Origin of the sequence: Colwellia echini (genome assembly GCF_002843355.2) — a bacterium.
Lineage (GTDB): Bacteria > Pseudomonadota > Gammaproteobacteria > Enterobacterales > Alteromonadaceae > Colwellia > Colwellia echini.
This window is the reverse complement of sequence record NZ_PJAI02000005.1, coordinates 1-57,671: the sequence shown is the minus strand read 5'-3', so window position 1 is coordinate 57,671 and position 57,671 is coordinate 1. Positions and strand designations below refer to the sequence as shown.

Genomic DNA, 57,671 nt, shown 5'->3' with positions numbered 1-57,671 from the left:
CAGCTACGGTTGATATTGAAAAATCAGGTCAAAGCTATGCGATAGATACCGGCTTTATTGTTTTTAATGATAAAACTTATCCTAACTATTTAGCCTTGCTTGATGAAATAGGTATTGGTAAACAAGCTACAGAAATGAGTTTCTCAGTACATAATTGCCAAACAGGCTTGGAGTATAACGGACACAACTTAAATACCTTATTTGCACAACGCCGTAATTTATTTAGACCTAAATTTTGGTTTTTGGTTAAAGATATTTTACGCTTTAATAAATCTTGTAAAACTATTTTTGCAGCACAAAATTATCAAAGTGGTTTAACTTTGGGCCGTTTTTTAAAAGAAAATAACTTTAGTGATTTTTTTGCGGAGCACTATATTTTACCTATGGGCGCTGCAATTTGGTCAAGCTCTTTGGCACAAATGGAAGATTTTGAATTTAAGTTTTTTGTGCAGTTTTTTCATAACCACGGGTTATTGAATATTGCCGATAGACCACAGTGGTATGTCATTCCAAATGGATCGCGCGGGTATTTAGCGCCTTTATGTGAGCCTTTTAAAGATAATATTAAATTAAATGCCAATATCAGCGGTATTACTCGCCTCAATAATAAGGTGCAAATACATTTTAACCATAGCGATACTAGCGCTGAAGTAGAGAGTGAAATTGATGTAAAGAGTGACATTGAAGAGTTTGATGACGTTGTTATTGCTTGTCATTCTGATCAAGCACTTGCCCTGTTAAATGACGCAAGCGCCGATGAACAAAGCATTTTATCGAAAATGCCATACAGTGAAAACTCAGTCATTCTTCATACAGATAAACGTTTACTGCCTAAACGAGAAAAGGCATGGGCAAGTTGGAATTATCAATTAAGTCAAGATAGAAGCAAAGCCGCTAGTGTTACTTACAATATGAATATATTACAAGGCATTGAAAGTGAACATACTTTTTGTGTCACTCTCAATCAGAAAGCAGATATAGATCCGAACTCAATTCTAGGTGAGTTCACTTATCACCATCCTATTTTCTCTGCAGAGTCGATTAATGCGCAAAAAAGTAGAGAGATAATTTGTGGAGTTAACAACACTCACTTTGCAGGTGCATATTGGCACAACGGTTTTCATGAAGACGGTGTGCGTAGTGCGGTAGAAGTGGCAAGACGTTTTGATTGTTTGTTACTAATGGCAAACTGATTTATAACGATCTGATTTTATACAACAAGACATATAAATATATTTTTGAATAAGCCTGCAATAAGTAAGTAGTGAGTGAACATGTTATTTAAGCACAGCAGTATCTATGTTGGTAATATTTCCCATCGGCGTTTTAGCCCGAAAAAGCATAGTTTTAACTATAAGTTATATATGCTTGCCCTTGATTGTGATGATATTGAAAAAGCGCTCAAGCTTAATAAAGGTATTGGCTTATTCGGCTTTTCTTGGTTTCACCCATTACGATTTGTTGAAAAAGATTACTTAAGAGATGATCCAAGCGGATTAAGACAACGTATAACAGATAAAGTGTTGGCACTTAATGGCTGTAATGACATTTCTAAGGTTTTGATGTTGGTGCAGGTAAGGTGTTTTGGACTTTATTTTAGCCCAGCAAATTTTTATTTTTGTTACGACCAAAATGATAATTGTACGCAAATGCTCGCTGAAGTTAGTAATACCCCTTGGAATGAGAGGCATTATTACTTAGTAGATTTACACAGTGATAAAGAAAAAACAAATAAAAAGGATTTTCAAGTGTCACCGTTTATGGACTTAGACATGTCTTATTTTTGGCAAATTAAACCGCCAAATACACACAGTAAAAAATTAAAGATACATATTGAAAACAAAAGAAAACATAATGATAGCGACCAGCTTACTAAATTGTTTGACGCCAGTTTAACGATGACGAGCCAAACATTTAATCAGCCAAACTTGCTACGTGTTTGGTGTCAACTACCTGCTATGACCATTAAAGTTGTATTGGGCATATATTGGCAAGCATTGCGTCTTTTTATTAAACGTATACCGTTTATTGGCTATCAGAAAAGTTAATTGATAAATAAAGTAAATTTGGGGATTACCATGGAACAAGTTGAGAAAATTACTGCGTTTAAAACAGCAAATTGGTTAGACAACCGATGTAGATCAATAGTGCACGGCGTTTTTAAAAAACTCAGCTACGGTCAACTTGAAGTAGTAGAAGGTACTACACATTTGTTATTTCCAGAAGTTGATAACGATTTATCAATTAAAGGTAAAATTCATATCCACGATATGAGCCTTTATCAAGACTTTATTAAAGGCGGTAGTATTGGGGTAGCAGAAGCGTTTATCGCTGGAAAATGGAGTAGCCCCAACTTAACTAACGTTATTCGTATTTTTGCTAAAGCGCAGCAACAAACTGATAAACTGGAAAAAAATAAATCTTGGTCTAACAAAATTAAAAATGCGTTAGGTCATTGGCAAAACAGAAATACGCAATCTGGCTCTAAGCGTAATATTTTAGCGCATTACGATTTAGGTAATGAGCTATACACCCGATTTCTTGACCCAGAAATGATGTACTCTTCGGCCATTTACCCAACAGATACGTCTACATTGGCTGAGGCTCAACAGCATAAATTAAAAACTATTTGTGAACGTCTTTCGTTAACTCGTGATGATCATTTATTAGAAATAGGCACGGGGTGGGGCGGTTTAGCAATTTATGCTGCACAACATTATGGTTGTAAAGTTACTACCACAACTATCTCCGATGCACAGCACGAATATGCACAAATACGTGTAAATGCTTTAGACTTAAATGAGAAAATAACCTTATTAAAAGAAGACTATCGCGACTTAACTGGCAGCTTTGACAAGATAGTTTCTGTTGAAATGATAGAGGCTGTTGGTTATGAGTTTTTACCTAGTTTCTTTAAGCAATGTAATGAACGTTTAAAGCCTGGTGGTAAATTACTTATTCAAGCGATAACCATTGCCGATCAACGTTTTGACTATTACAAAAGCAATGTTGACTTTATTCAAAAATATATTTTTCCAGGAGGATTTTTACCCTCTGTCAATGCATTAAGTCAACACATTACCGAGCATACCGACTTGGTGATAGAAAACCTTGAAGATATCGGGCTTGATTACGCCAAAACGTTAAGTGATTGGCGAGTAAGTTTTCTTGCCTCATGGTCTGAATTAACCACTTTGGGTTACGACGATACCTTTAAACGGTTATGGTTATATTACTTCGCTTATTGTGAAGGAGCATTTTTAGAGCGTTCTACTAGTACTGTTCACTTAGTAGCACGCAAATAATAGCCCCAAAACAGTCGTACACAAATAGTCATTAAAATAGTATCAAAAGAGCTTTTTGAGTTAGTTAATGTCAATATCTTTATTCCATAATATGACTTGGTTACGACCATTAGTCTTTGCGGTGTACAGGGCTATATCTGCTTGGTCAATCAGATCTTTAGCGTCATTAGTATTAAATTTGAAAGCGGTAACACCAAAACTAGCGGTAACGGTAATATCATCAAAACTAGTCGATTCAATATTTTCACGTATTGATTCGGCAATGCGTACTGCTTGATCTTGTTCGGCTCCAGGTAAAACAAGACAAAATTCTTCGCCGCCATAGCGAGCAACTATGTCATTTTGGCGAACACCATCTTGTAGAATGTTGGCTACGCCGCGAAGTACTGTGTCACCCGCACTGTGTCCATAAGTATCATTGACAGACTTAAAGTGATCAATATCAACCATGATAATGCAATACTCACCCAATAATTTTACATCTGAAAAATCTCGTTCTAATAATTCAAATAATATACGACGATTAAAACAATTGGTTAGTGGATCCCTTGACGCAAGGTGACGTAATTCTTTATTACGTTTGCGAAAATCAATAAAACGGTGATAGATAAAAATAACAGCTAAAATACATATCACTAATAAAGCGGTTAGGGCAAAACTTGCATATCTGTTTTTAGTAAGCTCCAGCTCAGATATCCTACTGGTTTGCTCTGCAATTTCAATTTCATTATTTTTTTTAACTAATTCAAGCTCAACGAGCCGGGTTTTTTCTTTTAGTGACGCTAATTCAATTTCTATCTTATGCGAGTGTATATTCGCTTTAGCGATAACTAACTCACTTTTTTCTCTATCTTTTTGTAAAAGTTGTGAGAGTGAAATTTCTTCTTCAGCATAATATAATGACTTACTAATATTGCCTCGTGATTTTTCAGCTAACTTTAATGAACGGTAAGCTTCTAACGTTTCGGAGCGATTTTTTAATTTAATAGAAAGGTTTAACGCTTTAATTAGAAATATAACCGCTTCATCAGTATTTATGTCAATCAAAGCTCGTCCCAGATCGTTTAAGGCTTTGATTTGATTTTTTTCATCATTTATTTTAATGGCAAGTGATAAAGCCTTTCGGTAATAAATTATCGCGTTTCTATTATCTTTTTGATCGCGGTATATATTGCCAATAACTCTGTCAGTAAGTGATACTTTAGATTTTTCATTTTCTTTTTTATAAATTTGATTCGCCTGCTGTATCATTAGCATCGCTGAACTGTAATCACCTGCATTTAAATCAATTACCGCTAATTCACGTAATGCTGCCGCTCTAGTTTTGGTTTCAACCTTATTTTTTGGCAGATCAATGGTAAGTTGATAAAAGGATCTTGCTTGGTCAAATTGTTTTAGTTTAGTGTAAATAAGGCCCATTTGATTTGATGTTTCAGCGGTATTATTAACGTCGTTCTCTTTTTTGTAATAAAGGTGCGCTTGGTGAATATGGTCAAGAGACTTTTCATAACGGCCAATGAAACGATAGATTCTGCCTGCACCCGTTAAGGCTTTAGCATAACCAAGAGGATCATCTATCTGTTTGTGTATTTCTAATCCGCGTGTTGAATAATCTAATGCACTTACGTAGTTTCCTCGGTAACGCTCCGCCATTGCTAAGTTATTTAAAGTACGCGCCACAGATCTTTGGTTTTGTAATTTGCTATAACTAGTGAGTGCTTTTATATAGAAATTAATAGATTTTTGAGTATCTTTTAAATGTTTATATGACTGTGCGATTTGGTGGTAAGTGATGGCAAGTTGCTCTTCTATCGCTTTCTTATTACCTACAAGATGTTTTAACGCCTCAGAGTATTGCGCAATTGCTTGTTGATATTTTTTTTCTTGATAGTACGTGTTTCCTCTAGCAATGTAGGTTAGCGCGATAGTCATTTCATCAAGTTGAACTTGGGTTAACGTTGTTGAAGATGAATTTGTTAATTCGATGCTTGAAGAAGAATTTTTTTCTGCTATATTTTGCGCTTGCACTGAAGCTGAGAATGCCATAATCATAAAGATGATTATGTTAACGGTAATGATAAATTGCATCATATAGAATTTAGAAAGAAATGGGCTTGTCTTGATTGTATCAAAGGTAAGGTTACTAACAAATTTTTTTAGGTGAAATCGATATAAAGTAGAGCACAGCAGCATAAGTCATTGCCCATCATAATATTTATGTAGATACTATTTGTCTAGCTAATAGGTATCAGTTGTGTAGAACTTGATTTTTAGATACATCTATTATTATAGCAGCCAGTAAAAGTATTGTTACTGAGTATATATCGCTCCTAGCTTTTTTTCCTTGAATAATGATTATTTAACGAATTACTTGTTGGCTTCAGTGACAAAACAACAGGACATTTAATGAACAACTGGAATGCTTGTTGGTATTAAGAGATATTTTTATATTACAGATCCTAATATACTCCTATCTATCGCTATTCTCCCTCGTAAACACTTGCTATAATGGGAAAATCTTTGTGCACAAAAGCACTTCATATTTATCAGTTATTTAGATCATTTCGAGGCTTAACTTCATGTCGGATACCGAAAACCGCCCTACAAATTTTATTCGTAATATTATTGATGCCGACTTACAAAGTGGTAAACATACTAGTGTACAAACCCGTTTTCCACCTGAGCCTAATGGTTTTCTTCATATAGGGCATGCAAAATCTATTTGTTTAAATTTTGGCATTGCTAAAGACTATAATGGTTTGTGTAATTTACGTTTTGATGATACTAACCCTGAAAAAGAAGATATTGACTACGTTAACGCGATTCAAAAAGATGTAAAGTGGTTAGGTTTTGAATGGGCAGGCGACATTAATTACTCATCTAATTATTTTGATCAATTACATGGGTTTGCGGTAGAGCTTATTGAGAAAGGTTTAGCTTATGTTTGTTTCTTAAATGGTGAAGAAACCCGTGAGTATCGCGGCACGTTAAATAAACCAGGTAAAAACAGCCCTTATCGTGATACATCGGTTGAAGAAAACTTAGCTTTATTTGCCAAAATGAAAAATGGTGAATTTGAAGAAGGTATTTGTTCATTACGTGCAAAAATAGACATGACCTCAAGTTTCATGTGTATGCGTGATCCTATTATTTATCGTGTTCGTTTTGCTCATCATCATCAAACAGGTGATAAATGGTGCATTTATCCAATGTACGATTTTACGCATTGCTTATCTGATGCCATAGAAGGTATTACGCACTCAATCTGTACATTAGAGTTTCAAGATAATCGTCGATTATATGATTGGGTTATTGAAAATGTGTCAGTACCAAGTACGCCTCATCAATATGAATTTTCACGTTTAAACCTTGAATACACCTTAATGAGCAAGCGTAAACTGCATACTTTGGTTGAAGAAAAGTTGGTTGATAGTTGGGACGACCCAAGAATGCCAACTATTGCGGCATTTCGTCGCCGTGGTTATACCCCTAATTCATTGCGTGAATTTGCGAAAAGAATTGGTGTAACTAAAATGGAAAACACAATCGAAATGAGTGTGTTAGAGGCTTGCATTCGTGAAGATTTAAATGACAATGCACCTCGCGCCATGGCGGTATTAGAGCCAATTAAATTGGTTATCGAAAACTATCCTGAAGGTCAAACTGAAGAGCTTGTTGTTAATAATCACCCAAGTGATGAAACACAAGGAACACGTATTGTCCCGTTTTCTAAAGAGCTTTATATTGAGGCTGAAGACTTCCGTGAAGAAGCTAATAAAAAGTACAAACGTTTAGTACTTGATAAAGCTGTTCGTTTACGTGGCGCTTATGTTGTTACTGCTACTCGTTGTGATAAAGATGAACAAGGTAATGTAACCACTGTTTACTGTAATTACCTTGACGACACCTTAGGTAAAAATCCAAGTGATGGCACTAAACCAAAAGGTGTAATTCATTGGGTTGATGCAACAAAATCACTAGATGCAACGATACGTTTATACGATAGGTTATTTACCGTACCTAATCCGGCCGCGGAAGATGATTTTCATGTGGTTATTAATCCTGAGTCGTTAATCACTATTACCACAGCTAAAGTAGAGCCTTCGTTAGCTAACGCCAAAGCCGAACAAGCTTTTCAGTTTGAACGCCAAGGTTACTTTTGTTTGGATAATAATATTAAAGAGACTGGGAAATTAGTGTTTAACCGTACTGTTGGTTTACGAGATACTTGGGCTAAAATAAATTAGTAAAGTATTGATAGTTATATAAATGCTAGGGCTTGTTGATCTTTCAGGGGTGAAATTTATTCAATTTAAAACGTATTTAATCGCACTGCGAGCTTTGAATAATAGTCATTCTATTTAAAAAGCGAGCAACAAAGAGTAAATTCGTTTTAAATGAATCTAAAGGCAGCATTTGTTTGAAATTCATACTGCGTTTTCGCCTGTTTGTGGAGCCAGCTATACCTCACATGCTCTGCCTTGTATTCTCTTAATACAAAGAAATCCAAACAAGTTGCTTAAAAGTAATCTCGAAAGTTCAACTGACTCTTCATAAAATGTTAGTGATTGGTTGTAAAGCTGAGCACTAGCATTTTTAGGTAAAATTTTAATTTATATCGATTGATTATACTTAAAACCATGAAACCACGTTTAATCAACTTAATACTTTTAGTTAATTCTGTCATTTATTTTAATACCACAGCTGTTAATGCGGAAGAGCTTGAGCCTGTACATTATGCCTACGCTAATTATTTAGGTAGCGGTATTTATAAAACAACAGGACAAAATGCGACTTTGTTTAGCCTGCCATTTTCATTCGAGCTAGGTAAAAAAGGTAAAATGACCTATGAGTTACGTTTACCTATTTCCCTTGGCTTTTTTGATTTTACATTCTCAGATATTCCCAATTTAGATCTACCCGACTCAGTAGGTACATTAACCATAAGTCCAGGAATTGGTTTTAAATATCAATACACTGATAATTGGGTGATTGAAAGTTATGTAGATGGAGGTTACGGATTAAACCTAACAACAGATGAAGGCGTATCTATTCATTCCTCTGGTGTTTCAACGCTTTATTATTTTAACGTTAAAGAATATGACTCGATATGGGTAAATAGACTTTATTATGCAAGATATGACGGCAATGGTTATGAAGCCTATGATACTTATGCCGCGCTGCAAACAGGTTTAGATACTGGCTTACCGCTCCAATACCAAGTATTAGGCTATAAGTTTCAACCGAGACTTTTTGCCACCGCGTTTTGGTACTTTAGCGAAGTTGACTTTTTAACACCACGATCGCTTGGCTCTGAAGGAGAAGAGCACGTAACCTTGTCTAATAGTTTTGAATTTGGTTTTACGCTTAAATTTACAGAGACTGTTGGCTACTCTTGGGCGGGAATTGAACGACTTGGTTTAAGTTACCGATTCAGTGAAAATTTTAGCGCTTTTCGTTTACTGTTTAGTTTCCCTATTTAACCTATACCTAGTTTAACGGATTATTTGATAATGAATAAGGCATAACTGACTGTTATGCCCTATATTAAAATAAAAGTATTAAAATTAAAGTATTATAATAAAATTTAAATTTAAATTTTCAGTGCCTTATCACCACGGGCTAAACCAACACAACCTGAGCGAGCAGATTCAATAATATCAGTTTCATTTTGCAGGGCCTCAATAAAAGCATTAAGTTTATCTGCATTACCGGTAAGTTGAACGGTATAGACCTGTTTACCAATATCAACTATGTTACCGCGAAATATATCGGTTAAACGTTTTACTTCAGTGCGGCTGGTATCATTCATCGCTGTTACTTTTACTAACAGTAATTCACGCTCGATATGTTGCCTATCGGTGATATCAATGATTTTAATCACATCAATCAACTTATTTACTTGCTTTACAATTTGCTCTAATACCTTATCGTCACCACTGGTGGTAATGGTCATTCTTGATAAAGTATTATCATTGGTTGGCGCAACGGTTAAGCTTTCAATGTTAAAGGCACGTTGAGAAAAAAGACCTACAATACGTGACAATGAACCTGGCGCATTTTCCATTAATATAGATAATATTCTACGCATTATGCTTTAACTCCTTTTCTTAACCACATTTCATCAATAGCGCCAGTGCGTATTTGCATTGGATATACATGCTCTTTTTCATCAACCATAACATCAACAAACACTAAACGATCTTTAATCGCAAAAGCTTGAGTGAGCTTTTCATCAAGCTCTTCTAAGTGATCTATTTTAATGCCAACATGACCATAGGCTTCTGCAACTTTAATAAAATCAGGTAAAGACTCCATATAAGAAGATGAATGGCGGCCATCATAAACCATGTCTTGCCACTGACGCACCATACCTAGTGAACGGTTATTTAAGGTTACAATAACTACAGGTAACTTGTACTGCAAACAGGTTGATAACTCTTGAATATTCATTTGAATAGAGCCATCTCCAGTAATACAAATAACATGCTTATCAGGAAAAGCTAACTTAACCCCCATAGCGGCAGGCAAACCAAAACCCATAGTGCCAGCTCCACCAGAGTTTATCCATTGGCGAGGTTTAGCAAAAGGGTAGTGCTGCGCGGCAAACATTTGATGTTGGCCAACATCAGAGCATACATAGGCTTCACCATTGGTGATTTTATAAAGCGACTCAACAACCTTTTGAGGTTTTATTTTAGCTGTAGTAGGCTGTTCGTAACTCATACTTTTTACAGCGCGCCATTGGCTAATTTGTTGCCACCAATGGGTTAATGCTGCTTCGTCAGGTGCGTAATCAATTGCCGCTAACTCATCGAGAAGTTGTTGCATGACTATTTCAACTAAACCAACAACAGGTATATGTGTGTTAATGGTTTTTGAAATTGATGATGGATCAATATCAACATGGATAATAGTAGCGTTAGGACAAAACTTCTCGACGTTATTGGTAACTCTGTCATCAAAGCGAACGCCTAAAGCGAGAATAACATCAGCATTTGCCATACCTTTATTCGCTTCTAAACTACCATGCATGCCTAGCATACCAACAAACTGTTTATGAGTGCCTGAAATTCCGCCAAGCCCCATTAAGGTATTAGTGACAGGAGCTTTTAGTGTTTCAACTAATCTAGTTAAAAGCAGTGATGCATCAGATAAAACAATACCACCACCTGAATAAACTATCAGTTTTTTTGCCTCAGCAATAGCTTTTGCTGCTTTGCTAATTTGTTTTGAATGGCCTTTAATATTGGGATTGTAAGAGCGTATATTAACATCAGTATTAATGCTAAAAGGCCCTTTGTTTTGTGGAATTAAAATATCTTTTGGTAGTTCAACGACTACCGGGCCAGGTCTACCTGTACTGGCAAGATAAAATGCTTTGGCAAGCGCATCTGGAATATCTGCTAAACTACGACAACTAAAACTGTGCTTAACAATAGGGCGGGTACAACCAACAATATCTGTTTCTTGAAAGGCGTCATTACCGATGAGTGATGATGCAACTTGTCCTGCCAATACCACCATAGGAATAGAGTCCATATAGGCGGTTGCAATACCGGTAACACAGTTGGTGGCTCCAGGTCCTGAAGTAGCTAATACTACGCCCACGTTACCCGTTGCCCTTGCGTAGCCATCAGCCATGTGTGTTGCTGCTTGTTCATGACGCACTAAAATATGCTCAATTTCATCTTGTTGAAAAATAGCGTCATAAATATCTAATACCGAGCCACCAGGGTAACCAAAGATATATTTAACCTTCAATGCGGATAGTGATTTAACTACCATTTCTGCACCGGTAAAAAGCTCTGTTGTCATAGTATCTCCTTGATTGTCTGTTTCATTTGTTCTCACCTCGTTGATTAAAAGTTACTAATAGCAAACGGGTTAATTAATTCGCTGGTTAATTTTTACAAGCGTTATAAAAGATAATAAAAAACCCTCGGCCTTAAAAAGAGCGAGGGTTTGTATATATCATTGCTTAATTGTATTTGCTAAGCACAAATTATCCCCGCTAGTGATTATTAATCACGACGACATAGAGGATGACATTGAATAGCGAGTTGATAAACATTTTACAATTCCACTTGATGATATTTGATTTTTACATTAATTCTTAGCTAACCTATTAACTAATTTATAAATTAACTTGTGCCTATATTTAAAGCGTTTATCGGCTTGTGTCAACTAACAATTTCGACGTTTTTAAAGATTAATATTCTGATTGTAGCATTTTGTTTATCCTGAACTCAGCTTACTTGTTTGGAAAAGAATAAAGAAAGACTGTAAACCAGGCAAATAATAATAAGCAAACTGAAGTAAAGAATAACCAGACCTAAATTCGGATAATAAGTAAAGTAGGTAAGCGACAAATAACTATAATATTTGATAAATAAGAGGTTTACTTTTATTTGTTATCATTTAATACAGTTTATAACAGGATAAAATTTGTATTAGTAAGCTAATATGATTTATATTATCTAAGATATTACTTAGTGATCATTAAAGGCTTAATTAAAGCAGATATTGATCTAATTTTCGAAACGATATGATAAGTGGAACAAATATGAACCGTATTAAATTATTAATTATTTCTGCCTTGGTTATTTTTATGGCAGGTTGTGCATCAAACCCAACAGAAGTGAACTTTGATCAAAATCCAAAAATTAACACGTCAAATTATAAAACCTTCGCATGGTTAAATGAATCAAAAATTCTAGAGTCCTCATCGGGTGTAAATCCAGTAACAGAAGCTGAAGTATCTAACAGTATTCAAGAAGCATTTATTGCTAAAGGTTATAAGTTAATTTCAGATCCAGAAAAAGCTGATTTCACTATTTCATATACCATTGGTAGTCGTGATAAAATTAAAGTGAATAGTTACCCTACACCTTATTACGGTGGCTTTGGTTGGGGACGAGGTTACTATGGCGCTCGCGGTTATTACGGTGCTATGGGAATGGGGTCAGAAACAACAGTTAGACAATATACTCAAGGCAAATTAGCTATTGATGTTTATGACGTGAAAACGCATCAACCGGTATGGCATGGTTGGGCAACTAAACGTTTATCTTCAGATGAACAAAGCGCAACAGCTGCTGAAATCAATAGTGTTGTTAAGGAAGTTGTAGCATCTTTTCAATAAAAAGAACGATAACTTAACTTATCATTCCACATAAAAAAAACGACTTTAAGTCGTTTTTTTTATGTCTGCAGGTCACTAAAAGCTTATCAATTAATCAAAACTCAAGCAGAATTAACAATCAAGTTCAAGGACGCGAGCTTTAGCTCAACACGGTATTTATTGTTTAAGTTCGCTTTAACTAATACCAATTGCATTAATTAAGTTCCCACCTGTATCCAATCCCTAAAGCATAGTTTCATCACTCTCGATGCATCTGAAATAAAGGCGTTCCAGGCTCGGCTACACTCTTCAACAATGTCATCGTAGCCTTTAAAACAACGATTCGCTAATTCATTTTGTCTGATCCATTGCCATACTTGCTCTATTGGATTTAGCTCTGGTGAGTATGGCGGTAGTTTAATAATAGATAAATTATCAAACTTATCTGCTAGATGAATTTGATGCCAAGCCGCTCCATCAACAACAATAACGCCATGGCGTCCTTTGGGAATTCTCTTGGCTATTAATGTTAAGTGTTTTTCCATCACATCCATATTCATGCAGGGTGCAATTAATGCCTCAGTTTCACCCGTCGCAGGACATACAGCACCAAAAAGGTAAGCATATTCGAACTGCTGTTGCTTGACAGCTCTTGGTCGTGTTCCTTTTTCCGCCCAGAGCCTTGTCGTTGTATTCTGTTGACCAAAGCGAGCTTCGTCTTGGAACCATACATCAACATTTTCAAGCCTCACATTCCACGGGATCGTCAGGATCATTTCCATTTCGAATTTTTTTAAAATTCTCTTGAATTTCCTTTGATTGTTTGGGGTGTCTAGACCGACTAGTAATCCAGGAAAAACCTAACTGATGAAGCAATCGATACACATTGAAAATCGTATACTCGATATTAAATTCTTGAGCAATATAGGTGACAAGCGTTTGTGCCTTTAGCCTACCTCCGTTTTCTTTAATGCTATTTTGACTAATATACTCACTTAACTGAGTTAACTGTTGTTGATCTAGAGCGCAGGGTCGGCCAGAGCGAGGTTTTTCTTTTAGACCATCAAGGCCTTGTTCATGAAACCTTTTAACCCAATCATTAACAATACGTCGACTAATATGTAAATTTCGTGCCGTTTGCGTGTTATTAGCGCCATCTTTGATGTGGGAAAGAGCCATCAAACGGACACGCATTCGCCCATTAGTCTCTTTGGCTATAAGGGATTTAAAATCAATGGATTTAAGTGTGAACATAACTACTGTTATTGATGCATGAAAAATAAAATCAATTAGATCACAAATTTAATCAAAATGGTATAACCTGAACTCGGGATAATAAATATGTATAGCCTAATAATATCAATTGGTTATCATTACACTTCTACAATAGTTTTAATTATTGTCCTTCAAGGCGAGAAAACAAACCAATAACTGGTTATTGGGAGTTTTCACAACGCAGCTAATATAAGTGACTACGCATAATTAGAGCTGTTGTAGCATTTTGCTTATCCCTAATTCAGGTTAACTAACAAGAAATAAGTAAATAACCTGAGATCAGATTAAATATTATGCTTTAGACAGTTTATCAACTGTAGCTAAACAAGCATCCATAAAGGTATCAATGAAGTACTCAACCTCTGGCATAGTTTGTTTAAGTTGACTTATTTTAACAGCTAAACGCTGTTCAACATGATCAAACTCTGGGTTTTTATGATTTATTTCATCAAGAGCTTTGATATAAGCGACGATAATATCAGCGGCTTTAACAATTGCTTTATATTCATCTGAAACATTATCTTGCACGATAATATCACTAAACAATTCTTGTAGCTCTTCAGGAAGTGACGCTAAACATTCTTTCTCAGCAAGTAATTCAATCTTTTTAAACTCACGAGCAATTTCTTTATTAGCATACTTAGTTGGATTTACGATATCGCCATAACGTGTTTCACTGGCTTCATGGTACATGGCGATGGTCGAGATTTTATCGGCATTAACACTACCATTAAATTTTTTGTTTTTAATAACCGCTAATAAATGCGCCACAATGGCTACTTGATGAGAATGCTCGGCGATGTTTTCAGGTTTTACACAAAACATCAGTGACCAACGTTTGATCAATGGCATACGAAACATCCAGGCGAGAAATGAACTTTGCATATTTTATCCTGTTTATGTTGGTTAACGTTGAGTTAAAAAGCAAAGTGTATACTAGCACTAAATGAGGTTGTTTGTATTTGAGAGAGGCGTATTAACTAATTACATTAATGACTTACATTAATGTAATTAGTTTCGCTAATTTTAAAGTGCTCTAAAAGAATATTTCTAAAAAGGTATTAATAATGCCGCGTTAAGTAGCGTTAAGTAATACCGCTTTAAACATTATGCAGTAGGTTATTTATCCACTTTAACTTGTTTATAACTGGCAAAGAAATGCTTAATTTTTTCAAGTGCAGGTACTAATTCGTCAACATGAGGTAAAAACACTAAACGGAAATAGTTTTTCTCTTTGATATTAAACGCACTACCGTGAACTAATAATATTTTCTCTTGTTTTAACAAGTCTAAAATCATTTTTTCATCGTTATAAATGCCAAATTTTTCATTATCTACTTTAACAAAAAGATATAAAGCACCCATTGCAGGGTGACATGATAAACCATCAATTTCGTTAATCATTTTAGCTGCAATATTACGTTGCTTAATTAAACGACCATCACCTTGAATCAATTCATTGATACTTTGATAACCACCTAATGCGGTTTGAATAGCATGTTGTGAAGGTACATTGGCACAAAGACGCATTGAAGAGAGCATGGTTAAGCCCTCTAAATAATCTTCAGCATGAATTTTAGGCCCTGTAATTACCATCCATCCTGCTCTAAAACCCGCAATACGGTAGTTTTTAGACAAACCGCCCATGGTAATAATTAATACATCTTTTGCTAAACTGGCTGTTGGAATATGTTTAGCTTCATCATATAAAATTTTATCGTAAATTTCATCGCTGTAAATAATCAGTTCATGTTTACGTGCAAGGGCGATAATACCTTGTAAAATGTGTTCAGGATAAACAGCACCCGTTGGGTTATTTGGGTTAATTAATACAATCGCTTTAGTTTTATCTGTTATTTTAGCTTCCATATCTTCAAGGCTTGGATACCAAAAATTTTCATCGTCACAAACATAATGTACCGGCGTACCACCTGCTAGTGAAACTGCTGCCGTCCATAATGGGTAATCTGGAGCAGGAATTAACACTTCATCGCCGTTATCAAGTAACCCTTGCATGGCCATTACAATTAATTCGCTAACGCCGTTACCAATATAAATATCATCAACGCGGACATTTTTAATACCTTGTTGCTGAAAATACTGCATTACGGCAACACGAGCAGAATAGATACCTTTAGAGTCGCTATAACCTTGTGAGCGAGGTAGGTTATAAATGACATCTTTTAAAATATCATCGGGTGCTTCAAAACCAAAAGGAGCAGGGTTACCAATATTTAATTTAAGTATTTTATGGCCTTCATCTTCAAGGCGCTTGGCCTCGGCCGCTATTTGTCCTCTAATTTCGTAACAAACATTGTTTAATTTAGATGACTTAGTAATAGCTTTCATGATTTGGTAACTTCTTAAGTTAAAGGAAAAATATAAGTTTGGTATTGTTGCCAATAATGCGCTGTTTTGAAAGTGTTATTTTTATTTTTTTTATAATTATTTCTAGATAACAAAAAAGGGACCGAAGTCCCTTATTTAGTTAGTGTGAAGTCTTGCTTTATTGTTTTTAATTGTGCCTAAAAGACTAGTTAAATAGAGATAATACTTCATCTATAGCAATTAGTGATTTCTCACCAGTGATACGGTTTTTAAGCTCAACTTGTTGCGCATCTAAATTACGTTCACCTATGATTAATAATAATGGTGTTCCCATTAATTCATGATCGGCAAACATTACTCCAGGACGCTCTTTTCTGTCATCAAACAATACTTCAATACCGGCTTGTAATAATGAATCGTATAAACGGTCAGCAGTTTCTTTCACACGCGCTGATTTTGCCATGTTCATTGGTACAATTGCTACTTGAAATGGTGCGATAGCTTTTGGCCATTTTATGCCATTTTCATCGTGATTTTGCTCAATGGCTGCAGCAACAATACGTGAAACACCAATACCGTAGCACCCCATGGTTAGCGTTTCGTTTTTACCACCTTCATTGAGTACAGCGCAATTCATTGCTTGTGCATATTTACGACCTAGTTGGAAAATATGACCTACTTCAATACCACGTTTTATTTCTATATTACCTTGGCCACAAGGGCTTGGGTCACCAGTAACAACATTGCGTATATCGGCAATGGTTATTTCGCCACAATCTCGATCCCAGTTAACACCAGTAAAAGACTGACCATTTTCGTTAGCACCACAAACAAAATCACTTAAGTGAGCGGCGCTGTGATCAACCACTACTTCAACAGTCAAGCCTTTAGGGCCTAATGAGCTGATGTGGCAATTAGCCACTTCGGCGATTTGTTCATCGGTTGCAAAAGTTAATGGCGAAGCAATTCCAGAAATTTTTTCTGCTTTTATTTCATTTAATTGATGATCGCCACGCAGTACGAGTGCCACAAACCTTGCAGGAGCACCGTCAGCAACCTCGCCAAGAACGAGTAATGTTTTAACTGAAGTTTTTAGATCTAAGTTTGAGGTTTTAATTAAACGCTCTAACTTTAATTCTACTTTTTCAATTTCTTGACTAGGAGCTGGGCGTTCGCCTGCTGGTGCTAATGCTTCTGCTTTTTCAATGTTGGCGGCAAAATCGCTAGCATCACTAAAAGCAATATCATCTTCACCAGAATCAGCAAGCACATGGAACTCATGTGACTTTTCACCACCGATTGAACCTGTGTCTGCGATAACTGGGCGGAAGTTCAATTCAAGACGTTCGAAGATACGACAATAAGCATCAAACATTTTTTGGTATGTAGTTCCTAAACATTCATCATCTAAATGAAAAGAATAAGCATCTTTCATTAAAAATTCACGACCGCGCATTACACCAAAACGCGGACGAATTTCATCACGAAACTTAGTTTGTATTTGAAATAAATTAAGTGGTAATTGTTTATAACTATTTAATTCGTTAGCCACTAATTTAGTGATAACTTCTTCATGCGTAGGGCCTAAAACGAAAGGACGCTTATGGCGATCGGTAATACGTAATAATTCAGGACCATAATCGGCAAGTCTGCCAGACTCTTCCCATAAATCGGCAGGTTGAACCATAGGCATTAACACTTCATTACTGCCTGCGCGCTGCATTTCTTCACGCACAATATTTTCAACTTTCTTCAACACGCGTAAGCCTGTTGGTAACCAAGTATATAAACCTGATGCAAGGTTACGGACAAGACCTGCTCGTAGCATCAATTGATGACTGATCACCTCTGCATTGGCTGGGGTTTCTTTTAGAGTAGACAGTAAATATTGACTGGTACGCATGGTTTAGTATTCCATAAAAAATTTGGGGTCGTATAATTGGCGACATTCTATCAGGGGGTTAGCGCAGTAAAAAGTAATATATGTAATATTTATTACTTAGTTTATGGAAAAACTGTGTAGTCGTGCAATAAAGTCAGAGAATATGACGTTTTTAACGGATTTTATATATTTGAAAGCGATTAAATTAGGTTAACTAATATAAGCTAAAATATAGAGTATTGTGATAACTTAATTCAACTCAACAAAACATAACTCTGCAAAATTTGATGAGATTCAATCAGGATTTAAAATGGAAATAAAAGTTATTCAAGCCAATTATCAAGACGAGCAACATGCTCAAGATTTAGTGATGCTACTTAATGCTTATGCACTTGATCCTATGGGCGGTGGTGTTGCACTTAGCGATGATGTTAAAACAGATTTGGTAACTACTTTAGCAAAACGCACAGACTTTTTAACTTTGCTTTGTTATGTAAATGACAAGCCTGCGGGGATTTTAAATGGTGTAGAGGGGTTTTCTACTTTTAAGTGTAAAGCGTTACTCAATATTCATGACTGTGGTGTTTTAAAAGAGTATCGAGGATTAGGTATTAGCCAACAATTATTCATGGAAGCAGAAAAAATATCACGTGAGCGTGGTTATGCTAAATTAACACTTGAGGTTTTATCGGGTAATATCATTGCCCAAAACGCCTATACAAAGTTAGGTTTTTCAGGATATGAATTAGATAAAAAAACAGGGCAAGCGTTGTTTTGGGAAAAGCACCTGTAGAGCATAGTTTACATCATATATCAGCATAAACTATGCTCGCACACTTGTTAATTTGTTATCAATGAGCCTGATATAGATATTATGGAGTCAACTATATTTGTTGCAGGCTGTTGTTACATATAGGAATACTAAAAAGAAATAGGTCTTCTTTTTCTAGGTTGTATTGGTTGGTTTTTAGATTCTTGTGTTTTATTATCAGAATCAGACGTTTTTTTTGTATTCTTGTTGTTAACTGTTTTAGCTTTTGCCGCCTTTTCTTTACTCAACTTTTGCTTAGCCAAGACAGGGTTTTGTTCGATATATTCTTCAACGTCAGTATCTTCAGTGTAGGTATAAGAAGAGTTTATTAACTCTTCATTGGGTTGTGTTTGATACTCTTCAAGAGTTTCATTAATTACTAACTGAACTATCTCGCCGTTAAATTCGATCACATCTTCATGATAAACCTTTTTACGCTTTTGATACTCCACCTCACCATTGAGTAACACATAACCTTCGCTGATCACTATTTTGGCTTCACCGCCGCCACTTACTAAGTTAGCAATTTTTAATAGCTTACATAATTCAACGGGCTGGCGATTTAATTCAACAACTAGATAACTCTCAGACATATTCTTCTCGGTATAAAATTACTTACGTTTGAATGCTTTACGCTTGTGATAATTGCGTTAAAAGCTCTGTTATTTCAGCTTTTAATTCTTCACTTTCAATCGATTGTGCAGCGTCATTGGCTTTGTTGGCAAAAATTAATGCTTGGTCTGGCTCTTCAAACTCAACTTGACGTAATGCCATAGCTAAATAAGCGGAGGCAGTATAGGTTGGAAGCGCTAATTTCTCAGCTGTTGCTAAAGCTATCTCATAGATATCCATTGCTTGCTCACCATCTTCAGTAAAGTCAGCTAAAGCTTCCCACTGTAAAGGATGGTCTTTTGGCGTGTTTTGGCTTGTTGCACACAATACTTGTAATTTTTTACAATGGCTTAGTCTTAGCTCATCGTTATCAGCCGCAGAGGCATTTGCAATTTCTTGGCAAATAGCAAGAATGTCATTATATAAAGGAGCTTTCATTAATAATCCTAGTGTATATTAAGTAGTTAGCTGTGTAGTTTTCGTGGTTTTGTATTTACAGCAGCCTATTTTCAGGCGATATTAACATACTCGATATTTTTATACATTAATACAAAGCAAGAATACAGGATAGTAAAATGAAACTTAGCTTGAACGTTCAACCCGCAAAATGGTTAAAAACAAGCTTGTTAGCTTGTTATTTGCTGTTTTTTTCTGTCGCAGGTTATGCTGTTAGTTGGCCTCAACAGTTAACTAGTGATCACGGTACTATCGTTGTGTATCAACCACAACCCGAAGAATTGGTGGGTAATATTCTTACTGGTCGCGCAGCTATGTCATTAGAGCTGAAAGAAAATGAAGAGCCTATTTTTGGTGTGTTTTGGTTTTCAACGAAAATTGAAACTGATAGAAGTACAGACTCTGTAACGTTTAGCGAATTACAAGTCACAAAAGTTGGCTGGCCTGATTCGAAAGAAGCAGGGGAGAAAGAATTCACTGAGTTTGTAGAAGCTGAGTTAGAACATTCATCTTTTAATAGTTCGCTTTCTAAATTGACGGCGAGTTTAATTGGCGAGCGTAAAGTACAAGATAGCTTGAAAGATATTAAAAACGATCCACCAATTATTTTATTCGAACAAAAGCTGTCAGTATTATTAACTTTTGATGGCACGCCAATCTTTAGAGATATTGAGAACAGTAATTACCAACGCGCATTAAACACACCACTTGCCGTAGTAAAAGAAAAAAATTCCAATCAATTTTATTTAACGAGCGGCCGACTGTGGTATCAGGCTGTTAATGCTGAAGGTCCATGGAGTTTCTTAGCAAATCCACCGGCAGATCTTGTTGCGTTAATACCTAAAGATACAACAGAAAGTGATTCACAAGAAACCGTAAGTCTTCCTAATATAATTACTGCGACTAAACCAACAGAATTGGTTGTTTCTGATGGCCAACCTAACTGGACAAGTTTGGTTGGCGGTAAGTTATTATATGTAGAAAATACTGAAACACCTTGGTTAAGAGAGCTTTCTAGTGGCAAAGTCTACCTATTATTGTCAGGTCGATGGTTTAGCCGTAAAAATGATAAAGCACCTTGGGTGTTTGTTCGAGGCGATAAATTACCTGCAAGCTTTAAAGATATACCACCTGATTCAGCTATTGGCGGATTAAGAACATCAATTGCAGGTACTGATGAAGCAGAGCAAGCAATACTTGATGCTCAAATACCTCAAACGGCAGCCATTAAACGTAATGAAGCAAAACTGACTGTGGAATATGACGGCGAGCCTAACTTTAAAGCCATTGAAGGAACTCAAGTTGAATACGCTATAAACACCTCAGCTCAAGTATTGAAAATAGCAGGTAAGTATTATGCTGTTGATAATGGTGTTTGGTTTGTTGCGCCAAGCCCTAAAGGTCAGTGGCAAGTAGCAGATAACATACCAAAAGAAGAAATAGCTCAAATACCGCCTAGTTCACCTATGTACAACACAACCTATGTCACTATTTATGATTCTACTCCTGATGTTGTCTATGTTGGCTATACACCTGGTTATCAGTGGTCTTACCCTTATTATGGTGTACCTATTTACGGTACTGGTTGGTATTACCCGCCATATTATGCAGGTGGTTGGTATTACCCTAGACCACCGACTTGGGGTTTACATGTTGGTTACAATCCATGGACAGGTTGGAATGTTGGCGTAAGTTGGGGAAGTCCATTCTTTAGGGTAGGTGTTGTTTGGGGTGGTGGTTACCATAATCATCCAAGACCTTGTTGTGGACCATATCATGGCGGTGGTTACCATGGTGGCGTAAATATTAATGTTAATGGTAATGTTAATATTGGTAACTCAATAAGTATTGCCAACAGAAATCATGCACAAAATAATATTGCCAGACAATTTCCTAATAAAAACTTTAATAATGCAGGTCATGGAAATCGTGTAAATAATTTATATAATCAAGGTGTTAATAAAGCGCGTAATGCGGCAACACAGTTACCGAATAAAAAATTAACCCAAGGTAAATTATCTCCAAACCGCGCTAATAATGTTTATGCCGATAAAAAAGGTGCAGTAGTACGTCATGAAAATGGGCAATGGCAAAGCCGTGATAATAAAAGTTGGAATACAATACCTAAACAAGAAAAGATTAATTCAGGTAAAGGCTATGGTCAAAGCTCGATTCGCAAACAGCAGTTAAATAATCAAAGAAACAATAGTGGATTTGATATTAACAGCATGAATCGAGATTTACGTGGTCGTCAAATGGGTAATATGTCACGCGGCGGACATCAAGGAATGGGAAGTGTACGACGAGGTAGATAAACGATAATAGATCATGGATAATAGGTACGTAGATAGAAATATAATCTATCAAAAAAAGCAAAACTAGGCAGCATGATTTTGCCTAGTTTATTATAAAAAAAGCAATGAGAAAGGAAAAAAGAATGAACAACAAACAAACAATGAAACTTAGTGTTATTGCCTTAGCAACTGCGATGATTGTTGGCTGTAACTCAACGGCTCCTAACCCATCAAACCCGCCAGAAATGTCTGACGGCTTAGCATTAGTTAAATCAACTACATCTACCGTTGCTTATGAAAAAGCAGGCCTTGATTTATCAGAATATACAAAAGTACTTATTTTACCAAGCACTGTAGCGTTTAAAAAAGACTGGCAAAAAGTATATAACCGTAGCCAAAGTTCACCAGGCACACGTGTTACTGATGCAGATGTTATGCGCATGAAAACTGAAACAGCTAATATTTTAGATGAAGTGTTTAACAAAGAGTTTCTGACAGACAAAGATATAAAAATAGTTACAGAAGTAACTTCTAATACAATTATTTTAAAGCCTGCAATTGTAAATTTAGATGTAACATCTGCTGATAATAACGGCGGTAACTCAAGAACAGTAACCCAAGAAACTGGCGGCGCTACACTATATTTAGAAGCCTTTGATGGTGTTAGTGGCGAAATTTTAGCTCGTGTTGTTACCTCTGCTGCAGCGTCAGATATGACCCAACAATACTGGTCTTCAGGCGTAACGAATAAAGCTAGCGCAACGAATATGTTCACAAAATGGGCAAAAGCGTTAGTAGCTAAGTTTGAAGACGCAGGTAAGAAAGCAACTAAATAACAAACCGTATTATTTAGTTAAAATAGGAAGTACTAAATGCAAACCTTTTATAAGCAATATATAAGAAAGGTTTCCTTGATATTTATAGTACTTGCACAGGGGCTGATTTTATCAGCCCCTATTCATGCCAAACCTCCAGCTACTGTAAAGTATTCTGTAGAGCGTGAAGAAAATACTAAAACGCATGAAACGTTAGTACTACCTTATGTTTTTAGTACTGATGATTTGGGTATTGTGGCTGGTGTTGGCGCTATGGCTACAGGAATACACCAAAAACAAATGACACTAGCCGGAACTGCTTATGGTGGCGACTCTAAAGGGCTAGGTCTTATGCTACTCAATTATCGCGTGTTAGATAGCCAGCGCTTTTTTTTTAGTGCTATTGGAGTGATGGGCGACTTTCCTTTACTACGAGCCTATTCGGCTTTTCCAGGACAATATGTAACTGGCACCCAACCAGGTGCAAACGACTCTTCTTTTGATGATTTCATTCAAGCAAGTGGCACCAGTAATTGGTGGGATATTTCGCTAGAGTATGTACTCCCATGGGGCAGTGCAAAACAAAACAGTATGGCAACATATAACTTACAGGGTGGTCTATTAGTTAATCCTAAAAAACAGCCTGATTGGAACCCTTTAAAATCAGGGACGAGTATCTTAATTGCCCGTCAATTTAATCGTTATCAACTTTATGAAAATGATCAAGGAGAGGTTTCTGGTGCGGTACACGGCTTTGAACTTGGTTACTACTATAACAATACCGATTTTCCCGCAAACCCAAGTCAAGGTAGCTCGCAATATATAGGGTACAGCTATAATCCAGAGTGGTTAGAAGCAAGACAACAATGGGACTTTATTGAATTGGAAGTCAGTAAATACTTTTCCTTAGGTGCAACTTCATTTGCTAAACAGAACATAATAGCCCTTAATGGTTGGCTTGGTTATTCACCAAGTTGGGATGTTATTTATAATGAACAAGGTGCGAGTCAATATATAGATAACGCCCCCTTTCTAGAAGGAGCTACATTGGGTGGTATGTATAGAATGCGTGGCTTTAGACAAAATCGATTCCATGATAAAGCGGTAATTTATGCGACTGCGGAATACCGAATGACATTAGCTTATAACCCCATCGCTGATATACATTGGTTACGCTTTCTAAATCTTGATTGGTTCCAAACAGTATTTTATGTGGAAGGTGGTAGGGTATCACCAACAATGAAAACCAGCACACTACTGTCTGATTGGAAAGCTGATGTTGGTGTTTCCTTACGTGCTTTAACCTCTGGTGTTGTTCTCAGGCTTGATATTACAACGACCGCCCACGAAGGCTCAAGTACTTGGTTGATGGTTGGACACCCCTTTTAATATTCCTTGATTACAACGTCAACTCATTTAATAGGTTTTATCTTTATGCTATGTTTTGCACACTAATACAGCGTTATGAGTAAAAATAAATCAAACAGTTAGTTTTTTGAAAAAAATGAAGATATTTATAGGTTTTGTGTTGACAGTTTTTACTAACTCCCTATAATACGCCCCCGAAGAGACGGACGATTAGCTCAGTTGGGAGAGCACCGCCCTTACAAGGCGGGGGTCACTGGTTCAAGCCCAGTATCGTCCACCACTTTTTATTTGCCATGAATAAAAAGTAAATTCTTTACCATTAAGAATTAAAACTAAAATGGACGATTAGCTCAGTTGGGAGAGCACCGCCCTTACAAGGCGGGGGTCACTGGTTCAAGCCCAGTATCGTCCACCACTTTTTATTTGCCATGAATAAAAAGTAAATTCTTTACCATTAAGAATTAAAACTAAAATGGACGATTAGCTCAGTTGGGAGAGCACCGCCCTTACAAGGCGGGGGTCACTGGTTCAAGCCCAGTATCGTCCACCATTTTCTACACCTCATCTATTAAATTATTTTATACACGTCATTTATACTCTCGTTTTAGTTATTTATTTGCATTAATATTTCAATAAATTAAATATGCGATTTAATTCGGGTAAAGTCACATCAAAGTGATGAATAAACTTACTCGCAATGGTAAAATGCGCTCAATTTTATGAACCACCATTTTTCTGATTCATCCTCCTAACATCGTTAAATAAACATTGTTAGTGATACATATAGAGACTTTTATGACTTTAACAACACGTTTTGCTCCAAGCCCAACAGGTTACTTACACGTTGGTGGTGCTCGTACTGCCCTATATAGCTGGTTATACGCCCAAAAAAATGGCGGCGACTTTATTCTTCGTATCGAAGATACTGATATAGAGCGCTCTACACAAGAATCAGTTGATGCCATTATGGATGGTATGAATTGGTTAGATCTAAAATGGACACATGGTCCATATTTTCAAACTAAACGTTTTGATCGTTATAAAGAAGTTATTGAACAGTTACTCGCTTCAGGTAATGCTTACCGTTGTTACAGCACAGCTGAAGAAGTTGATGTAATGCGCGAAGAAGCTAAAGCCGCTGGTGGTATTGAAAAATACAATGGTTTATGGCGTGATCGTACCGATCACCCAAGTGATAAACCGTATGTTATTCGCTTTAAAAACCCAATTGGCGGCGATGTTGTTATCAAAGATATGGTTAAAGGTGATATTACCATTAGTAACGATCAGCTAGATGACTTAATTATTGCTCGCTCTGACGGTACGCCAACGTATAACTTAACCGTTGTAGTTGATGACTGGGATATGAAAGTAACACACGTTGTGCGCGGTGATGATCACATCAGTAATACGCCTAAGCAAATTAATATTCTTAGCGCGTTAGGTGCTGATATTCCAGAATATGCACATATTCCAATGATTTTAGGTGATGACGGTAAACGTTTATCTAAACGTCATGGCGCGGTTGGTGTTATGCAATATCGTGATGATGGTTACTTGCCAGAAGCGCTTTTAAACTACCTAGTCCGTTTAGGTTGGTCTCATGGTGATCAAGAAATTTTTTCTCGTGAAGAGATGATTGAATTATTCGATTTAAAAGATTGTAACCGCGCAGCGTCTGGATTTAATACCGACAAGTTAATTTGGGTAAACCAGCATTACATGAAAACCATGGACCCTGAATATGTTGCTAAGCACCTTGCATGGCATATGGCAGATCAAGGCATAAATACTGAACATGGGCCAGCGTTGAGTGAAATTGTTAAAGTTCAAGCTGATCGTGTTAAAACCTTAAAAGAAATGGCGCAAATTTCGCGTTACTTTTATGAAGATTTTACCGAGCTTGATGCGGGCGCAGTTAAAAAGCATTTACGCCCAGTAGTTAAAGAGCCAATGATGCTTGTTAAACAAAAGTTAGCGGCATTAACTGATTGGTCACCAGAGTCTATTCATGCAGCTATTAATGATACCGCGGTAGAATTAGAATTAGGAATGGGGAAAGTAGGTATGCCACTTCGCGTTGCTGCAACTGGTGGCGGTAATTCACCATCACTTGATATTACTTTAGCCTTGTTAGATCAAAACAAAGTAATTGAGCGAATTGATCAAGCGTTAGCAGTTCTAGAAGCAAGAATTGCAGCGAGTTAATGATATTGTTAACTTTAACTTTAACTAGTTTAATTAGTTTAAATAAATGCAGGAGAATACTTAGTGCAATTTAGTGATTTTGGTTTAGACAGTGCCTTAATGAGTACCGTAGAGCATCTGGGATTTAGTGAACCAACACTAATTCAGCAACAGGCAATTCCTGCAGCTATGGCTGGGCATGATTTAATTGCTTCATCTAAAACTGGTTCGGGTAAAACGTTAGCGTTTATTATTCCAGCGTTGCAGCGATTAAATAAAAATAGAGCCTTATCAAAACGTGATCCGCGGGTGGTAATTTTAACGCCAACCCGTGAATTGGCTAAACAAGTGTTTACCCAATTACGTTTATTTACTGCTAATACCCAATATAAAGCGGTATTAATTTTAGGTGGTGAAAACTTTAATGACCAAGTAAAAGTTTTAGAAAAAGAGCCAGAGTTTATCGTTGCTACGCCAGGTCGTTTGGCTGATCATCTAAAACAAGGTCACTTTTACTTAAATGGCTTAGAGTTACTTATTTTAGATGAAGCTGATCGCATGCTTGATTTAGGTTTTAGTAAAGAGCTTAGTCAAATTAACCAAGCGGCAGATCATCGTAAACGCCAAACGTTACTTTTTTCTGCGACCTTAGATCACGCACAAGTAAATGACTTTGCCAAAGAGTTACTGAAAAAGCCTAAACGTATTGCTATTGAAGCAGGTCATACCGAGCATATAGATATTACTAAACGTTTTTATCTTGCTGATAACCTGACTCAAAAAGAGGCGTTGTTACAACACTTTTTAGCGACTGAAAAATCACAACAAGTTATTATTTTTACCGCCACTCGAAGTGACACAGAGCGTTTAGCTAAAATATTAACTGAGCAAGACCTTAATGCAGCAGCCTTAAGTGGTGAGTTGAACCAAGCTCAGCGTAATCAGATCATGGATAGTTTCGCTAAAGGTCAGCACAAAATTTTAGTCACTACGGATTTAGCATCACGCGGGTTAGATTTAGTGAATGTATCTCACGTTATTAACTTTGATATGCCAAAACATACAGAAGAGTTTGTTCATCGTATAGGTCGTACAGGACGCGCAGGAACTAAAGGCGACGCTATATCCTTGGTTGGCCCTAATGATTGGTTAAGTTTTAAAAACGTTGAAGCTTTTCTCCAACAAACTATAAGCTTTACTAAAGTGGACGGTATTAAAGTTAAATTTAAAGGCTTGAAACCTAAAAAACCGAAAGCAGCTAAAGTAAATACGGATGTGAGTAAGGTTAAAACAGTTGCCGATAACAAACCAAGAAAAGTGATTAAGAAAACGTTTCTTGATATTGAAGATGCTGGCGCAATGAAAATTATTAAACGGAAGAAAGCTTTAACGGCTGATCAAATTGAAGAATCTACTAAAAAAGAACAAGATTAAAGGCTTATGAAGTAATATATAGCATACTAAAAAAGCGGCTGCTTTTGTATGTTCTAAGCAAGTGTCAGGAAACTTTACAATACATATGTACAATATTAAGCGCAACTAGGTTTATCATTATGAAACAGGTGGTTATGGTTTTGGCGTGAAAATTGCTCTGGTCTTCGCCAGCATGATTAATTTAACAAGATTACCGAAATAAAGATTACAGAAACAAAGATTACAGAAATTTTATTTATTAATTTTTATTTAGTATAGGTTTTATATATGAAAGTAGTACAAGCAGCAGTATTAGGGTTTAGTCTTTTGTCATTCGTTGGTTCAACACAAGCCGCGATTATTGATTTTGAAAACTTTACTGCAGGGACAATTATTGATAATGAATATGTAACTTCTCATGGTGTTACCATAAGTGGTGTAAATACTTATAACACACCTGATACAAATAATGTTGCTACTGTTTTTGACAGCAATAACTTTACTGGTGGTGATAGAGATTTAGCCGCGCCATTTTATAAAAACACAGATTCACAAAAAGAGAATGCATTCACTCCAGGTAATATTTTAGTTATTCATGAAACCGCTAGCGAATGTAATGGTATAACTTGTACTGATCCCGATGATGCTGGTAAAAGTGGTTCTTCAGGCTCTGGTTACTTTGAGTTTTCATTTTCTGAGCAAACTACATTAAATAGCATTGATTTCTTTGATATTGAATACAATGAAGCTAATGCCCCTAAGTTTGCAATTGAACTTTATTCTGATGATGCGTTCACTAATATTGTATTTGAAGACATTTATTATGTGCCAAGTACTGGTGGTGATAATACCTGGGACAGATTGTTTTTTGCAGATGTAACAGGTGTTATGTCAATGCGCATTAACTTTGGCGGCTCAGGCGCTATCGACAATATTGACTACACCTCAGTACCTGCACCTTCGTCATTATTCTTATCAATATTATGTTTTATTGGCTTTAGAGCATTTAACAAGAAAAATAGTAAAGTTAAATAAGTACACTAAAATAGCTGAACTAAAGTAAGCGAACTAAATCGATTGCTATTGCTTCAGTTTATGTTTAGAGCATAAGCCAAGCGAGGTGATTTACATTGAAAGGCCAGTAACTGATGTTACTGGCCTTTTTTGTACATCAAAGTTTAGTTTATACCAATCCAACTAATTAATTGCAGTGGTATGACTTAAATTATTGCTAAGTTACCTCGATTAAAATTAGATTATCACCCTGATTTAAATATGTTTTTTGTATTCATAAATAAAACAATGATATATTAGCAAACTTAGCTTGTCTGGCTGACTTGTCAAACATAGTTTCAATAAAATATTCTTTAAATATCATAGGAAAAATTCATGACTATCATGCAAAAAACACTCTGGTTAATAGTCAGTTTGGGTAACTTTTCAGCCGGCTATTTCTATATGCATAGCCAAAGTACTTTTAGCATAATTTTATTGTTAGCCACGCTTATTTACAGTGTTGTTGGTATTTATGATGTTTTTTATAGTCGCCATAGCTTAAATCGACTTTATCCCGTTGTGGCTTATATCCGCTATTTTTTAGAATCTTTTCGGGTTGAAATTCAACAATATTTTATTGCTAATAACACCGAAGAGTTACCCTTTAACCGTGAGCAACGTACGTTAGTTTATCGCCGCTCTAAAAATGAAAACGATACTATTGCCTTTGGTACGCAGCGTGATTTATCGGAAGATAACTACTTAAGTTTATGGCATTCGCTGTCGCCAAAACATGTTAAAGATAGCGCTAAGCACATTATTATTGGGGGCGACAGTTGTACACAACCTTACTCTGCGTCTTACTTAAATATTTCAGCAATGAGTTTTGGCTCATTAAGTAGTAATGCGATAGAAGCCTTTAACTTAGGCGCTAAAAAAGCGGGTTGTTATCATAATACTGGGGAAGGGGGCGTAAGTCCTTATCATCTCAAACACGGTGGCGATCTGGTTTGGCAAATAGGTACAGGACTTTTTGGTTGTCGTAATGATTTAGGACGTTTTGACGCGGAAAGCTTCAAAAAAACAGCTAACTTACCGCAAGTAAAAATGATTGAAGTTAAACTTTCTCAAGGTGCTAAACCTGGTCATGGCGGGGTATTGCCTAAAGCTAAAATTACTGACGAAATTGCTCAGATCAGACATATTCGAAAAGATGTAGATTGTGTGTCTCCAGCTGTTAACCCTGAATGCACCACGCCAAAAGAGTTACTTGCATTTATTGAGCAATTAAGAGAATTAAGTGGCGGCAAGCCTGTTGGCTTTAAATTATGTATTGGTAATCCTGCAGAGTTTTTAAGTCTTTGTAAAGCCATGTTAGAAACTGGTATTACGCCTGACTTTATTACAGTTGATGGCGCTGAGGGGGGGACAGGAGCTGCACCAGTTGAGTTTGCTAATCGACTAGGATTACTTTGTTTAGAAGGGGTAAGTATAGTAAATAGTGCACTTATTGGTGTCGGCCTTAGAGATAAAATTAAAATTATCGCGTCAGGAAAAACTGCTTCAAGTTTTGAATTGCTTTCTAAAATAGCAATGGGTGCGGATATTGTTAATGCCGCAAGAACTATGATGCTAGCGATTGGTTGTATTCAAACTAAACATTGTAATACCAACCTTTGCCCAACGGGGATTGCGACGCAAGATCCTGCACGAGCGAAAGCAATTGACGTTGACGTTAAAAGCGAGCGGGTCAGGAACTTTCATCGAAATACTTTAGCTAGCTTCTTTGAATTAGTGGGCAGTATGGGCTTGGATGATCCAAATCAATTGGTTCCACAAATGGTAAAAAGACGCTCACCTTATGGTACACAAATGTCGATGGGTAGCCTAGTCGCACCTATTGTTGAAAATGCTTTTGTTGACCCGTTAATTAGTAAGTTTGATATTGATGAAACGTGGTTAAACTGGTGGGATGCTAGTAGTGCAGATACATTCTATGTAGATGATTTATTTATTCTTAAATCACCAGAATTTCATCATCAGCAAGTAAAACAAGGACAATAAGTTATACTCTTTTATAAGCTAATTATCTTTATAAGCTAGTTATCCTGAATTCAGGTTAACTAGCTTTATTATTTTTACTTATAAAAATTACTCAGCAACAAGTTGCTCAAGCGTATAGTTAGATTTTTCATCGCCTAACTTAGCTTTCATGTAAGGTAATATTTCTTCAAGTTGTGCCGCTAATTGCCAAGGCGGATTTACAACAAATAAACCCGTACCTGTCATACCATACTCATCGGTATCATCCTCTAAGCAAAACTCTACTTGTAAGACATTTTTAACATCACTTTTACTAAAGGCATTACGCATTTGCTCAACTAACTCGCGTTTAACCACTGGGTACCAAAGGATGTAAGTCCCGGTTGAAAATTTTGAGTAACCTTTAATAATCGTATTAACCGCTTTGTGATAATCTTCTTTCAGCTCGTATGGTGGGTCAATTAGCACAACACCACGTCTGCTTGGTGGTGGTAATAAACCTAAAACACCTTGATAACCATCAGACTGCTTAACAAATACTTTTTTCCAACGATAACAAAAATCTTCAAGATGAGTGATATCAGTTGGGTGTAATTCAAATAAATGTGTTGAATCTTGACGACGAACAAAACCTTTTGCAATACCTGGAGAGCCAGGATAAATATCAAGTTCAGTATTGTTCAAATTAAGGCTATTAATTAATGATAAATATGGTTCAAGTGATTCAGGCGCATTTTCATCATTAATTATTTTGGCTATACCGTCTTTATACTCACCGGTTTTTTGGGCGTATTCATCCGCTAATTGGTACATCCCTGCACCAGAGTGACTGTCGATGTAACAAAAGCCTTTTTCTTTACGTGTCATATAATCTAAAACGAGTGATAAAACACTGTGTTTGAGTACGTCGGCAAAATTGCCAGCATGAAAAGCGTGACGATAACTAAGCAAGGTAATTCCTTAACAAGGGGAGAGCTATTAAATGTAAAATAAAAACGGCTAAGCTTTATGAGCAGCCTAGCCGTTGTATGTTTATTATGCTTTGCTTGCTAGATACTCATCGTAAGTACCTGCAAAATCAATACAACCCGCAGCGGTTAATTCAATAACACGCGTAGCAATAGTGGATACAAATTCACGGTCATGACTGACAAATAACAAGGTGCCTTCAAACGTTTCAAGCGCCATATTTAACGATTCAATTGATTCCATATCCATGTGGTTAGTTGGCTCATCGAGTACTAGAATATTTGGTTTTTGCATCATTAATTTACCAAACAACATACGACCTTTTTCACCACCAGAGAGAACACTTACGTTCTTTTTAATATCATCGGCAGAGAAAAGTAATCGACCTAAGTAACCACGAACCGCTTGCTCGTCGTCTGTTGGTTGACGCCATTGGCTCATCCATTCAAATAAATTCATATCTGTGGCAAATTCGTATTCATGGTCTTGTGCGTAATAACCTATATTAACATTCTCAGACCAAGTGATTTCGCCTGAGCTTGGCTCATAGCCAACTTCATTCATTAAGGCACGTAGTAGGGTCGTTTTACCAATACCGTTTTCACCGATAATAGCAATACGTTCACCTACTTCAATTAATGCTGATATATTTTTAAGAATATGCGCATCACCAAAGCTTTTGTTAACATTATCAAGGATTAAAGCATTACGAAATAATTTCTTTTCTTGCTCAAAACGAATGAATGGATTGCTTCGGCTTGATGCTTTCACTTCATCTAATTGAATTTTATCAATTTGCTTAGCACGAGAAGTTGCTTGCTTAGCTTTAGAAGCGTTTGCAGAGAAACGCGCAACAAAAGCTTGTAACTCACCGATTTGTGCTTTTTTCTTAGCGTTATCTGATAATAAACGTGCGCGAGCCTGTGTTGCCGCAAGCATGTATTCATCGTAATTACCCGCATAAACACGTAACTCTCCGTAATCTAAATCAGCCATGTGAGTGCAAACACTGTTTAAGAAATGTCTATCATGGGAGATGATGATCATAGTTGAGTCACGTTCATTTAAGGTTTCTTCAAGCCATTGAATGGTGTGAATATCTAAGTTGTTGGTTGGCTCATCGAGTAATAAAATATCAGGATCTGAAAACAGAGCTTGAGCAAGAAGGATACGTAATTTAAAGCCTGGTGCTATTTCACTCATTAAACCGTAATGTTGTTCAACTGGAATACCTACGCCCATTAATAATTCACCGGCGCGGCTTTCAGCTGAGTACCCGTCCATTTCAGCATATTCAGACTCTAAATCGCCTACTTTCATACCATCAGCTTCGCTCATTTCAGGTAAAGCGTAAATGCGATCGCGCTCTTCTTTAACAGCCCACAGTTCAGTATGTCCCATGATAACGGTATCGATAACACTGAATTTCTCAAACGCGAATTGATCTTGACGTAATTTACCTAAACGCTCACCAGTATCAAGGCTAACATTGCCAGACGTTTGCTCTAAATCACCACCTAAAATTTTCATAAAGGTAGATTTACCACAACCATTCGCGCCTATTAAGCCGTAGCGATTTCCGCCACCAAATTTCTGGGAGATATTTTCAAATAATGGCTTGGCGCCAAACTGCTGGGTAATATTATTTGCTGCTAGCATGATAAATTCCGTCGTTGTTAATAGAGTGAATATTAAAAGATATAAGTTAAAGGTATAAAGTGATTTTTAAGCTCAGGCGAGTATATATCGTGAGTAAGTCATACTAAAAAAACTTGATTTCTTTATGTCTAAAACTGATGCCCGCGATTATACCGCAGTCACCTTAAAAGAGGTAGGGTGGATGTAAACGATCGAAAATTATTGGGCTACATTTTAAAACATTTTAACGGTACTTAATTACAGCCTAAAACGGCAAAATTAATGGGTTGGCAATTTGCTAAAACTCTCCCTTGGAACCTTCTATTATTGTGTTAGAGGATGCTTTAGGAGATATTCCCAAAATAAATTATCGCAACAGATTTGGAGTTAGAGATGAACTCAATAAACATTAATAATGTAGATACTAATGAATTACAAAAACAGCAAGTGATTACGGTTATGCAAAATCAATTTGCAGTATCGGTAAACAATGTACAGTTAAATCATATAACTAAAAGTAGTAACACTGATGCGACGATAAGTGCTTTTATCGATGACACTGCAATAGATATTTTTATTTCAACGGATCGCTTTGGACTCATTAAAGAGCAGGGCGCTGCTGCTAAATTAACCGATGATCTATATCTTGGTTGGAATTACCATTAATATTAATCCCATTAAATATGTGAACATTAGCTCTCTATTAAATACTTTACTTTAAAGTGAAAATTCGAGCATAAAAAATCAATGACGTATTATCATCGTCATTGATTTTTTGTATTGCTTGGCTAAGTAAACTAAGGCTAGTTATGCTTATTATTATTTTTTCTGTCGTTAAATTGATCGTTAGAAAAACGAGTTAAGCCTTTTTTATGCTGTGGTGTACGTTTTGCTTTACCTTGTCCTGATTTAGCTCTTATTTGACCTGGACTTGTTTTAAAGCCTTGCGAGTTATTCTTACCTTGTCTACCTTTATTTGCTTGTTGTTCGCTGCGAGTTTCTTTCGGAACTAAGCAGTCAGGTCCAGATCCAATGAGTTTAGTTAAGCCCATTTTTGTTAACGCTTGACGAATTTGAGGCCAATTAAGCGGATCATGATAACGTAAAATAGCTTTATGTAACCGACGCTGAATTGTCCCTTTAGGTACAGTAATACTGCCGCCTTCTTTTGCGATGTTTTTACTAGTGACATTACGCAACGAGTTAATTTCTGTGTGATATAACGTGGTTGCATTCGCCAAAGGCGATGGATAAAAGTTTTGCACCTGGTCTAACTTAAAATCATTAGTTTTCAACCACAGCGCAAGGTTAACCATATCGTTATCCGTTGTACCTGGATGAGCAGAAATAAAGTACGGTATTAAGTATTGTTTTTTACCTGCAACTTTTGAGTAGTGATCAAACAACTCTTTAAATTTATCATAGCTGCCCATACCAGGCTTCATCATTTTATCAAGTGGACCTTTTTCAGTATGCTCTGGTGCTATTTTTAAATAGCCGCCAACATGATGAGTTGCAAGCTCTTCAACATATTCGGGGTGCTCAATGGCTAAATCGTAACGAACACCTGATGCTATTAATACTTTTTTGATACCTTTAACCGCGCGTGCCTTACGATATAGTTCGATAGTTGGCGTATGATCGGTATCTAAATGACCACAAATAGTTGGCCACACACAAGATGGTTTTCTACAGGTCGCTTCAGCTTTTTCACTCTTACAATTAAGCTGATACATATTAGCTGTTGGACCACCAAGATCAGAAATTACACCAGTAAATCCTGGTACTTTTTCTTTAATATCTTCAATTTCGTTGATGATAGATTCATGCGACCGACTTTGAATAATACGACCTTCATGTTCAGTTATGCTACAAAAAGTACAGCCACCAAAACAGCCTCGCATAATATTAATCGAGGTTTTTATCATGTCATAAGCAGGTATTTTTGCTTTACCGTAACTTGGATGTGGTACACGTTTATAAGCGAGACCAAATACGCCGTCCATTTCTTCAGTTGATAAAGGTTTAGCTGGTGGGTTTAACCAAATAAGACGTGTACCATGGCTCTGTACTAATGGCTTAGCTGATGTTGGGTTAACTTCTTGATGAAAAATACGTGAGGCATGTGCATATAGTATTTTATTATCTTTAACTTGATCGAAAGTTGGCAAGTTAATATATGTAGTTTCCCAAGGCTTAGCTTTATTTTCCCAGGTTTTATTACGATAATCTGCTATTTGAATAGGCTGTGCGGTTTTAGTTACATCTAATGTAGCATCTTTAGCTAGCGCATCTTCTGCCGTTTTTGCTTCGTTATCACTACAACTTTGTGGAGTAATTTCTTCATAAGGGCTATGAATAGGATCAATCTTACCTGGTCTGTCTATATCGCGTGAATCAATACCTTTCCAACCAGGAAGTACTTGGTTAGTTAAAAAGGCACTACCGCGGACATCAGTAATTGATTTAACATCTTCACCATTAGCGATGCGATGTGCTATTTCTACTAACGGGCGCTCGGCATTACCAAACACTAATAAATCAGCTTTTGAATCAAACAAAACGGATCGGCGAACTTTGTCTGACCAGTAATCGTAATGAGCAATTCTTCGTAAGCTCGCTTCAATACCACCAATAATTACAGGTACGCCTTTAAAAGCTTCTTTACAGCGTTGTGTATAAGCTGTCACTGCGCGATCAGGTCGTTTTCCACCTTCATCATTTGGCGTATAAGCATCGTCATGACGCATTCTACGCTCGGCGGTGTAGCGGTTAATCATGGAGTCCATGTTGCCAGCGGTAACGCCAAAAAATAAATTAGGTTTACCTAGTTCCATAAAGGCATCTTTTGAATGCCAATCAGGTTGGGCAATAATACCTACTCTAAAACCTTGTGCTTCAAGCATTCGACCAATAATTGCCATACCAAAGCTTGGATGATCAACATACGCATCGCCAGTGACAATAATGATGTCACAGCTGTCCCAACCGAGTACGTCCATTTCTTTACGAGTCATAGGTAAGAATGGTGCTGTGCCATAGCATTCAGCCCAGTATTTTGGATAATCAAATAATCCCTGTTGTTTTTTAGCAATTATTTGTTGTTTTACTGAATTCATATCACCATTCCCGTTGGGGGTTAACTGATTGTAAGTTGAAATACCAAACAGGTATTTTACCGCAATAGCGGGCGCGAGATTATAGCAGGATTTAATAAATAAGCCTAAGTTTATTCGTTGGTTTTTTGTACAGGTGAGTGTGTTTTTAGCGGTTTAAGATAAAGTAATTGTTGAAAATTACTTGATGTTGTTACTACTGTGTTATTGATACCAGTGATGTGTAGTTGATATTGGTAGATAATGTGGAAGTACACTACCTATCACAAGCTAAGATAATCATAGACGAAGCCTATTTTACTAAAATAGACTTCTGGTTGAGGCAGGGATATTTATGTTATGTCAAATATGGTAACTAACTATTATAGCTAACTTGAATTTAACAAAATGTTAAATTCAAGTTAGCTATAATAGTTAAAGTTAAACTGTTAGTGCACGTTAAGTGAGATTTCATTGCTTCTGTTGTTTTTTAAAACTAGGCAATGGGTTTCACCTAATCTAGCACTGCTATCAAGTGCTTGCATTTGGTCTGCACTAAAAGTTGCATTGGAAAGAATAACCGCCGAACAATTTCCTCGACTCAACACACTTTTTATTTGCTCTATATCTAAATGGGCAAATTTATCATCAACAATATTATTGACTTTATTTTTACCTTTAAAGCTAACACAAAGTATTTTTGAAATATCAATTCCATGAGTTTTTGCTAATTGCTCTAATGATGACTCTTCAGGGTTTATAAACAATACCCACTTCTTTTGTTGATTATGTTGATGGCAAATATCAGCATATTTTAATGATAACTCAGTATGGTTTTCAACAATGTCAGACTTTAACCATGCTTGGTTTACTACTAACTCAGTTTGATTAGCTATAATTGTGTTAGTGATAGAACTTGCCATTGTTGTGCTTGGATTATTGTTAGATGTATTAATTGAAAACATGGTGCTACCTCGTGTTTATTAGCGATTATTTATTAGGTAATAATTTATTAGGTAATAATTGTGCTAAATAGATATACTGTATATTTGTACAGTACGTCGTTTTTGTAGAGTATTCAAGCATTATTTGTTATTTATTTACTCATATTTATCTGTAGATATTTTTTATAGGTATTATTATAGGTATTTAGTAGGAGGGGATTTACGTTTAATGATTAAGCTTAAATTTAACCTGAGTACGGGATAAAAAAGTGCTGCGACAGCATTATTTATCCCTATTCATTCTTTAAGAAAGCTCTCAATAACTAAAACCATTGTAGATGCATGATTACAACTAGTTGATATTGTTATACTTTACATTTTCATTATCCCGTTCTCAGGTTAGTGATTAAATTAGCTATTGAGTCGGCTATTAATTATGTTGCGATAAGCAGAAAGGAAGGTTTGAAATGACTACCTCAAAGCACGGGTCTTTGAGGTAGGAAAAGGATATGGATAAGTTAACAGTTATATAAGTTTAGGTGAGTAATATTTTAAAGCCGATTAATATTAATGTGACACCGCCTAAAAGCTCCGCTTTAGTTTCTAACCAAGTACCTGTTTTTGCGCCAATTATTACCCCGAACCAGCTAAAGCTAAAAGTCATTATACCGATAATAAAGCAAGCGACTAAAGGGTCTACAGCTAATACAGTTAAAGAGAAGCCGGCAGCCATGGCATCTATACTCGTTGCAATAGCTAGTATTAACATTACACGGTGGGTTATGTTAATTATATCGTCAGCGTTATCTGTTTCAAAAGATTCGTAAATCATTTTAATACCTATGATCACCAGCAATAAAAACGCTATCCATGATGCGTAGGATGCTAACAAGCCTAATAAACTCTTACCTCCTATATAACCAAGTAAAGGCATTATACCTTGAAAAAAGCCGAAATATATTGCGGCCATGAAGGCTAACGACTTGGCTTTATCTTTATGTTTTGCACCTAGACCAATCGATACGGCGAAAGCGTCCATGCTTAAGGCGATGGCTAAAATTATTATTTCTATCATATAAAACTCTCTATTTAATTTTTAGGGAAATAGGCTAGCTATTTTAAATAACTTTTAAGAATAGAAATAACTTGCTCTACTTCTTCCATTCGTTGTACTTGTGTTATGTCTTCTGCAGCAAGGTGTTCTCGTAAATGACCTTCTAATACTTCTTTCATCAAGCCATTAACCGCACCTTTAATAGCTGCAATTTGTTGTAAAACTTTCAAGCATTCATGCTCACCTTCCAGTGAATTCTCTAATGCGATTGATTGGCCTTTGATTTTACGAACTCGTGTTAACAGTTTTTTATTGCCTGCCATAGTATGCGCCATAATTTATCCTTTAACTTGATCAATAGTATACTGGGGTATAGTATATAGATAGTTATTACAAAACACTACTAATGGTGTTTAAGTCATAACAGTAATTACTGATAATAACTCGTATTAGTAATTTCGACATTTTTAATTAAATCATAATTATTAAGGCAAAACATGAATAAGGTAAACAAAATTCAATGTACTCATGCAGATAAATTTTCTGTTGATAACCAGCAAAACCAAAGTAAAGTTAAAATTGTTTTTTGGTTAACAACGGTAATTATGATCCTTGAAATTACCGCGGGTACTTGGTCAGGATCAATGGCTTTACTTGCTGATGGTTGGCATATGGGCACGCATTCAGCAGCATTTTTAATTACTATTTTTGCGTATAGCTATGCCAAAAAACATGCAAATAATAAAAAATTTAGTTTCGGTACAGGAAAAGTAAATTATTTGGGTGGTTTTGCTAGCGCTATTGCGTTAGCGGTTGTTGCATTGATGATGGCCTCTGAGTCGGCTTATCGTTTGATTGAGCCGCAAAGCATTCATTTTAATGAAGCTATTATTGTCGCGATTATTGGATTAGTGGTTAATGTTGTGTCTGTTTTTGTGTTACATGATGACCATCACCATCACCATCACCATCACCATCACCATCATACTCATAACCACAGTCATGTTGTGCATGGACATGATGTTAAACACCAAACGCATCATGACGCACACGAACATAAGCATGACTCTCACCATCATGATCATAATTTAAAGGCAGCTTATTTTCATGTACTAGCAGATACTTTAACGTCATTACTTGCCATTATAGCGTTATTAGCAGGTAAATATTTTGGTTGGATTTGGATGGATGCGCTAATGGGGATTGTTGGCGCGATTGTTATTGCTAAATGGTCTTACGGTTTAATTAAGGAGTCTAGTGAGGTTTTATTAGATAAGTCGGACAATGTTAGCATGTTAACAAAAGCGGTTGAGATAATGAGCAATGAAAAAGAGGCAATTGTAACCGATATTCATATCTGGCAAATATCTTCTGGTCAGCAAGCATTAATGGCGTCAATTTCTACAAGCGAATCACATCAGCCAAGTTATTATACTAAGTTACTTCAAGCGCAATTCTCTGAATTGTCGCATATTACTATTGAAGTGAATCAAATATAAATAAGGGGACGTGGAAAGTGGTTGTAAGGTAGCAAGTTAGTATTTAAAACAGTTTTTTGTAGGTATTATGCAGCTGATATTTCGGTAGCTGAGGTGTTATGGGTTAAGATAACACCTCAATCTTGTTTAATCGTTAGCGTAACCAGATACCGCTAAAACGTTACCGTCTAATACGGCATTGTCACCTTGCATGGTTAATCGTTTTTCAGCAAACCATTTAACCACAAGTGGATAAATGCGGTGCTCTTGCTCGTGTACTCTAGCAGATAAGTCATCTACCGTATCACCATCAAAAACTGGAACTTTAGCTTGTAAAATGACTGGACCACCATCCAACTCTTCGGTAACAAAATGCACACTAACGCCATGCTCAGTCTCGCCAGCGTCAATTGCACGTTGATGTGTATTTAAACCTTGGTATTTAGGCAGCAAAGAAGGATGTATATTGATCAATTTACCTTGAAAGTGTTGTACAAAAGCAGGTGTTAAAATACGCATAAAACCGGCTAAGACAATAAGATCTGCATCAAAAGCATCAATTTTAGCAATTAATGCTTGGTCGTAATCTTCACGAGTTGTAAACGCTTTATGAGAAAGTGATACTGTGGCTATATTCGCATCTTTAGCACGCGTTAATCCGTAAGCATCCTCTTTATTAGAAAGTACACCGACTACTTCGCCAGGATAATTTTTATCATCACAGGCATCTATTATTGCTTGTAAATTAGTACCGCTGCCAGAGATTAATACAACTATTCTACTCGACATGAGTTTTCCTTGTGTTTAAAGGTATTATTAGGAACTGCTGCTCTTTGGTTAAATTTAAACAGTTTTAACTTAAAAACGTTTTAAATTAAATCCGTTTTAAATTAAGTAAATTCAACCCTAAAAGCTCAACAGCCCTAAATTGGAGATAAAATAAAAGGGCTTTTATAGCCCTTTTAATAAATAGTTAACTAGCAATTAATGACTATGCAAAAACAACTTGCTCAGCATCTGCTGGTAAATCAGCGATTTCGCCAATGTGCCAAGCTTTTTCGCCATGCGCTGTTAATATTTCAATACTTTGTTCAACTTTATCAGCTGGTACAACAATAACCATACCAACACCACAGTTAAAAGTTCGGTACATTTCATGTGTTGTAATGTTACCGTTTTCTTGTAACCAGTTGAAGATACTTGGCCATGCCCAGCTATCACCTTTTATTACTGCTTGTGCAGTTTCAGGTAATACACGTGGAATATTTTCCCAGAAACCACCACCAGTGATATGAGAAAGGGCGTGAACATCAACACTTTTAAGCAATTCAAGTACCGATTTAACGTAGATTTTAGTTGGCTCCATTAAGTGATCAGCAATTTTCTTACCGTCAAGTAACTCGTTAGTGTCAGTATTGTTTACTTCTAATACTTTACGAATTAATGAAAAACCATTTGAATGAGGACCTGATGCGCCAAGTGCGATAAGTTGATCACCAGCAGCAACGTTAGTACCATCAATTAAGCGAGATTTTTCAGCAACACCTACACAAAAACCAGCAATATCGTAATCGCCTTTGTGGTACATACCTGGCATTTCAGCAGTTTCACCACCAACAAGCGCACAACCAGATAAAATACAACCTTCAGCAATACCCTCAACAACTGCAGAAGCTACCGCAACATCAAGTTTATCAGTTGCATAATAATCAAGGAAGAATAATGGCTCAGCACCTTGAACGATTAAATCGTTAACACACATAGCAACTAAGTCGATACCTACAGTATCGTGCTTAGCTAAATCAATAGCTAAACGTAATTTAGTGCCAACACCATCGGTGCCAGCAACTAATACAGGCTCTTTATAACCTGTAGGTAATTGACATACCGAGCCGAAACCACCTAAACCACCCATTACCTCTGGGCGTGTAGTACGTTTTACCGCACCTTTAATGTTTTCAACAAGGGCATTACCAGCATCAATATCAACACCAGCATCTTTATAGCTTAACGACTGTTTTTGTTCGCTCACGGGGAAACCTCAGAATTTACCGACAGTATTTTATGGGCCGTATTCTACCAGTGGAACCAAACATACTCAAGGTGATAAAGCGATCTTGTCTTTGTTTTATCAAATGGTTTTTAAAATGATTCGATATTAATTGAAATTATTGATAATTGCAGAGGTTAATTGTGAGCACTGCGATAATACTGTGATAATATAATGCGCATGTAATGACAGTGCTTTTGAAAAGCGCTATTTCAAGTGATTTTTAAGTTAGCTTACTATGTTTAGAGTGTTAAGAGTGTTTAAATTTAGAATGTTTAAATTCCCGTTTTTGTTGTTTTTACTGTGCTTTTTACTTTCGAGTGTTAAAGCTGTTGCCTTAGAAGTAAATGATTTATATCAAGTTACTGTAGTGGTTGACTCACAATCAAGTGAGCAACGTGAACTTGCTATATCGTCAGCTTTACAAGGGGTATTTTTAAAAATTGGCGGTAAAGAGAGCATATTGCAGAATAACGTTTTAGTTAAAGCACAAAACCGAGCCAGTAGTTATGTTAACCAATATCGTTATCAACGAGTCGATAATCAATTAAGTTTGGTGGTCAGTTTTAACGAGAAAAAAGTCAATGCGCTGTTTAAACAAGCCGACTTAGCACTATGGGGCAGTTTACGTCCGCAAGTGCTGCTGTGGTTAATAGATGAGCAAGGCGATAGTCGAACTATTATAGCCTATGATAGCGAAGCCATTATTCCAACAAGTGTAACTGATTTTTCTAAACAACGTGGTTTACCTATTGTTATGCCGTTAATGGATTTTGATGACAGTGTACAAATATCGGAAAGTGATCTTTGGGGTTACATGCCCGAGCAAATTCAACAAGCATCTTCACGTTACTTTGCCGATATGGTAATTGTCATGAGAGTGTCAGATTCTACGTTAGTTAGTGATGAGGCTAAAAAAATGGCCGAAACACAAAATAATATTTCTTGTGGTTTATTATGCCAAGACCAAGTGGTTGTAACGCCTAAAGCGCTTGATTGGAAAATGTATACTCAAGGTGCATTATATACTCAGCAATACCAAGGCGTTGATACTGTTACTCTGATAAACCAAGGCTTATCAGATATTACCGAATTAGTTTATCAATCGTATGCCTTATCTGCCAATACAGAAAATGACTTTGTGATTGAGGTTAATAAGGTAGCTTCATTAAAAGACGATACTCAGTTATTTGATTTTTTAGCAAATTTATCGGCAGTGAAAGCGGTAACCTTGATCAGTGCACAGGGTGATGTTCGTCGTTTTCAATTGGAGTTACTTGGCTCTGAACAATCGTTTATCGCTTCATTAAAGCTTAATGATAAACTAACTCAACAAATCGAACCAACATTAGAAGAAGTAGTAGAGCCTATTGTTGCTCCTTTATCAGCTGAGCCTATATTTACTGAACCTCAACCTTTTGCACAGCAACAAGACGAAACTATGGTTTCAGACTCTACAGAGATTGAAACGACTAATAACAATGAAATGATGTACAAAGGCATGAAAGTTATTGTATTAGGCGATTCTGAAAATGTAATTAATCTTTTTGAAGCGCCAGTTGCTGATGCTAATGTTGAAGAAGATAATGTTAAACAAGAAAGTGATGTAGCTGAAACTTTTGCGTCGGAAAAAACTTATGCGAAGGCGAGCATTCAAGGTGATTTTCATCAAGACTTGGAAGAGAATTTAGATAATAGTACCGAAACAAGTATTGAGGAGGCTACTGAGAGTATAGAATTGACTGATGAAATGGAGCTTTCTGCAGAAGAGCAATTAAATACATTAACTGTAGATAAAATGGCAGATGAAGTCGAAAATAAAATACCATTAACTATTACACCAAATATTCTTGTTTTTTCATGGAAGCAAGGATGAAACAGGTTGCTCAATTAACCTTAAAGGTACAATTGCCTGACGATGAGACGTTTGATAGCTATAAGAGTGAAGTTAACGTAAATATTGTTAGTCAGTTAAAAGCTTTTATTGAACAAAAACAAGAGACGCCTCACGGGTTTTACTTGTTTGGTTTACCTAGTGCGGGTAAATCACACTTATTACATGCTAGTAGTAGTTATGCGGCACAGTTAGGTAAGTCTTCGGTTTGTTTATCTTGTGCTGAATTAACTGAGTTACCCGTAGCCGTGTTAGAAGGGTTAGAGCAAATTGATTTGATTTGCCTTGATGACATTCATTTAATTGCTGGTAATAAGTTGTGGGAACAAGCCATATTTGATTTATATAATCGTGTGCTTGAGCAAAACAATTATTTTCTAATCTCAGCCAATGAAAGTGTTCAACAACTTGGCATTAGTTTACCTGATTTAGTTTCACGGCTCACTTGGGGGCTAACCGAACAAGTAAAACCCCTTGATGACGTAGAAAAAATAGCAGCATTACAGCATAGAGCTACGCAACGAGGCGTTATTATATCTGATGAAGTGGTTAAGTTCTTACTGAACCGTTTAAGTCGCGATATGGGCAGTTTGATCGAGTCACTAGATGTATTAGATAAAGCGTCAATCCAAGAGCAGCGAAAAATTACGATACCTTTTATTAAAGAAGTTTTTAATCTACCTTAACCTAAAACCTAGCGCCTAATGCTTAATATGGAGATAGCTATTAATGATCAGGCAAAGGTTTTTGGTAATAACGAGTACCGTGGTTTACCTGTATTAGTTGTGAATCAGCCTCGACCGTTGAGGTAAACTCAGTTTCCTCAATATCATGATTAGTACTTAGATGATTACTGCGCAATAAGCTTTGCTTTGTATTGGCCTTACTTGCCACTGTTGTGCTAATGGCTAAGTTTTCAATCCAGTTATTACCTTTAGTCATGGTAACAGGTGTTGCTAGCTGCGCTATAACAGTATCACTTTCTAATTCAGGCAATACTCTCTCTAAAGTAAAAAGTGCTCGGTCTTTCAGTTTTTCATCGCCTATTCGCCCACGTTGTCCCCAAGTAACTATATAATCGCTGGCTGAAATAGTGTCACCAGTAGGTTGGTTAGTAATGGCAAGATCACGTAATACAGCAAATCTGTGCTGCATCATTAACTCTTCAAACAACATGGCGTAATCTTCACGCAAACTTGAATAAGAATAGAAATCTGAAGCACTATCAGGACTAAAGAAGCCTTCAATATCAGCAGGTAAGTAGTTTTGTTGGGTAGGGCTCGCCGCCTCACCGGCAAAACTGACTTGTCCTAAATTACGCATTTCTTGACTTGCCAATGGAAAACTTACCGCAAGTAAATCTGATTCAAAATTGCTATTGACCGCTGCATCAAGAACTCGTTCATCACTGTCATGAATATACCATTCGTTACTTGGAAAAAAATCATTAGCGTGAGCTAATTCATGATAAAGCAAAGATGTTAATCGATATAACGCATCATTAGCCGTGCGATCAACTCTGTTTAATTTACTATAGCTTCTGTAGGCATAGACGTTGTCTTTTACATAGCGCCACGGCATAACAAACTGTAAATCATTGCCAAAATTAGCGCGATAATCTGGAGCCTCGTTTATCGTGTCACGTTCATTTGCTGTTAACCATAGGTTTTCAGCATCTAAGTAGATAGCGCCAGTTGCTGCCCAATAAAAAGAAGGGCGTATATCATAAGAGATCACAATAGCAGTGGTTGCTCTAAGTAAGTATTTAATGTCGTCGTTGGTATCATAGTTGATTAAAAAGTCTCTGAATCTATCACCCATCCATTGATGAGACACTACAACTCTGTCCATTATCGCGTCTATGCTTGGCGCTACAGATAAGCTCTGTTCTATAACCTCAGCAGCAAGTAAAGGTGTTTTAGCTAAGCTACATGAACTAGATAATGTATTTGAATAAACACATTCGACAATGTTTTGGGCATAGGGACTGTTAGTGTTATAAGGAAAAACAGTGGCTTTGCGATCAGAAAAATAAGCATTACTTTTGATCTCAGCGGCTGGCTCAACTAATACGCCTACTTGATCGTGGTAAGTTATATTATTATCGTCGGTAGCAGATACGTTAAAGGTAATAATGGTGTCTTTATCAACCTGTGGTGCATCAAAAAATATCGCTAAATCACCAGTACCGTCAGCTATATTATTAGTGTTGTCATCAGTAGTTAAGGTAACTTTTGGCCCTGTTATTTGTTGCCAAGTGATGGTGGAACTATCAATGTTACTCTGTATTTGTGTACGGTAAGATACTTTATTATCACTTAAAACAGTATGTGATAACCGGGCGGTCAGCTGATGTTCATCATCATTTATGGTAATTGCTTTAGTTAGCGTTTTCAGTGGTTCTTCATTCAAAGAGAAGGTAACACTGAAGTTATATTCACCGGCTTGACTTGGCGTAAAAGAGATAACTTTACTGGTGTTCGTTAAAATAGCGACTGGCTCACCACTGGTTTGTTGCCAGGTTATGTTACTGACTGTATCATCAGGATAATAAAGAAGAAGATCAACACTTTGGTTAATATTTTGGGTGTCATCTAATTGTATTATACTTGCTTGTGTTAGGTTATCATTATCAATGAAACGGTTACTATCACAAGCAAATAGTAGCATTGATGTAGACATAATTAATCCGGACTTGAATAAGCAAGACCGGATTAAGTCAGATCTGAGTGAAAAAGGTCTGATTGAGCGGTAGCCGTAGCCTGTTAAGGGGAACCTTCTAGCAGAAATCAATAAGCACATTAATTATTCCTTCTTTACTGTCTGAAATGACTGTCTGAACTTTTATCAATATCATTTACGTATTGCTTCAATCTTAATGGCTTACATTAATACTACTGATTCGCTTCTTCATCTTTTTTCTTTCGTAAACTTAAGCCTAACTCTTGGCCACGAAATTTAGCGTAATAGGTTGCCCCAAAAAACATAGCGCTGGCAAATATTAATTCTAATACTGCCCAAATTCTGTCTTCAGGTAACACCCAAAGTGTTGTTAAACCGTGTATAAAATAGATTAACACAATAAAGTTTGACCAAGCATAAGTATAAGGGTTGCCTTGTAATAACCCTTTTAATGGAAATAATAAGGGTAAGGAAAACATTACTAATGCCGTGGTTATACTTAAACTTGCGCTCGGACTAAGTACAATTAACCACAGCGGCATAAAAACAAGTAATGAAAAATAACCTGATAATGCTATTTTTTTGTAGGTACTGGTGAGTAATCTTTGTTTATTCATGGCCTGCTTATCTGTTCAATAATATAAAAGGGTATTGGTTAGTACTAAAAAGGTTAGCGCTAAAAAAAGCTTAAAACATTTTCAGGAGGTCGACCAATAATAGCTTTACTGCCATTGGTGACAATAGGGCGTTCTATTAATTTTGCGGTATTCGCCATAGCCGTAATAAGCTCTGCGTCAGTTGCACCTTTTAGGTTTTGTTCTTTAAATTCAGTTTCTTTAGTGCGCATCATAGCTATGGGAGTACAATTTAGTTGCACTAACAATTGTTTAATTTCATCAACAGTTAATGGTTTTTTTAAATATTCTACTATAGTAATTTGCTGTTGAGATTGGCTGGCTTTTTCTTCAAGTAAAGCTAACGTTTGACGGCTTTTTGAACAGCGAGGATTGTGGTAAATAGTAAACATGGTATTTCCTTTGTTAAAAATAGTTGTAAAGATAAGTTGCTTATCTGAGTTTTGATTGCAACGCGTTTAGTTTTTACTGGTTATGCTAGCCCAAGCGGACAATTAATTAATATGACGGTATAAATTGGCGCTACATAACATTATAAACGTTGTAAACGTTTCTCATCTTCTTGTAATTGTAATATTCGGGCTTTAATTCTCTTTTGCATTAACGGTCTAGTATCAAGTAGAGGATAACTTGTTTGTAACTCTTCTACCGCTTTTGAATAGCCGCCTAGCAAGGCATATATTTCGGCTTTATACATGTGCATTAAACCAAGTTCTTTTTTCTCGCGATAGATAGTTGTTAAAATATCGTAGGCAATATAGTTATCTTGATTGATCGAGATATAATCTTTCAATATTTGTATTGCTTGATCATACTCTTTCGCACTAAGAAGAGCATTCGCGTAGTTCAAACTGACAACTTGATTATTAGGCATAAACATATTGAGTTGCTTAAGCATTGCTAGAGCATCTGGTATTTGCTTATTTGCAATGTACACATCGGTAATAGCATCCACATAAAACAAATTGTTTTTATCTTTTTTTAATAGCGTTTCTAATAACTCAAGCGCTTCTACATGTTGTTTATTTTCAAAATAAGATAGTGCTAAACCATACATTGCAGCTTCTTTAGATGTGTAACGCTTTTTAGCTAACAGCCCTTTAAAATAGTTGATGTTTGACTGTTTATCTCCTTCATATCGTGCTTGTAATCTTGCCTTTGTTAACTCAAAGTCAAGGCTAGGAGGTAACGGGCGGGCAGGGTAGTTTAAGGCACGTTGACGCGCTTCTGTAATACGAGAATCAGGTAAAGGATGCGTTAATAACATAGCAGGTGGTTTACTAGCGTAGCGGTATTTTTCAGACATCTTACCAAAAAAGCTTGCCGCTGCTTGCGGATCATAACCACTGTTGGCTAATAATGAAATACCAACGTTATCGGCTTCTTTTTCATTACCACGGGTATAGTTAATACTCGCTTGTTGACTTAACGCCATACTGGCACTTAATGCTGCCATACCTACGGTAGGGTTAACTAAACTAATTAATACACTCGACAGTACTGCTGCCATAGTTAAGCCTTGTGATTGGCTTTGCGACTCAAGTCGGCGGGCTAGATGGCGCTGGGTAACATGTGATATTTCATGGGCTATAACCGCGGCTAGTTCACTTTCAGTATCAGCCGTGGTCACCAAACCGCTATGAATACCAACATGGCCACCAAAAAAGGCAAAAGCATTTAATTCTTTATTATTAATGAGAAAAAATTCAAACGAATAGTTAACACCTTGAGCATTTTTTACTAAGGAATTACCTAAGTGATTTATGTATTCGTTTAACACTGGGTCATTAATTAAAGGTTGAGAGCCACGTAATTGTCTCATCATAGCCTGACCAATTTGTAGCTCTTTATCGATAGATAAAATGCTATACCCTGAAATTCCAATATCGGGCAGCTTATTTTTATTGTTTTCAATGGCGTAGGCCAATGGGCTTGTAATCGTTGCTATGCCAAGCGTTAACAATAAGCTGATCATTAACGGGAAGATATTAAACATTTTTATAGAGATTATTTTGTAAAATGATTTAATCATTACATGAGACTTTAAATTAAACTTCATAGTAAGCAACTTCATAGTAAACAATATGACTTCCTAAATTCGGAGTAAGTTCGGAGATTAAATAACTGAACGTGAAAATTACGGGTTAATTTTTTTTGGCTTAATTTGGGGTTTGGATAAGTATATCGCCATTTCGTTTAGCTATTTCTTGATAAAATTCAGCAATACTATAGCCTTTGACCACATCAATTTGAAAAGATTCGTTTAATTTTGCAATTAAAGAAACAACCTTTAAGTGGGCAAATCTTAATAGTGCTTTATCCGCTTCATCACCACTTTGAAAACAATAAATAGCAAACGCGACAAAACTATTAAGTCGAAAAAGCATTTGCATCTTCTCGGGTATCCATTGCATAAAAGGGCACTTCTCGTTATTACTCATTGCTTGGGTGATAATTTCACCATCGACAACTGGGTAACAATGTAATTCATAACCCATGTCATTAAACTCATGGCGCAAACTTATTTGTGGTTTATATTGCATGGTAAACTTACCACTGGTTTTTATAGTTTTACCTAATAAAGCTAAATTCCACGAGTTTGGGTTTAATACCTGTTTGTAGGCACTATCAAAACCATGAGTAAGTATGCCATCTAAATCACTCAGCGATGAAGAAAATAGTTGATAAATTGCAGATACTTCGCCCCAATTTAATTGCTTTTTGTAAGCATTTATTTCTTTTAAGCTTGCGTTAGCGCTTAATGAACTCATGTAATTAAAATTCCTGAGGAGTAGTTGTTCTGCATAGCCATAGTTGATAAAGACAACTCTAAGCTGCATTGTATTAAATGCACAGGTAAACACTTTGCATGTTAACAGTTATAGAGGTAAGTTATGATAACTTACCTTGGTACAAACAGTCACATTGCTCTGGCAATCGTTTACCTAAATTATTAATTGTCGCAAATTTGAGAATTAAACTAAAGCTATGTTTGAAATAGCTGTTTTAAATAATAGATGTTATATGATTTATAAATATGATGGAAGCGGTGAAAAATGCCCAATCCCTTTGATTAACCTACGTTTATTACTAAAAAAAATGAACAAAGGTGATGTGTGCTTGATAATTATAAATGACACAGGCTCATTAACCGATATCCCCAAGTTATTAAATAAACAAGGCTTTCGTTATCAACAAAAAAATATTGATAATGATTTGGTCGAAATTAGTATTAAAATATAAGTATATTGCCAATAAGGTTAAATAGGTTGTTATGTATAAATTATTTAGTGAATGGTACAAACGTAAATTTTCAGATCCCCATGCCGTATCCCTGGTTGTTATTTTAATTAGTATCGCTTTGTTTATAACTTTTTTTAGTAATTTACTGATGCCGGTATTTGTTGCAATCGTATTAGCCTTTTTATTAGATCTACCGGTAAATAAGTTAGTGCATAATGCTATGTCGCGCACCTTGGCAACGGTTATTGTCGTTAGCACCTTTGTAGGTTTTGCGTTATTAGCAGCTTTTGTCCTACTGCCGCTTATTTGGAAACAAAGTAGCAATTTACTGCAAGAAATTCCGCACATGCTCACCTTGTCTCAAGGATTTTTAATGACCTTGCCTGAGAAATACCCTGATCTGGTTGATGTGGAACAAATAAAAAGCATAATCGCGATGATTAAAAATAACTTTTTGCAATGGGGGCAATTAGGACTAAAAGGCTCACTCAATGCTATTTCTGATATTGTCGCCTTACTCATTTATTTGATTCTTGTACCACTAATGGTGTTTTTCTTCTTGAAAGATAAGTCTGAACTTATCGGTAGTATTACCTTCTTTTTACCAAAAGAGCGCCGTATGGCGAATAAAGTCAGTATTGAAATGAATCAACAAATTCTAAATTATATTCGCGGAAAAATTATTGAAATTATTATTGTAGGAACAGCAACAACCATTGCCTTTATGTTACTTGATTTACAATATTCTTTACTGCTTGGAGTTTTAGTTGGGCTGTCAGTATTGGTGCCTTATGTTGGCGCTACCGTAGTGACCTTTCCTGTAATGTTAGTGGCATTATTTCAATTTGGTTTTAGTAGTGAATTTGGTTACGTAATGCTTGCTTATGGAATTATTCAAGCGATTGATGGTAATGTTATTGTTCCTTTATTGTTTTCTGAAGCTGTTAACTTGCACCCTGTTACCATTATCATTGCGGTAATATTTTTTGGTGGTCTTTGGGGATTTTGGGGAGTATTTTTTGCTATCCCGTTAGCTACGCTTGTTAAGGCCGTTATTAATGCTTGGCCATCAATTCCTGAAATCGAGCCTGATCAAAAACTTATTAGTGAAACTACGCCAGGCGTTGTGGAAGAAAAATAAATATAAGGATAGTAAATGGACATAACGTACACTAAAAGACTAATACCGGCGAGTAAACGCATGGCATTGGTTGCACATGATCATAAAAAAGCCGATTTAATTGATTGGGCTAGTAAACGTATCGAAGATTTAAAACCTCATCGTTTATTCGCGACAGGCACTACAGGAACATTGTTAAGCTCAGCTATAGGTTTACCTGTTAAATGTTTACTTTCAGGGCCCATGGGGGGCGACCAACAACTTGGCGCACTTATTTGTGAGGGTAAAATTGATGTGTTGATTTTCTTTTGGGATCCTTTAGATGCGGTGCCCCATGATCCAGATGTTAAAGCTTTATTGAGACTGGCTGCGGTATGGAACATTCCAGTTGCTACCAATAAATCGAGCGCAAACTTTTTAATGAACTCTGCGTTAATGACTCAAGACAGTATGATTGAAATTCCAGATTATGAAGCATATTTGAGTAAACGGACGAGTAAGGTGTAAATCATGGTTTCACTACTAAATTTCAGCTCTAGACGAATTCTAAGCTAATTTAAGATAAGACACGGCTAGATAAAAAAGCCCAAGTGATATTTATATTACTTGGGCTTTTCAGTATTACTAAATGTCTTGAAATGAATTTATTGCTGTAATTCATTTAGTATGGCTAATACAACTTCATGATGATCTTTGGTTTTAAACTTATTAAAAACATGGCTAATTTTACCATCTAAACCAATTAAAAAGCTTAAACGATGTATTCCATCGTATTCTCGGCCCATAAATTTCTTCAAGCCCCAAACGCCAAAGGCATCGGCAACTTGATGGTCTACATCAGACAATAATGAAAAGTTTAACGCGTCGCGCTCACAAAACTTTGTCAAACGTTTAACTTCATCAGGGCTAATCCCAAATACAACCGTATTTAAGGCTTCAAGTTCAGCTTTAATATCGCGTAAACCTTGCGCTTGCACGGTACAACCAGGGGTCATTGCTTTAGGGTAGAAGTAAACCAGTACTTGTTGTTTACCAATATAATCAGCGAGTGATACAGATTCATTGTTTTCATTGGCTAGGGTAAATAGTGGTGCTACATCACCGACGTTTAATGTATTCATGGTAAATTCACTCATATTTTATAGAAAGCATAAATTTGACTAACCTAAGAACTTAGCGGTGTAAGTTTTGACGAACAAATGCGTGGATTAGGAGTCAAGCTAGTTACATTGTAACTTATCATAATTAAAGTTGGAATCATCTTGCATTTTTGTGGTCATATAACTTGTGTTTGTAAAATCAGCGAAGTACCATGGGGCGCATTATATAGCCTTGTTTTTATCAGAGTATTTTTAGTGGACTTAGTAGGTTGTTGTCGAAGTATATTTTAGATGATATTTATCGTCTATATTGCGTGTGGACAACCTAAACCACAGGAGTTTTAATGAGTTGTAAAGTATTTTATTTATCACTGTTAGCACTATCACTAACATCATGCGGTGCTATTAATAATAAGCAAGCGCTTGGAAGTTTTGATTATCAAGATGAGAAAGAAGCTAAAGGTATAGTGATCCCCGCTGATTTAGATAAGCCTAAGCAGTCAAAAGAATATTACATTACCAATAAAGTAAACCATGCAGGCCCAATTGGCGAAAAAGTAGATATTAGAGCTCCGTCGCTTGTTATGCCAGTTGCCAGCTCGTCACGTGTGGTAGACGAATCAGGTATTGCTATTGTCTGGTTTGATAAAGTATTAGAAGATCAAGATTTAATGACTTTAATTGAAAAAGTTGTTGAAAGGAAACTTGCTGCAGATGGTGTTGGTTATAATTTTGTTGACGAAGATCAGGAAGTTACTCTAGGTAAAGTCATTGAAGGTTCAACTAGCTTAAAAGAAACTAGTATTCAACGTGACGGTATCAAAACCGCAATTATTGAATCTAATTGGTATCACAATGAAGTTGAAGAAGGTTGGATTTTTACCGATATCGTTTTAGCTAAAAGTGTTCGTTATCGCTTTCAAATTTTAGCCAAAGCTCATGGCCGCAGTGTATCGTTACGAGTTTCTGTGGTTGAGTTCTTACAAACGGATGAAGATGGTGGCAGTAAAACCATGGATCCTATTGATAAGCAACGCGCCGAAAAAGCGATGTTAAATGAATTAATTGCTTCAGTTGATTATGAATATCGTATTCAGCAGCACAAAGATAGATTAGCACGCGCTAACCAGAAACTAGTTAAATTAGGTGAAAATGCTGCGGGTGAACCAGCTTATATTGTTGAACTTGGCATTGATGATTTATGGAATAGTATGCCGTTGTTCTTTGAAAAACATGGTTTTACTATTACAGATCTTAATGAAGAAAATAAAATTTACTATGTCGATTTTGTTAAACCAGATACCAGTATTTGGGATACTATTTGGGGTGATGGTGTTTCTGTAATTGAAGTAGATGAAGTACAGTACCAATTTGTATTGTCACCTCTTGATGATGTTGAACACAAAACCGCTGTTACTATTTACAAGGAAGATGGTACGCCGTTGACCTCAGAAACATTAGAACGAGTGTTCCCTGTTGTAGAACCATCGTTATCGTTTAGAGAGATCTTCTAACAAGGTGTAATAACTGACACTTGGCTAATTTATGAATAGGCTATTTATAAATTAGCTATTCATAAATAGCCAAGTGTAGTTTTAGTGAAAGAGTCTTGTTAAAAGACATAAAAAAACTCCAGTATTGGAGTTTTTTTATGTCTGAAATTTGTAACGTTTATAGTCCCACAATAACCTGAGTTCGAGATAAGGAATGTACTGAAATAGAACGGTAGAATGGCTAACCTTGCATGATGGTAACGTCATTTAACTTTAAAAAAACAAGTGTTTACTGATGTTTATTTTTGTTTGTTTTTGTTTATTGACGGCATTTTATGATCGGTTTTATTACTTCTTGGTAAGGTTTCTTCTAATTCATTTAAACTTTTTTTTCGCATTTTATGTTTTGAGCTTTTTTGAAAGGTACTTAAGTTACCAATAATGATAACGATAGTTATCACAATCATAAAAATAGCTAACCAGTTATCCATTTGAAATCCTGTTATTTATTTCGGTAGTCGTAATGAGTATTTACTATTCAATGATAACATTACTTGGCGCAGAGCATACATTGTTAATATAGCGTTTGGCGATATCGTCTAGGTTATTAATAATAACTTCCTTTCCTAACAATACACTGGTCATTAATGTTTTACTTAATTGTTCCAAGTCAAAACTATGTTGATATTGTGTCGCTAATGGCAAATAAGACAAATGCCAAGGTTCATGAGCAACACCGCCTTTAAATATCGCGTAAGGAAAGTAGAAACCAAATTTATGAGCATGCTTATTAAGCCAAATTGACAACTTTACTAATGGACCATGTTCATTGTATTCCCATGGTTCAAGTTGTAATTGGTAACCATCAGCTAATAAATTAGGCGCATATACATCAATGTCACACCCCCAATGATGTCGGCTGGCACCAGGCAGGGCAGAATACAACAAAATGCTATGTATTAATTCAAGTGGGGTTAATAATTCAGGATTAATAATATCACCGGCTGCATTTTTAATTGATGTTTTACCAGAGAATTTATTATTCCAAATCAACAGTTGTCTATCGAAAGAGCGAAAGCCACTCGCCACTTTTATTTCAATACCATCAAGCCGTGCTGAAGCGACAAGAGACTCAAAATCTTTTTTCATTCCTTGATGAATAAATACATTGTCATATAAATGACAAAGATGTTGCTCTGTTTTTCCGAGTAATTGGTCAAAGGAAACTTGAGCTATATTTTTACTTGTATGATCTGTATTAGTTGTATTAGTTGTATTAGTTGTATTAGTTTTCATAGTTAACTCTATTTATGTGAACACAAAACATTAACTAAACAATGATAATAAATATCAACTAGCTTTTCTAAATCGTCACATGAAACCGACTCATTCACTTGATGTATTGTGGCGTTACATGGCCCTAATTCAATCACTTGCGCGCCTGTTGGTGCGATAAAACGACCATCAGAGGTGCCACCAGAGGTTGAAAGTTGAGTTTCGTTACCTGTTACGGTAAGTATAGCTTGGCTTACAGCGTGTAAAAAACCATGTTCAGCGCCGGTATGCTCAGTAATAAACGGCTTACCGTTGAAAGTCCAATCTATGTCGTAATCAAGTTGGTGCTTATTAAGAATTGCCTCAACTCGTTCAACAATAATTTCGTCGGTTAATTCAGTACTGTAACGTAAATTAAATAACGCGGTAATATGACCAGGGACGACATTAGTTGCGCCAGTACCTGAGTTTATATTAGAAAGTTGAAAGCTTGTTGCTGGGAAATAATCATTACCTTTATCCCACTCAACTTGGCTTAACTCAATTAATGCCGGCATAGCTAAGTGAATTGGATTTTTAACATGTTCAGGGTAGGCAACATGACCTTGTTTACCTTTTACGGTTAATGTTGCAGAAATAGAGCCACGACGGCCATTTTTTACAATATCGCCAACGCTATTTGTACTTGAGGGCTCACCAATTATACAGTAAGTTATTTTTTCATTACGAGCTTCTAACGTATCAACAACTTTGGTGGTGCCATTAATAAATGGTCCTTCTTCGTCACTGGTGATCAGATAAGCTATTGAACCTTGGTGATCAGGATGATCTTCAACAAAACGTTCAGTCGCTACTATCATCGCCGCTAAACTACCTTTCATGTCAGCGGCGCCACGAGCATATAGCATACCGTCGATAATCGTTGGCTCAAATGGAGGTGTATTCCATAAATCAAGGTTACCAACAGGCACTACATCGGTATGACCTGCAAAACAAAAGACAATATCATTACTGTTGTTACTTGGAGTATTTGGCGTTTTAGCTTGATCTTCGATAGTAATATTAGTATCACGACGAGACCAAAGGTTAGTGGTATCAGCAAAAACCATACTTTCGTTGGTAAAACCAACAGCAGATAAACGTTCTGCTATTAACTTTTGACAGCCTGCATCTTCAGGGGTCACGGAAGCTCTAGACAGAAGATCTATTGCCAGTTCAATAACAGGGCTTTGCTCGTTTGGCACTACTTGACTCACAATGATTACCTTTTTTAAATGGGCGTTTTATGACATATCGTTGAATATAATTTATAGATTAATTACTTTGCTGTGAATATAGCTTGATATTGTTCAGGTTTAAAACCTAAGTTTAGCTCACCATTTAATGGTAATAATGGTCTTTTTAACAGGGGAGGCTGTTCAAGTACGGCGGCGAACATAACTTCGTCGGTAAGATTATTTTTTATCTCTTCAGGTAAATTACGGAAAGTTGTACTGCGTTTGTTTAACAATAAAGACCAATCACTTAATTCAACAAAGCTTGTTAATAACTCAGTAGTTAAGGGTTGCTTTTTAAAGTCATAAAGTTCAAATGCTATGTTATTTGCTTCAAGCCATTTAGTTGACTTCTTTACTGTGTCGCAGTTATTTATACCGTATAAGGTGATCATAGTATTCCTGATGTAAGTTCTTAATAAATGAAGTAACTATGTTATCAGATTTTATCTATGACTGTTTAGCAGTAATTTTTTAAGGATACATATATACCCGTGATGACTCTATTGTCTAATCGTAGCAGACTAAAACATTGCAGTTATCGTTAACGCTAATGACAAGTTAATTAATGAACTGCTATAATACCAATTTGATTAAGTTTCTTCTCAACTCAGAGCTATATTCGATACTCATTAACAAGGCAAATTTGTTTCGGTTTAGTCATTCTAAATCAAATAAATTTAACGATGTTAGTGGGTATCGAGATAGCTCCCAGAGGGCGATTTTAAAAGGTTTACAAGCTGCGTTATTGATTTTGACAAGGGAATAACCATTCTCTTCAATCAATGCCTTGCTTTTAAACCTTTTAATTCTCGCTG

At 36.3% G+C, this 57,671-nt stretch carries 48 protein-coding genes, 3 tRNA genes and 1 pseudogene (1 of these 52 running past the window's edge); 25 read left to right on the top strand and 27 right to left on the bottom strand.

The window, feature by feature from the left end; genetic code table 11:
- The 3 genes from CWS31_RS06250 to CWS31_RS06240 all read left to right on the top strand — a co-directional run.
- Positions 1-1,193, top strand: the 3' portion of a protein-coding gene (locus CWS31_RS06250; RefSeq protein ID WP_101344319.1) for an NAD(P)/FAD-dependent oxidoreductase. Its footprint begins 115 nt before the window's first position; only the last 1,193 of its 1,308 coding nucleotides appear in the window; the start codon falls outside the window, past its left edge; its stop codon occupies positions 1,191-1,193.
- 81 nt (positions 1,194-1,274) lie between these two features.
- Positions 1,275-2,048, top strand: a complete 774-nt coding sequence (locus tag CWS31_RS06245; protein WP_101344318.1) for a DUF1365 domain-containing protein — start codon at positions 1,275-1,277, stop codon at positions 2,046-2,048.
- Positions 2,049-2,078: 30 nt separating this feature from the next.
- A complete protein-coding gene (locus CWS31_RS06240) occupies positions 2,079-3,305 on the top strand; it encodes an SAM-dependent methyltransferase (RefSeq protein ID WP_101344317.1) in 1,227 nt (408 codons plus the stop codon).
- Between the two features lie 60 nt (positions 3,306-3,365).
- Here CWS31_RS06240 and CWS31_RS06235 read toward each other — a convergent pair whose 3' ends face one another.
- Positions 3,366-5,396: a DUF2225 domain-containing protein gene (locus tag CWS31_RS06235; protein WP_246143398.1), complete on the bottom strand. Its 2,031-nt coding sequence runs from the start codon at positions 5,394-5,396 to the stop codon at positions 3,366-3,368.
- Positions 5,397-5,884: 488 nt separating this feature from the next.
- On the opposite strand from CWS31_RS06235, the gene glnS reads away from it, so the two are divergent.
- The gene (gene glnS / locus CWS31_RS06230) at positions 5,885-7,552 is read left to right on the top strand and encodes a glutamine--tRNA ligase (RefSeq protein ID WP_101344315.1); all 1,668 of its coding nucleotides are present in this window, start codon (positions 5,885-5,887) and stop codon (positions 7,550-7,552) included.
- A 393-nt stretch (positions 7,553-7,945) separates the two neighbouring features.
- Entirely contained in the window at positions 7,946-8,788 is an 843-nt protein-coding gene (locus CWS31_RS06225; protein WP_101344390.1) for a hypothetical protein, read from the top strand.
- A gap of 110 nt (positions 8,789-8,898) precedes the next feature.
- On the opposite strand, the gene ilvN is transcribed toward CWS31_RS06225, so the two are convergent.
- Together ilvN and CWS31_RS06215 are read right to left on the bottom strand one after the other, a co-directional pair.
- Complete coding sequence (gene ilvN / locus CWS31_RS06220; RefSeq protein ID WP_101344314.1) at positions 8,899-9,396, bottom strand: acetolactate synthase small subunit; 498 nt, start codon at positions 9,394-9,396, stop codon at positions 8,899-8,901.
- Positions 9,396-11,123, bottom strand: a complete 1,728-nt coding sequence (locus CWS31_RS06215) for an acetolactate synthase 3 large subunit (protein ID WP_101344313.1) — start codon at positions 11,121-11,123, stop codon at positions 9,396-9,398. The genes ilvN and CWS31_RS06215 overlap by 1 nt, the downstream gene beginning before the upstream one ends.
- 748 nt (positions 11,124-11,871) lie before the next feature.
- Here CWS31_RS06215 and CWS31_RS06210 point away from each other — a divergent pair.
- On the top strand, positions 11,872-12,450 hold the full coding sequence (locus CWS31_RS06210) for a DUF4136 domain-containing protein (protein WP_101344312.1): 579 nt from the start codon (positions 11,872-11,874) through the stop codon (positions 12,448-12,450).
- Positions 12,451-12,647: 197 nt separating this feature from the next.
- Here the strand turns inward: CWS31_RS06210 and CWS31_RS06205 are convergent.
- The 4 genes and pseudogenes from CWS31_RS06205 to CWS31_RS06190 all read right to left on the bottom strand — a co-directional run bounded on the left by CWS31_RS06205 (position 12,648) and on the right by CWS31_RS06190 (position 17,935).
- Positions 12,648-13,608 (bottom strand): annotated as a pseudogene (locus CWS31_RS06205) (IS630 family transposase).
- 387 nt (positions 13,609-13,995) lie between these two features.
- Positions 13,996-14,589, bottom strand: coding sequence for a 5'-deoxynucleotidase (gene yfbR, locus CWS31_RS06200; protein ID WP_101344310.1), 594 nt, complete (start codon positions 14,587-14,589; stop codon positions 13,996-13,998).
- 234 nt (positions 14,590-14,823) lie between these two features.
- Entirely contained in the window at positions 14,824-16,053 is a 1,230-nt protein-coding gene (locus CWS31_RS06195; RefSeq protein WP_101344309.1) for a pyridoxal phosphate-dependent aminotransferase, read from the bottom strand.
- 184 nt (positions 16,054-16,237) lie between these two features.
- Complete coding sequence (locus CWS31_RS06190) at positions 16,238-17,935, bottom strand: proline--tRNA ligase (protein ID WP_101344308.1); 1,698 nt, start codon at positions 17,933-17,935, stop codon at positions 16,238-16,240.
- A 289-nt stretch (positions 17,936-18,224) separates the two neighbouring features.
- Here CWS31_RS06190 and CWS31_RS06185 point away from each other — a divergent pair, with 289 nt between their 5' ends.
- On the top strand, positions 18,225-18,707 hold the full coding sequence (locus CWS31_RS06185) for a GNAT family N-acetyltransferase (RefSeq protein ID WP_101344307.1): 483 nt from the start codon (positions 18,225-18,227) through the stop codon (positions 18,705-18,707).
- Positions 18,708-18,835: 128 nt separating this feature from the next.
- Here the strand turns inward: CWS31_RS06185 and CWS31_RS06180 are convergent, their stop codons facing one another.
- Together CWS31_RS06180 and CWS31_RS06175 are read right to left on the bottom strand one after the other, a co-directional pair.
- Positions 18,836-19,318: an RNA-binding S4 domain-containing protein gene (locus CWS31_RS06180; RefSeq protein ID WP_101344306.1), complete on the bottom strand. Its 483-nt coding sequence runs from the start codon at positions 19,316-19,318 to the stop codon at positions 18,836-18,838.
- A 37-nt stretch (positions 19,319-19,355) separates the two neighbouring features.
- Entirely contained in the window at positions 19,356-19,775 is a 420-nt protein-coding gene (locus CWS31_RS06175; RefSeq protein WP_101344305.1) for a hypothetical protein, read from the bottom strand.
- Between the two features lie 137 nt (positions 19,776-19,912).
- On the opposite strand from CWS31_RS06175, the gene CWS31_RS06170 reads away from it, so the two are divergent.
- The 10 genes from CWS31_RS06170 (at position 19,913) to CWS31_RS06125 (ending at position 30,930) form a co-directional block, all read left to right on the top strand.
- Positions 19,913-22,108: a carbohydrate-binding family V/XII gene (locus CWS31_RS06170; RefSeq protein WP_101344304.1), complete on the top strand. Its 2,196-nt coding sequence runs from the start codon at positions 19,913-19,915 to the stop codon at positions 22,106-22,108.
- A gap of 122 nt (positions 22,109-22,230) precedes the next feature.
- On the top strand, positions 22,231-22,923 hold the full coding sequence (locus CWS31_RS06165; protein ID WP_101344303.1) for a DUF3313 family protein: 693 nt from the start codon (positions 22,231-22,233) through the stop codon (positions 22,921-22,923).
- Between the two features lie 36 nt (positions 22,924-22,959).
- Positions 22,960-24,291 (top strand): BamA/TamA family outer membrane protein, encoded by a 1,332-nt coding sequence (locus CWS31_RS06160; RefSeq protein WP_101344302.1) that lies wholly within the window; start codon positions 22,960-22,962, stop codon positions 24,289-24,291.
- A 183-nt stretch (positions 24,292-24,474) separates the two neighbouring features.
- A tRNA-Val gene (locus CWS31_RS06155) sits at positions 24,475-24,550 on the top strand.
- Positions 24,551-24,609: 59 nt separating this feature from the next.
- Positions 24,610-24,685, top strand: a tRNA-Val gene (locus CWS31_RS06150).
- A 59-nt stretch (positions 24,686-24,744) separates the two neighbouring features.
- Positions 24,745-24,820, top strand: a tRNA-Val gene (locus tag CWS31_RS06145).
- Between the two features lie 245 nt (positions 24,821-25,065).
- Complete coding sequence (gene gltX / locus CWS31_RS06140) at positions 25,066-26,478, top strand: glutamate--tRNA ligase (protein WP_101344301.1); 1,413 nt, start codon at positions 25,066-25,068, stop codon at positions 26,476-26,478.
- 63 nt (positions 26,479-26,541) lie between these two features.
- Positions 26,542-27,891 carry a DEAD/DEAH box helicase gene (locus tag CWS31_RS06135; protein WP_101344300.1) on the top strand — a complete coding sequence of 450 codons (1,350 nt, stop codon included), beginning with the start codon at positions 26,542-26,544 and terminating at the stop codon, positions 27,889-27,891.
- A 267-nt stretch (positions 27,892-28,158) separates the two neighbouring features.
- On the top strand, positions 28,159-28,905 hold the full coding sequence (locus CWS31_RS06130) for a thrombospondin type 3 repeat:Cna B-type (protein WP_101344299.1): 747 nt from the start codon (positions 28,159-28,161) through the stop codon (positions 28,903-28,905).
- A 354-nt stretch (positions 28,906-29,259) separates the two neighbouring features.
- A complete protein-coding gene (locus CWS31_RS06125; RefSeq protein ID WP_101344298.1) occupies positions 29,260-30,930 on the top strand; it encodes an FMN-binding glutamate synthase family protein in 1,671 nt (556 codons plus the stop codon).
- Positions 30,931-31,017: 87 nt separating this feature from the next.
- Here the strand turns inward: CWS31_RS06125 and CWS31_RS06120 are convergent, their stop codons facing one another.
- Together CWS31_RS06120 and CWS31_RS06115 are read right to left on the bottom strand one after the other, a co-directional pair.
- Positions 31,018-31,860, bottom strand: a complete 843-nt coding sequence (locus CWS31_RS06120) for a 23S rRNA (adenine(2030)-N(6))-methyltransferase RlmJ (RefSeq protein ID WP_101344297.1) — start codon at positions 31,858-31,860, stop codon at positions 31,018-31,020.
- An 84-nt stretch (positions 31,861-31,944) separates the two neighbouring features.
- Positions 31,945-33,537 carry an ABC-F family ATPase gene (locus CWS31_RS06115; RefSeq protein WP_101344296.1) on the bottom strand — a complete coding sequence of 531 codons (1,593 nt, stop codon included), beginning with the start codon at positions 33,535-33,537 and terminating at the stop codon, positions 31,945-31,947.
- A 372-nt stretch (positions 33,538-33,909) separates the two neighbouring features.
- Between CWS31_RS06115 and CWS31_RS06110 the strand changes: the two genes are divergently transcribed.
- Entirely contained in the window at positions 33,910-34,182 is a 273-nt protein-coding gene (locus CWS31_RS06110; RefSeq protein WP_101344295.1) for a hypothetical protein, read from the top strand.
- Positions 34,183-34,319: 137 nt separating this feature from the next.
- Here the strand turns inward: CWS31_RS06110 and CWS31_RS06105 are convergent, their stop codons facing one another.
- From CWS31_RS06105 to CWS31_RS06090, 4 genes are all read right to left on the bottom strand, one after another.
- Entirely contained in the window at positions 34,320-36,635 is a 2,316-nt protein-coding gene (locus CWS31_RS06105) for a YgiQ family radical SAM protein (protein WP_101344294.1), read from the bottom strand.
- Between the two features lie 425 nt (positions 36,636-37,060).
- A complete protein-coding gene (locus CWS31_RS06100) occupies positions 37,061-37,576 on the bottom strand; it encodes a hypothetical protein (RefSeq protein WP_101344293.1) in 516 nt (171 codons plus the stop codon).
- A gap of 514 nt (positions 37,577-38,090) precedes the next feature.
- Positions 38,091-38,630, bottom strand: a complete 540-nt coding sequence (locus CWS31_RS06095; protein ID WP_101344292.1) for a manganese efflux pump MntP — start codon at positions 38,628-38,630, stop codon at positions 38,091-38,093.
- Between the two features lie 38 nt (positions 38,631-38,668).
- Positions 38,669-38,944 carry a metal/formaldehyde-sensitive transcriptional repressor gene (locus tag CWS31_RS06090; protein ID WP_101344291.1) on the bottom strand — a complete coding sequence of 92 codons (276 nt, stop codon included), beginning with the start codon at positions 38,942-38,944 and terminating at the stop codon, positions 38,669-38,671.
- Positions 38,945-39,106: 162 nt separating this feature from the next.
- Here CWS31_RS06090 and dmeF point away from each other — a divergent pair, with 162 nt between their 5' ends.
- Positions 39,107-40,108, top strand: a complete 1,002-nt coding sequence (dmeF, locus tag CWS31_RS06085; RefSeq protein WP_101344290.1) for a CDF family Co(II)/Ni(II) efflux transporter DmeF — start codon at positions 39,107-39,109, stop codon at positions 40,106-40,108.
- A gap of 126 nt (positions 40,109-40,234) precedes the next feature.
- Here the strand turns inward: dmeF and purN are convergent, their stop codons facing one another.
- Together purN and purM are read right to left on the bottom strand one after the other, a co-directional pair.
- Positions 40,235-40,876, bottom strand: a complete 642-nt coding sequence (gene purN / locus CWS31_RS06080; RefSeq protein ID WP_101344289.1) for a phosphoribosylglycinamide formyltransferase — start codon at positions 40,874-40,876, stop codon at positions 40,235-40,237.
- 202 nt (positions 40,877-41,078) lie between these two features.
- Complete coding sequence (gene purM, locus CWS31_RS06075) at positions 41,079-42,119, bottom strand: phosphoribosylformylglycinamidine cyclo-ligase (protein ID WP_101344288.1); 1,041 nt, start codon at positions 42,117-42,119, stop codon at positions 41,079-41,081.
- A gap of 289 nt (positions 42,120-42,408) precedes the next feature.
- Between purM and CWS31_RS06070 the strand changes: the two genes are divergently transcribed.
- Together CWS31_RS06070 and hda are read left to right on the top strand one after the other, a co-directional pair.
- Complete coding sequence (locus tag CWS31_RS06070; protein WP_101344287.1) at positions 42,409-44,013, top strand: DUF2066 domain-containing protein; 1,605 nt, start codon at positions 42,409-42,411, stop codon at positions 44,011-44,013.
- On the top strand, positions 44,010-44,717 hold the full coding sequence (hda, locus tag CWS31_RS06065; protein ID WP_101344286.1) for a DnaA regulatory inactivator Hda: 708 nt from the start codon (positions 44,010-44,012) through the stop codon (positions 44,715-44,717). Before CWS31_RS06070 ends, hda begins: the two co-directional genes overlap by 4 nt.
- Positions 44,718-44,757: 40 nt before the next feature.
- Here hda and CWS31_RS06060 read toward each other — a convergent pair whose 3' ends face one another.
- From CWS31_RS06060 to CWS31_RS06040, 5 genes are all read right to left on the bottom strand, one after another.
- Entirely contained in the window at positions 44,758-46,713 is a 1,956-nt protein-coding gene (locus tag CWS31_RS06060) for a hypothetical protein (RefSeq protein ID WP_101344285.1), read from the bottom strand.
- Between the two features lie 212 nt (positions 46,714-46,925).
- The gene (locus tag CWS31_RS06055) at positions 46,926-47,330 is read right to left on the bottom strand and encodes a DUF2069 domain-containing protein (RefSeq protein WP_101344284.1); all 405 of its coding nucleotides are present in this window, start codon (positions 47,328-47,330) and stop codon (positions 46,926-46,928) included.
- A 59-nt stretch (positions 47,331-47,389) separates the two neighbouring features.
- Complete coding sequence (gene arsC, locus CWS31_RS06050) at positions 47,390-47,740, bottom strand: arsenate reductase (glutaredoxin) (RefSeq protein WP_101344283.1); 351 nt, start codon at positions 47,738-47,740, stop codon at positions 47,390-47,392.
- 140 nt (positions 47,741-47,880) lie between these two features.
- The gene (bepA, locus tag CWS31_RS06045) at positions 47,881-49,407 is read right to left on the bottom strand and encodes a beta-barrel assembly-enhancing protease (protein ID WP_246143396.1); all 1,527 of its coding nucleotides are present in this window, start codon (positions 49,405-49,407) and stop codon (positions 47,881-47,883) included.
- Positions 49,408-49,507: 100 nt separating this feature from the next.
- Positions 49,508-50,119: a hypothetical protein gene (locus CWS31_RS06040; protein WP_101344282.1), complete on the bottom strand. Its 612-nt coding sequence runs from the start codon at positions 50,117-50,119 to the stop codon at positions 49,508-49,510.
- Positions 50,120-50,372: 253 nt separating this feature from the next.
- Between CWS31_RS06040 and CWS31_RS06035 the strand changes: the two genes are divergently transcribed.
- The 3 genes from CWS31_RS06035 to CWS31_RS06025 are packed head-to-tail and all read left to right on the top strand — an operon-like array spanning position 50,373 to position 52,218.
- Complete coding sequence (locus tag CWS31_RS06035) at positions 50,373-50,591, top strand: sulfurtransferase TusA family protein (RefSeq protein WP_101344388.1); 219 nt, start codon at positions 50,373-50,375, stop codon at positions 50,589-50,591.
- Between the two features lie 31 nt (positions 50,592-50,622).
- Positions 50,623-51,732 (top strand): AI-2E family transporter, encoded by a 1,110-nt coding sequence (locus CWS31_RS06030; RefSeq protein WP_101344281.1) that lies wholly within the window; start codon positions 50,623-50,625, stop codon positions 51,730-51,732.
- 15 nt (positions 51,733-51,747) lie between these two features.
- Entirely contained in the window at positions 51,748-52,218 is a 471-nt protein-coding gene (locus tag CWS31_RS06025) for a methylglyoxal synthase (RefSeq protein WP_211355801.1), read from the top strand.
- 137 nt (positions 52,219-52,355) lie between these two features.
- Here CWS31_RS06025 and bcp read toward each other — a convergent pair whose 3' ends face one another.
- Positions 52,356-52,832, bottom strand: coding sequence for a thioredoxin-dependent thiol peroxidase (bcp, locus tag CWS31_RS06020; RefSeq protein ID WP_101344386.1), 477 nt, complete (start codon positions 52,830-52,832; stop codon positions 52,356-52,358).
- Between the two features lie 323 nt (positions 52,833-53,155).
- Here bcp and bamC point away from each other — a divergent pair, with 323 nt between their 5' ends.
- Complete coding sequence (gene bamC, locus CWS31_RS06015) at positions 53,156-54,325, top strand: outer membrane protein assembly factor BamC (protein WP_101344280.1); 1,170 nt, start codon at positions 53,156-53,158, stop codon at positions 54,323-54,325.
- Positions 54,326-54,603: 278 nt separating this feature from the next.
- Here the strand turns inward: bamC and CWS31_RS06010 are convergent, their stop codons facing one another.
- The 4 genes from CWS31_RS06010 to CWS31_RS05995 all read right to left on the bottom strand — a co-directional run bounded on the left by CWS31_RS06010 (position 54,604) and on the right by CWS31_RS05995 (position 57,248).
- Complete coding sequence (locus CWS31_RS06010) at positions 54,604-54,795, bottom strand: hypothetical protein (RefSeq protein ID WP_101344279.1); 192 nt, start codon at positions 54,793-54,795, stop codon at positions 54,604-54,606.
- Between the two features lie 43 nt (positions 54,796-54,838).
- On the bottom strand, positions 54,839-55,600 hold the full coding sequence (locus CWS31_RS06005) for a M15 family metallopeptidase (RefSeq protein WP_101344278.1): 762 nt from the start codon (positions 55,598-55,600) through the stop codon (positions 54,839-54,841).
- An 8-nt stretch (positions 55,601-55,608) separates the two neighbouring features.
- On the bottom strand, positions 55,609-56,823 hold the full coding sequence (gene dapE, locus CWS31_RS06000) for a succinyl-diaminopimelate desuccinylase (protein ID WP_425457514.1): 1,215 nt from the start codon (positions 56,821-56,823) through the stop codon (positions 55,609-55,611).
- 74 nt (positions 56,824-56,897) lie between these two features.
- On the bottom strand, positions 56,898-57,248 hold the full coding sequence (locus tag CWS31_RS05995; protein ID WP_101344276.1) for a Spx/MgsR family RNA polymerase-binding regulatory protein: 351 nt from the start codon (positions 57,246-57,248) through the stop codon (positions 56,898-56,900).
- Between the last annotated feature and the right edge of the window lie 423 nt (positions 57,249-57,671).

Excerpts from the sequence above, each read along its gene's own strand:
- CWS31_RS06160 (WP_101344302.1), top strand. The coding sequence starts at position 22,960 with ATGCAAACCTTTTATAAGCAATATATAAGAAAGGTTTCCTTGATATTT.
- CWS31_RS06170 (WP_101344304.1), top strand. The coding sequence starts at position 19,913 with ATGAAACTTAGCTTGAACGTTCAACCCGCAAAATGGTTAAAAACAAGC.
- CWS31_RS06030 (WP_101344281.1), top strand. The coding sequence starts at position 50,623 with ATGTATAAATTATTTAGTGAATGGTACAAACGTAAATTTTCAGATCCC.
- CWS31_RS06095 (WP_101344292.1), bottom strand. The coding sequence starts at position 38,630 with ATGATAGAAATAATAATTTTAGCCATCGCCTTAAGCATGGACGCTTTC.
- CWS31_RS06225 (WP_101344390.1), top strand. The coding sequence starts at position 7,946 with ATGAAACCACGTTTAATCAACTTAATACTTTTAGTTAATTCTGTCATT.
- CWS31_RS06130 (WP_101344299.1), top strand. The coding sequence starts at position 28,159 with ATGAAAGTAGTACAAGCAGCAGTATTAGGGTTTAGTCTTTTGTCATTC.
- CWS31_RS06005 (WP_101344278.1), bottom strand. The coding sequence starts at position 55,600 with ATGAAAACTAATACAACTAATACAACTAATACAACTAATACAGATCAT.
- CWS31_RS06100 (WP_101344293.1), bottom strand. The coding sequence starts at position 37,576 with ATGTTTTCAATTAATACATCTAACAATAATCCAAGCACAACAATGGCA.
- CWS31_RS06070 (WP_101344287.1), top strand. The coding sequence starts at position 42,409 with ATGTTTAAATTCCCGTTTTTGTTGTTTTTACTGTGCTTTTTACTTTCG.
- CWS31_RS06190 (WP_101344308.1), bottom strand. The coding sequence starts at position 17,935 with ATGCGTACCAGTCAATATTTACTGTCTACTCTAAAAGAAACCCCAGCC.
- gltX (WP_101344301.1), top strand. The coding sequence starts at position 25,066 with ATGACTTTAACAACACGTTTTGCTCCAAGCCCAACAGGTTACTTACAC.
- bamC (WP_101344280.1), top strand. The coding sequence starts at position 53,156 with ATGAGTTGTAAAGTATTTTATTTATCACTGTTAGCACTATCACTAACA.
- CWS31_RS06055 (WP_101344284.1), bottom strand. The coding sequence starts at position 47,330 with ATGAATAAACAAAGATTACTCACCAGTACCTACAAAAAAATAGCATTA.
- hda (WP_101344286.1), top strand. The coding sequence starts at position 44,010 with ATGAAACAGGTTGCTCAATTAACCTTAAAGGTACAATTGCCTGACGAT.
- CWS31_RS06175 (WP_101344305.1), bottom strand. The coding sequence starts at position 19,775 with ATGAAAGCTCCTTTATATAATGACATTCTTGCTATTTGCCAAGAAATT.
- CWS31_RS06245 (WP_101344318.1), top strand. The coding sequence starts at position 1,275 with ATGTTATTTAAGCACAGCAGTATCTATGTTGGTAATATTTCCCATCGG.
- CWS31_RS05995 (WP_101344276.1), bottom strand. The coding sequence starts at position 57,248 with ATGATCACCTTATACGGTATAAATAACTGCGACACAGTAAAGAAGTCA.
- CWS31_RS06125 (WP_101344298.1), top strand. The coding sequence starts at position 29,260 with ATGACTATCATGCAAAAAACACTCTGGTTAATAGTCAGTTTGGGTAAC.
- CWS31_RS06060 (WP_101344285.1), bottom strand. The coding sequence starts at position 46,713 with ATGTCTACATCAATGCTACTATTTGCTTGTGATAGTAACCGTTTCATT.
- CWS31_RS06090 (WP_101344291.1), bottom strand. The coding sequence starts at position 38,944 with ATGGCGCATACTATGGCAGGCAATAAAAAACTGTTAACACGAGTTCGT.
- CWS31_RS06210 (WP_101344312.1), top strand. The coding sequence starts at position 11,872 with ATGAACCGTATTAAATTATTAATTATTTCTGCCTTGGTTATTTTTATG.
- CWS31_RS06025 (WP_211355801.1), top strand. The coding sequence starts at position 51,748 with ATGGACATAACGTACACTAAAAGACTAATACCGGCGAGTAAACGCATG.
- CWS31_RS06215 (WP_101344313.1), bottom strand. The coding sequence starts at position 11,123 with ATGACAACAGAGCTTTTTACCGGTGCAGAAATGGTAGTTAAATCACTA.
- CWS31_RS06235 (WP_246143398.1), bottom strand. The coding sequence starts at position 5,396 with ATGATGCAATTTATCATTACCGTTAACATAATCATCTTTATGATTATG.
- CWS31_RS06040 (WP_101344282.1), bottom strand. The coding sequence starts at position 50,119 with ATGAGTTCATTAAGCGCTAACGCAAGCTTAAAAGAAATAAATGCTTAC.
- purN (WP_101344289.1), bottom strand. The coding sequence starts at position 40,876 with ATGTCGAGTAGAATAGTTGTATTAATCTCTGGCAGCGGTACTAATTTA.
- CWS31_RS06110 (WP_101344295.1), top strand. The coding sequence starts at position 33,910 with ATGAACTCAATAAACATTAATAATGTAGATACTAATGAATTACAAAAA.
- CWS31_RS06165 (WP_101344303.1), top strand. The coding sequence starts at position 22,231 with ATGAACAACAAACAAACAATGAAACTTAGTGTTATTGCCTTAGCAACT.
- CWS31_RS06195 (WP_101344309.1), bottom strand. The coding sequence starts at position 16,053 with ATGAAAGCTATTACTAAGTCATCTAAATTAAACAATGTTTGTTACGAA.
- arsC (WP_101344283.1), bottom strand. The coding sequence starts at position 47,740 with ATGTTTACTATTTACCACAATCCTCGCTGTTCAAAAAGCCGTCAAACG.
- bepA (WP_246143396.1), bottom strand. The coding sequence starts at position 49,407 with ATGAAGTTTAATTTAAAGTCTCATGTAATGATTAAATCATTTTACAAA.
- bcp (WP_101344386.1), bottom strand. The coding sequence starts at position 52,832 with ATGAATACATTAAACGTCGGTGATGTAGCACCACTATTTACCCTAGCC.
- CWS31_RS06035 (WP_101344388.1), top strand. The coding sequence starts at position 50,373 with ATGATTTATAAATATGATGGAAGCGGTGAAAAATGCCCAATCCCTTTG.
- dmeF (WP_101344290.1), top strand. The coding sequence starts at position 39,107 with ATGAATAAGGTAAACAAAATTCAATGTACTCATGCAGATAAATTTTCT.
- CWS31_RS06185 (WP_101344307.1), top strand. The coding sequence starts at position 18,225 with ATGGAAATAAAAGTTATTCAAGCCAATTATCAAGACGAGCAACATGCT.
- CWS31_RS06010 (WP_101344279.1), bottom strand. The coding sequence starts at position 54,795 with ATGGATAACTGGTTAGCTATTTTTATGATTGTGATAACTATCGTTATC.
- glnS (WP_101344315.1), top strand. The coding sequence starts at position 5,885 with ATGTCGGATACCGAAAACCGCCCTACAAATTTTATTCGTAATATTATT.
- yfbR (WP_101344310.1), bottom strand. The coding sequence starts at position 14,589 with ATGCAAAGTTCATTTCTCGCCTGGATGTTTCGTATGCCATTGATCAAA.
- CWS31_RS06240 (WP_101344317.1), top strand. The coding sequence starts at position 2,079 with ATGGAACAAGTTGAGAAAATTACTGCGTTTAAAACAGCAAATTGGTTA.
- CWS31_RS06180 (WP_101344306.1), bottom strand. The coding sequence starts at position 19,318 with ATGTCTGAGAGTTATCTAGTTGTTGAATTAAATCGCCAGCCCGTTGAA.
- ilvN (WP_101344314.1), bottom strand. The coding sequence starts at position 9,396 with ATGCGTAGAATATTATCTATATTAATGGAAAATGCGCCAGGTTCATTG.
- CWS31_RS06105 (WP_101344294.1), bottom strand. The coding sequence starts at position 36,635 with ATGAATTCAGTAAAACAACAAATAATTGCTAAAAAACAACAGGGATTA.
- CWS31_RS06115 (WP_101344296.1), bottom strand. The coding sequence starts at position 33,537 with ATGCTAGCAGCAAATAATATTACCCAGCAGTTTGGCGCCAAGCCATTA.